General features: G+C 29.9%; 37 protein-coding genes, 2 tRNA genes and 2 pseudogenes (1 of these 41 running past the window's edge). 6 read left to right on the top strand and 35 right to left on the bottom strand.

Annotated features, from left to right (window positions below; all coding sequences use genetic code 11):
* The 3 genes from gap to A8C32_RS11745 form a co-directional block, all read right to left on the bottom strand.
* Positions 1 to 812: the 5' portion of a type I glyceraldehyde-3-phosphate dehydrogenase gene (gap, locus tag A8C32_RS11755; protein WP_069830619.1), read on the bottom strand. Its footprint begins 190 nt before the window's first position; 812 of the gene's 1002 nt are visible here — the first part of the coding sequence; the start codon lies at positions 810 to 812; its stop codon lies off the left edge, out of view.
* A gap of 17 nt (positions 813 to 829) precedes the next feature.
* Positions 830 to 1816 carry a 6-phosphofructokinase gene (gene pfkA, locus A8C32_RS11750; protein WP_069830618.1) on the bottom strand — a complete coding sequence of 329 codons (987 nt, stop codon included), beginning with the start codon at positions 1814 to 1816 and terminating at the stop codon, positions 830 to 832.
* Between the two features lie 147 nt (positions 1817 to 1963).
* The gene (locus A8C32_RS11745) at positions 1964 to 6349 is read right to left on the bottom strand and encodes a translocation/assembly module TamB domain-containing protein (protein ID WP_069830617.1); all 4386 of its coding nucleotides are present in this window, start codon (positions 6347 to 6349) and stop codon (positions 1964 to 1966) included.
* Between the two features lie 259 nt (positions 6350 to 6608).
* On the opposite strand from A8C32_RS11745, the gene tsaD reads away from it, so the two are divergent.
* Positions 6609 to 7631 carry a tRNA (adenosine(37)-N6)-threonylcarbamoyltransferase complex transferase subunit TsaD gene (gene tsaD / locus A8C32_RS11740; RefSeq protein WP_069830616.1) on the top strand — a complete coding sequence of 341 codons (1023 nt, stop codon included), beginning with the start codon at positions 6609 to 6611 and terminating at the stop codon, positions 7629 to 7631.
* Between the two features lie 892 nt (positions 7632 to 8523).
* Here tsaD and A8C32_RS11735 read toward each other — a convergent pair.
* The 5 genes from A8C32_RS11735 to A8C32_RS21490 form a co-directional block, all read right to left on the bottom strand.
* Positions 8524 to 8745, bottom strand: a complete 222-nt coding sequence (locus tag A8C32_RS11735) for a hypothetical protein (RefSeq protein ID WP_069830644.1) — start codon at positions 8743 to 8745, stop codon at positions 8524 to 8526.
* 322 nt (positions 8746 to 9067) lie between these two features.
* Positions 9068 to 10588 (bottom strand): S8 family peptidase, encoded by a 1521-nt coding sequence (locus tag A8C32_RS11730; protein ID WP_069830615.1) that lies wholly within the window; start codon positions 10586 to 10588, stop codon positions 9068 to 9070.
* A 387-nt stretch (positions 10589 to 10975) separates the two neighbouring features.
* Positions 10976 to 11131, bottom strand: coding sequence for a hypothetical protein (locus A8C32_RS20675; RefSeq protein ID WP_165605835.1), 156 nt, complete (start codon positions 11129 to 11131; stop codon positions 10976 to 10978).
* 190 nt (positions 11132 to 11321) lie between these two features.
* Positions 11322 to 12890, bottom strand: a complete 1569-nt coding sequence (locus A8C32_RS11725; RefSeq protein ID WP_069830614.1) for a phosphoinositide-specific phospholipase C-related protein — start codon at positions 12888 to 12890, stop codon at positions 11322 to 11324.
* Positions 12891 to 13262: 372 nt separating this feature from the next.
* Positions 13263 to 13553, bottom strand: a complete 291-nt coding sequence (locus A8C32_RS21490) for a transposase (protein WP_432416495.1) — start codon at positions 13551 to 13553, stop codon at positions 13263 to 13265.
* Between the two features lie 1370 nt (positions 13554 to 14923).
* Between A8C32_RS21490 and A8C32_RS11715 the strand changes: the two genes are divergently transcribed.
* A complete protein-coding gene (locus A8C32_RS11715) occupies positions 14924 to 16168 on the top strand; it encodes an acyloxyacyl hydrolase (protein WP_069830612.1) in 1245 nt (414 codons plus the stop codon).
* Between the two features lie 67 nt (positions 16169 to 16235).
* On the opposite strand, the gene A8C32_RS11710 is transcribed toward A8C32_RS11715, so the two are convergent.
* From A8C32_RS11710 to nadA, 22 genes and pseudogenes are all read right to left on the bottom strand, one after another.
* Positions 16236 to 17807 (bottom strand): sulfatase family protein, encoded by a 1572-nt coding sequence (locus A8C32_RS11710; protein ID WP_069830611.1) that lies wholly within the window; start codon positions 17805 to 17807, stop codon positions 16236 to 16238.
* 184 nt (positions 17808 to 17991) lie between these two features.
* Positions 17992 to 18447, bottom strand: coding sequence for a hypothetical protein (locus A8C32_RS11705; protein ID WP_069830610.1), 456 nt, complete (start codon positions 18445 to 18447; stop codon positions 17992 to 17994).
* Positions 18448 to 18534: 87 nt separating this feature from the next.
* Positions 18535 to 20202, bottom strand: a complete 1668-nt coding sequence (locus A8C32_RS11700) for a hypothetical protein (RefSeq protein ID WP_069830609.1) — start codon at positions 20200 to 20202, stop codon at positions 18535 to 18537.
* Between the two features lie 11 nt (positions 20203 to 20213).
* Complete coding sequence (locus tag A8C32_RS11695) at positions 20214 to 22052, bottom strand: RagB/SusD family nutrient uptake outer membrane protein (RefSeq protein ID WP_069830608.1); 1839 nt, start codon at positions 22050 to 22052, stop codon at positions 20214 to 20216.
* A gap of 6 nt (positions 22053 to 22058) precedes the next feature.
* Positions 22059 to 25160, bottom strand: a complete 3102-nt coding sequence (locus tag A8C32_RS11690; RefSeq protein ID WP_069830607.1) for a SusC/RagA family TonB-linked outer membrane protein — start codon at positions 25158 to 25160, stop codon at positions 22059 to 22061.
* 112 nt (positions 25161 to 25272) lie between these two features.
* Positions 25273 to 27186, bottom strand: coding sequence for a right-handed parallel beta-helix repeat-containing protein (locus A8C32_RS11685; protein WP_123803413.1), 1914 nt, complete (start codon positions 27184 to 27186; stop codon positions 25273 to 25275).
* A gap of 315 nt (positions 27187 to 27501) precedes the next feature.
* Positions 27502 to 28833 carry a sulfatase gene (locus A8C32_RS11680; RefSeq protein ID WP_069830606.1) on the bottom strand — a complete coding sequence of 444 codons (1332 nt, stop codon included), beginning with the start codon at positions 28831 to 28833 and terminating at the stop codon, positions 27502 to 27504.
* Positions 28834 to 29258: 425 nt separating this feature from the next.
* Positions 29259 to 31907: a glycoside hydrolase family 2 protein gene (locus A8C32_RS11675; protein WP_069830605.1), complete on the bottom strand. Its 2649-nt coding sequence runs from the start codon at positions 31905 to 31907 to the stop codon at positions 29259 to 29261.
* A 166-nt stretch (positions 31908 to 32073) separates the two neighbouring features.
* Positions 32074 to 32859 (bottom strand): sulfatase-like hydrolase/transferase, encoded by a 786-nt coding sequence (locus A8C32_RS11670; protein ID WP_069830604.1) that lies wholly within the window; start codon positions 32857 to 32859, stop codon positions 32074 to 32076.
* 25 nt (positions 32860 to 32884) lie between these two features.
* Positions 32885 to 35755: a PQQ-binding-like beta-propeller repeat protein gene (locus A8C32_RS11665; RefSeq protein WP_069830603.1), complete on the bottom strand. Its 2871-nt coding sequence runs from the start codon at positions 35753 to 35755 to the stop codon at positions 32885 to 32887.
* A gap of 179 nt (positions 35756 to 35934) precedes the next feature.
* Positions 35935 to 40059 (bottom strand): hybrid sensor histidine kinase/response regulator transcription factor, encoded by a 4125-nt coding sequence (locus A8C32_RS11660; RefSeq protein WP_069830602.1) that lies wholly within the window; start codon positions 40057 to 40059, stop codon positions 35935 to 35937.
* 453 nt (positions 40060 to 40512) lie between these two features.
* Complete coding sequence (locus tag A8C32_RS11655) at positions 40513 to 41103, bottom strand: alpha-ketoglutarate-dependent dioxygenase AlkB family protein (RefSeq protein WP_069830601.1); 591 nt, start codon at positions 41101 to 41103, stop codon at positions 40513 to 40515.
* A 349-nt stretch (positions 41104 to 41452) separates the two neighbouring features.
* Positions 41453 to 42727, bottom strand: coding sequence for a T9SS type A sorting domain-containing protein (locus tag A8C32_RS11650; RefSeq protein ID WP_069830600.1), 1275 nt, complete (start codon positions 42725 to 42727; stop codon positions 41453 to 41455).
* 815 nt (positions 42728 to 43542) lie between these two features.
* The gene (locus A8C32_RS20940) at positions 43543 to 43788 is read right to left on the bottom strand and encodes an MBL fold metallo-hydrolase (RefSeq protein ID WP_069830599.1); all 246 of its coding nucleotides are present in this window, start codon (positions 43786 to 43788) and stop codon (positions 43543 to 43545) included.
* 2 nt (positions 43789 to 43790) lie between these two features.
* Positions 43791 to 44075, bottom strand: a complete 285-nt coding sequence (locus A8C32_RS20935; RefSeq protein ID WP_069830598.1) for a hypothetical protein — start codon at positions 44073 to 44075, stop codon at positions 43791 to 43793.
* Between the two features lie 393 nt (positions 44076 to 44468).
* Entirely contained in the window at positions 44469 to 44573 is a 105-nt protein-coding gene (locus A8C32_RS21585; protein WP_489884316.1) for a hypothetical protein, read from the bottom strand.
* A 56-nt stretch (positions 44574 to 44629) separates the two neighbouring features.
* A complete protein-coding gene (locus tag A8C32_RS21485) occupies positions 44630 to 45133 on the bottom strand; it encodes a serine hydrolase (protein ID WP_240491735.1) in 504 nt (167 codons plus the stop codon).
* A complete protein-coding gene (locus A8C32_RS21580; RefSeq protein ID WP_489884315.1) occupies positions 45036 to 45239 on the bottom strand; it encodes a serine hydrolase in 204 nt (67 codons plus the stop codon). Before A8C32_RS21580 ends, A8C32_RS21485 begins: the two co-directional genes overlap by 98 nt.
* A 61-nt stretch (positions 45240 to 45300) precedes the next feature.
* Positions 45301 to 45453 (bottom strand): hypothetical protein, encoded by a 153-nt coding sequence (locus A8C32_RS20670; RefSeq protein WP_165605833.1) that lies wholly within the window; start codon positions 45451 to 45453, stop codon positions 45301 to 45303.
* 395 nt (positions 45454 to 45848) lie between these two features.
* The gene (locus tag A8C32_RS21365; protein ID WP_349267246.1) at positions 45849 to 46073 is read right to left on the bottom strand and encodes a hypothetical protein; all 225 of its coding nucleotides are present in this window, start codon (positions 46071 to 46073) and stop codon (positions 45849 to 45851) included.
* A 219-nt stretch (positions 46074 to 46292) separates the two neighbouring features.
* A pseudogene (locus A8C32_RS11630) lies at positions 46293 to 47398 on the bottom strand (L-aspartate oxidase); the annotation flags it as partial.
* Position 47399: 1 nt separating this feature from the next.
* Positions 47400 to 48325 (bottom strand): annotated as a pseudogene (gene nadA, locus A8C32_RS11625) (quinolinate synthase NadA).
* A 95-nt stretch (positions 48326 to 48420) separates the two neighbouring features.
* Between nadA and A8C32_RS11620 the strand changes: the two are divergent.
* On the top strand, positions 48421 to 48876 hold the full coding sequence (locus tag A8C32_RS11620) for an RrF2 family transcriptional regulator (protein ID WP_069830597.1): 456 nt from the start codon (positions 48421 to 48423) through the stop codon (positions 48874 to 48876).
* 142 nt (positions 48877 to 49018) lie between these two features.
* Here A8C32_RS11620 and nrdD read toward each other — a convergent pair whose 3' ends face one another.
* From nrdD to A8C32_RS11595, 5 genes are all read right to left on the bottom strand, one after another.
* Complete coding sequence (nrdD, locus tag A8C32_RS11615) at positions 49019 to 50884, bottom strand: anaerobic ribonucleoside-triphosphate reductase (protein ID WP_069830596.1); 1866 nt, start codon at positions 50882 to 50884, stop codon at positions 49019 to 49021.
* A gap of 5 nt (positions 50885 to 50889) precedes the next feature.
* Positions 50890 to 51339 carry an anaerobic ribonucleoside-triphosphate reductase activating protein gene (gene nrdG / locus A8C32_RS11610; protein WP_069830595.1) on the bottom strand — a complete coding sequence of 150 codons (450 nt, stop codon included), beginning with the start codon at positions 51337 to 51339 and terminating at the stop codon, positions 50890 to 50892.
* A 629-nt stretch (positions 51340 to 51968) separates the two neighbouring features.
* Positions 51969 to 52043 (bottom strand) — tRNA-Pro (locus A8C32_RS11605).
* Between the two features lie 40 nt (positions 52044 to 52083).
* A tRNA-Ser gene (locus A8C32_RS11600) sits at positions 52084 to 52172 on the bottom strand.
* A 96-nt stretch (positions 52173 to 52268) separates the two neighbouring features.
* A complete protein-coding gene (locus A8C32_RS11595; RefSeq protein ID WP_069830594.1) occupies positions 52269 to 54317 on the bottom strand; it encodes an HD family phosphohydrolase in 2049 nt (682 codons plus the stop codon).
* A 161-nt stretch (positions 54318 to 54478) separates the two neighbouring features.
* Here A8C32_RS11595 and A8C32_RS11590 point away from each other — a divergent pair, with 161 nt between their 5' ends.
* The 3 genes from A8C32_RS11590 to A8C32_RS11580 all read left to right on the top strand — a co-directional run.
* Positions 54479 to 55657 (top strand): acetyl-CoA C-acyltransferase, encoded by a 1179-nt coding sequence (locus A8C32_RS11590; RefSeq protein WP_069830593.1) that lies wholly within the window; start codon positions 54479 to 54481, stop codon positions 55655 to 55657.
* 15 nt (positions 55658 to 55672) lie between these two features.
* A complete protein-coding gene (locus A8C32_RS11585) occupies positions 55673 to 56422 on the top strand; it encodes a C40 family peptidase (RefSeq protein WP_069830592.1) in 750 nt (249 codons plus the stop codon).
* A gap of 161 nt (positions 56423 to 56583) precedes the next feature.
* Positions 56584 to 57671 (top strand): IS4 family transposase (locus A8C32_RS11580; RefSeq protein ID WP_069830591.1); only part of this gene is annotated, 1088 nt, incomplete at its 3' end.

Genomic DNA, 57671 nt, shown 5'->3' with positions numbered 1-57671 from the left:
CCTTTTAATTCGTTTTCTGAAGCATCTTTTAAAGCTGCTTTTATTTCATCCCAAGATGCTTTTTTCTCGATACGACAAGTTAAGTCTACTACAGATACATCAACAGTAGGAATTCTAAAAGCCATACCTGTTAATTTCCCGTTTAATTCAGGAATAACTTTCCCAACAGCTTTTGCTGCTCCAGTTGAAGCTGGTACGATGTTATTTAAAGAAGCTCTACCTAATCTGTAATCTTTTCTTGAAACACCATCAACTGTAGATTGAGTTGCTGTTGCTGCGTGAACTGTAGTCATTAATCCTTCTGCAATTCCGAATTTATCGTTAATTACTTTAGCTAAAGGAGCTAAACAGTTAGTTGTACAAGATGCGTTAGATACGATAGTATGATCTGCTGTAATTTCATTATGATTTACTCCCATTACAAACATTGGTGCATCTGCAGATGGTGCAGAAATAGCAACCTTTTTAGCCCCAGCAGCAATGTGCTTTTGTGCACCTTCTAGGTTTGTAAAAATACCTGTACAATCTAAAACAACATCTGCTCCTACAGCATCCCATTTTAAATCTTCTGGGTTACGCTCTGCAGTAATTCTAATTTCGTTACCGTTAACTACTAAATTTCCGTTATTAGTTTCAATAGTTCCATCAAATTGACCGTGAACTGAATCATATTTTAATAAGTAAGCTAAATGCTCTACATCTAACAAATCGTTAATTCCAACTACTTCAATATCTGGTCTAGAAGCTGCTACTCTAAAAGCAATTCTTCCTATTCTTCCAAATCCGTTAATCCCTAATTTTAATTTTGACATATTCTTGTGTATAAATGTTAAGTGCTCATGATATCTGAGACACGCAATAATTCTAAGTTTATTTTTGTTTTTCCTTTTATGGCATTATCTAAAGGAGTTAATTCCATTTTTCCGTTTAGTAAACCAACCATATAATTAGTTTCTCCATCCAATAAAGACTCCACAGCCTTTACCCCCATTCTGCTTGCCAATACGCGATCAAAACAAGATGGTGGGCCTCCTCGTTGCATATGTCCTAAAACAGAAACTCTTACATCGTAACCTTCCATATTATCATCAACATAATCTTTAAGTTCGAAAATATTCTTACCTATTTTATCACCTTCGGCAACAATAACAATACTTGATGTTTTACCTGATTTTCTACTTCTGTTTAAAGATTCTACTAATCGATCTAATCCTAAATCTTCTTCTGGAATTAAAATCTCCTCAGCACCACCAGCTATTCCTGCATTTAAAGCTATATGACCAACATCACGCCCCATAACTTCAACAAAGAATAATCTATTATGTGAACTTGCTGTATCTCTAATTTTATCAATAGCATCTACTACAGTATTAAGTGCTGTATCAAAACCTAGAGTGTGAGATGTACCAACTATATCATTATCTATAGTACCAGGAATTCCCATAACAGGAAAACCAAACTCTTGATTAAAAATAAGTGCTCCAGTAAATGAGCCATCACCTCCTATTACAACAAGACTATCAATATTTGCATCTATTAACTGTTTATATGCTTTTTGTCTTCCTTCTACTGTTCTAAATTCTTTAGAACGTGCAGATTTTAATATGGTTCCTCCTTTGTTTATAATTCCTTTTACGCTTCTAGCATCCATTCGCTTAAAGTCTCCTTCTATTAGCCCTTCATATCCTTTATAAACACCAAAGCATTCTATTCCATGATAAGCACATGTTCTAACTACTGAACGGATAGCTGCATTCATTCCAGGAGAGTCTCCTCCTGATGTTAAAACAGCTAATTTTTTTATTGTTTTTGGCATTAAGTTTTCAAATTTACAAGGTAAAATTACTAAACAAATAGCATATATCTATAGCATTTACAGTATTTTAATACTGCTTTTGGAACTATAACGTTTTAGTTGATAAAAAAAACTCAAGTAGATGAAAAATAATTAAAATATTTAGACTTATTTCTTTGAAGATGACTTTATAGAGATAAATTCCGGCAGTGGCTTTGTGTCATTTTTATTTATTTCTTTTGTTGGAATTTCTTCTTTTTTTCGTTTTTTAAAAAAGTTTTGTAACAATTCCTTAAAAGTATCAAAATCAACATTATATGCTATACCTAATCCTTGAGTATACCCTATGGCATCACCAAAATTTCTAATACTATTTTCTCTATTAAATACTTTAGCTGTAAGTGTACCTTCTTCATTTAAAAGAAAATCAATTTCAACGTCACCCGCAACAACTGTTTCTGAAGCTCCTCCAACTGGCACTCCTAATTTACCGTTAATAAGAACACGGTCACTTATTTGGGTTTGCAAGGTTACACCAACACGATCTCCTGTTTGATAATCGGGTCTATTTTGTCCTGCCTCGTAATTTAGCCCTATGTTAAGTTTACTATTTCCATTTGTAAATATGCCATTAATAATACCATTAAGTCTTTCTGCTATGGTTCCAGAGAAATTAAGTTCATTTAGCCCTCTAGAAAAAGATCCAGTTGAGATTAAATACAGGGCTTGATTTTGCTTATCGTCATCTGATTCTAACCTATAATTGAGCTCAGATTTGATGGTAGAATTTACATTAGGGAATTCAAAATTAAAATTTGCTTCTGGCTGCTCTAAATCACCTCTTAATCTAATATTTAATTCAACAGGGATGCTTCTATTAATAGGATTATCTAATAAAGGGGAAGGATTTGCTTGAGTTTTATAAATAGCTAACATATTTATTTGCGCTTTTAAAGGATCTCCTTCCCAAGCAATTGTACCTCCTGGTTGTACAGTAAATTCTTTTTGAATTAAGCCGCCATAAGCAAAATTATAAACGCCTTCGAATACAGAGAAATCTCCCCACATATTAAACTTTCCATTAGTATTAATTTCTACTAATAAACCACCACTACCTCGTCCTTTTAAAGCATGTCCTGTATTTTTATCAATGATGATTTCTACTTCGGCATCTTCAGTGACATCCAAATCAAAATCAAGTTCAAGCCCTTTTATTTCATTAAAAACAACTTCAACTCCTTTTTCTCTCGCATCTTTTTCTTCTTTAGTTATAAAGTGAATAAATGAATTATCTCCAAAAGACTCTGCATCACTCAAAGGTATTTTAAAAACTGTTCCTGGTTTTGTTTCTCCAACTACACTAATAACTAATTCATCTGTAGGTCCTTTTATGCTTGCTCTTCCTCCTATAAAACCTGTGCCGTAATATAAAGCTTCTTCTTCCTCTTTAGTGTCTAAAACCACTAGTCTTGGCGTGGTTAAATTTAAATCTAAACTCCATTTTGAAAAATTCACATGACTTAAAGAGCCATTTAATTTACCTTTAGAATTATGTTTAGTATCTGTTAATTTAATTTTATTAAATATAAAACTTTGGTTTTTAAGTGTTACAGATGCTTGATTATTAAAACGATAATCTACATTAAGATATGGAATACCTAAACCCGCCTTATTAAGTTCTAAGTCTCCATTAAGATATGGACGATTTAAATCACCAACTACTTTTACTCTTCCAGAAACTTGTCCGCGAATATCACTTAAAACACCAGCCAGCAAAGGATTTAAAGGACTTAAGTTAAATGTATCAAAATCTAGGGTTAAGTCTATTTCTGGTTTTTTTTCTAAAACACTTATATTTCCTGTTGCTGTAAGCGATTTTGAAATGTCATCTTTTATAGTAACATCTACTTTATAATTAGTAAGAGACTCATTACCTGTTATTCTAGTATTAAAAGAACCTAGTAAAAAATCATTTACTTTAAAATTATCAATAATAATAGTTGAACTAGGCAAATAACTTCCATTTTTTTGAAGAATATCTAATTTCCCATTTACATTACCCTCAAAAGATAAACTATCTATATCTGGTACTATTTTTGATAAATCAACATTCTTAAAATTTAGTTTAACATCTTTCTCTGTAGATTCTTTTATAAACCCAGAAAGCTTAATTTCTTCATTATTATGATTAATATTAAATTTATCAATATTAAAATTTGTTAGTTTTTTGTCGAAAGATATTTTATGAAATTTATCTTGATTTTTATTAATATTCCACTTAGTATTTTTTATAGTAACATCAGACTTTTTAAAACCTATAACTGATTTATTGTCCTTATTTATAGTATGGTAAAAACTTAAATTATATTTGTCATTATTTCGTTTACCACCTTTAAACTCAGAACGCATAAATAAAGTATCATTTACTGTTACATTAATTAAATTAAACTTAGAAATATTATAATATTTAGTATTTAAACTATCTATTTCTACATATGTATTAAAAAGAGGATTACTATTATCCACTTGTAGTTCTATATTTTTAGCAAAATAATCTAACAATTTAATTTTTGGAGATTTAAAAGTCAACTTAAATTGACGCTCATCACTCTCAACTCTTCCTCGTATGTATGTATTTTTACCAAGTTCAATATCTGGAGAAAACACTTCAATAATTTTATTATAAACTTTAAAATTAAAACCTATACTTTGATTTGTCTCTACTTTATGTGGGACATAATTAGTATAAATATATCCTATTGAATTTTCAAATAATTTCCTTAAATCTTTAAATACAAAACGCCCATTTAAATCACCAACAATAATATCTGGTGAATTAAATTCTATAAAACGAATATCTTTTTCAAACCTTGAGGATACATCAAATTTCTTAAAATAATAGGTGTCATTTTGGTTTTTATAAACAGTATTATTAAACGATATTAAACCATAAGCATCATCAAAATTACTTCCATTAATGTTCATGCTAACCTTACTCTTAAAAACAGAAACACTATCCTTCTTTACAAAATTTAGAGTCTTTAAATTGGCATAATCTATTGTTGCATTAAAATCGTATTTATTCATTTCTTCCGAGAAATCTACTAATCCACTAAAATTAAGCTTCAAATTTTTATCGTTTACAATAAGATTTCCATCAAAAATTCTATTTTTAATATTTCCTGCAACTTTTACACCATTGTAATTATAATTGTTATATTCTAATTCAAAAATATCACCTTTAACCTGTGTATCAATAGTTTCAGAAACAAATCCTTTACCATTCACATCAAAGTTTAAAGACCCTTTTCCTATATTAGAATCATTAAAAAACATTCCAAAATCAAACTGTTCAAAAATTATTTTACCCTTATAATCTGCATTATCTATATCATTAATCTTGGTTATTTCTAAGTTAGAATCTACAAAACCTAAAACAGTACCTATTGTAACATCTGCTATAACTGTAGATGATGTTACTTGAGTATTTCCAATAATGGTAAATTTCCCCAATCTATCAAAAGATGTTGGTATAGCTTCTCCTAAAACGTTTGGCAATAATGATTTTAAATCTTTATAGGTTGATGATAAATTTTTAAAGTTACCATTCATATAAAAATTATCAGCTTCTTTATTAAATAGGTTTTTAAAGTTAATATTACCATAAACCCTTGTATTCCGACTCGTTTTTAACTTTAGGTTACTTGTTTGTAAATTATTTAAAGTGCCTGACAGATCTACACTAAACTTTGCAGATTGATTATTTCCAAATTCATTATAAAAAGTATTTAATTCATCTAACAACACATTAGAATCTTTAAAACTTGCCGATACTAAAACTTTATCTGTGAAGTACTGTAAATCTTTTCTATCATAAGAAAACTTTAAATCCCCTTTTAAAATAGAGTTAGGTGTTTCTATTTGAAGGTTTGCAAACGTCATATCTTTTAACGTATAAGCAAAATTAGTCATTAGGTTTTTTAAAACTACACCTCTACTATCCTTAAGGGATAACGTATTTATTCTAGTACTTACATCACTTCCATGTATTAATAAGTTTGTAGCATTAATATTTAAATCTTTAATATCCAAAACCTTAGTGGTTTCTCTATTTTCATCTATTAATCTAAACATTCCATTATAAATAGATACATCACTAGATGATAATAAAAATTTACTACTACTTTTTTTAGGGTTATTACTATCGAATCTGGCTACAAAAACATCTAGATTTGTTCCCGTTGTATCTTTATAGGTTTTTATATTAAAAACTAAATCTATAATATCTATATCTCCAAAAACAAGCTTACCATCATATAAATTCTTAAAATTTAGAATAGAAGTATTTAATTCTGTAATATTAATAAGTGTGTCTTTTTTATAATCTTCAATATAAATACTTTTAAGTTCAACATCACCGTTAAGCTGTAAACCAACTTTATCTATGTTAATGTTAGTTCCAAAATCTTCATTTAGCCTTTCTGTAGCATAATTACCCAGACTGGTTTGAATAGCTGGTATAGAAAGTATCAACACCAAAATGATGAATAGCATTAGTAATATGCCAACTATTTTTGATACTATTTTTAGAAACTTCTTGATAACCGTTAAAATTATAATTTTATTAAGATTATATAATACGCTCTTAATAATTGTCTGTTAAAAAATTTGGGTTAAAGTTAATTTATACATAAGTTATTTCTACTTATCTATTCAAAAAATAAATGAGTAATTTTGTACTTACGAATGAATAAACAAATTTGGGTTTTTATTCGTATTCAAAATTAACAATTATTGTGCCTAATATTCATTAATGTCCTCACAAAATATTTTTATCCTAGGAATTGAATCATCATGCGATGATACCGCAGCTTCTATAATACATAACGGAAGCATTTTAAGCAATGTTGTAGCAACTCAAAAAATACATAAAGAATACGGTGGTGTGGTGCCTGAACTTGCTTCTAGAGCCCACCAACAGAATATCGTTCCTGTAGTTGCTCAAGCTCTTAAAAAAGCTAATATTACAAAAGAACAACTTCATGCCATTGCCTTTACTAGAGGTCCAGGATTGATGGGAAGCTTATTAGTAGGAACTTCTTTTGCAAAATCATTGGCTTATGGATTAAATATTCCACTAATAGATGTTAACCATATGCAAGGGCATATTTTGGCTCATTTTATAGATGAAGAAGGTTTCGAAAAGCCACCTTTTCCATTTTTAGCAATGACGATATCTGGTGGACATACCCAGATTGTTAAGGTTGATGGTTATTTTAATATGACAGTTATTGGTGAAACCATTGATGATGCGGTTGGAGAAGCCTTTGATAAAAGCGGAAAAATTCTAGGTTTAGGATATCCTGCTGGTCCAGAAATTGATAAACGTGCCAAATTGGGAAACCCTAAAGCATTTAAATTTACCAAGCCTAAAGTGGATGGTCTAAATTTTAGTTTCTCTGGATTTAAGACTGCTGTGCTATATTTTATTCAACGTGAAGTGAAAGTAAACCCTAATTTTATTAAAGAAAATTTGAACGATATTTGTGCATCCATTCAATATACTATTATTGGTATTTTAATTGATAAGTTAAAACTAGCTTCGAAACAGACTGGAATTAAACACATTGCTATTGGCGGTGGAGTTTCGGCTAATTCTGGAATTAGACAAGCTTTAAAAGATGGTGAACAAAAGTTTGGTTGGTCTACTTATATACCTAAGTTCGAGTTTACTACAGACAACGCAGCTATGATTGCTATTGTAGGTTATTTAAAATATTTAGATGGAGACTTTGCAGAACAAGATATAGTAGCATCTGCTAGATTGAAAATATAAATAAAATGTTCTTTTTAGAAGTTCTTAAATTTAAAATTTCAATTCACTTAAAGCAATAAGATAATAAATAACAATAGTAGTTGTTTCTTGCAATATTAATTGTTATCAAAATAATTCTTTTAACCCGCATTACTCATAGTGTACTTATTGGGTTTAATAATCGAATCTTTATGTTTACCCTTTAATTATTGTTTTCTATTTAGAAATTTATACGATTTTTTTGAATGACTAGGTCTATTTATATGTTCAATAAATCAAAAAAATGGTCGATTTTTCACACCAAGACATAGGTATCCCAAGGTTTTAAAATGTGAATTTTAAAACCTTCACTGTGTTATTATCTCTCAAAACAAATCTTGATTTACAAATACTTTTGACAAAATTGATAGTAAATTCGTTTTTTAGTAATTTTAAGTGTTACTCCAATTTTTAACAACTGGGTTCTTATTATGCTTATTTGCCATTTTTTTGCTTTTGTAAATCTAGTCTTTTTTATACTTTTTTTGAGTAGTAAAACATTTCGTAAGCTAAGCTACTTAGAAATAGCCTGAAAAAGTTAGCCAAAAAACCATGGTTTGATAATCTATCTGAAAAACACATGTTTTTAACCTCCTTAACCCGAACTATGTCAATTCATTATCAAAAATTTTGATAACAGAAATATAAATGCTTCAGCGGGAAGCTTTCAACGTTAAAATTAAAGCCTTTAGAGCACAATTTAGAGGCGTAACAAACGTAGAATTCTTTCTATTTAGGCTAACTAATATTTTTGCCTAATCATCTAATCCTAAAACTTTTTGACTTGACCCGTTTTGTATTTGTCCAACTATTAAATTTTTAAAATAAAAAAGACTTGCAATTGCAAGCCTTTTTTATTTTTTTAATATTAACCCTATTCGGAAGGTCTACCATGTAGACGCTTTTCAATCTTCTTTTTCTTAGCGGTAAGCCGCTTCATTGCATCCATTAACTGGGTATCTTTAGTTGTTTTATATATTTCGTTCATTGCTAAAATAAGACGCTTTGCCTCTCTCGAAGCGACCACTCTATCACTTGTAGACATATTACTCATTTTAGCGTTTTCAAAAGCTATAGCTTCTTGTAAAATGCTCATAATTATCATTTTGTTTATTACAAAAAACAAATATATCTAAACTAAACAACATTATCTAATATAATTCATTGATAAAATTTATAATAGAATCAAATAAATACATACATAAGATAAAATAACATAGTATTAGAGTCTTTAAATTCCTTGAAAACTAATTATTTATTTTAAAAGCTATAAAATAATCAAAAAATAAATAAACTGCAAAATTATTATTCTATGTCCTAATTTTGAATTGAAATTCTTCATTATTTTATTAAAATAAGAAAAAACAATATAACACAAAGAAATTACTAATTTTATTACATATTATTTACAAACTATATTATTGAACCGCTTTCAAAGCATCAATATTTCCATAACCAAATTGACTATTCTTATTTGGATACAACGCAGCTGATTGCTTTAATTTGTTTAATACTTGATCTTTATTCCAATCAGGATGTTTAGCCCAAATTAACGCTGCAATTCCTGCTGTAGTTGCTGTCGCAACAGAAGACCCACCAGTATAAATTCTTGTACCATTATTAAATCCAACTACTGGAGGGTGTTTACTTGTATTGTTATCACCTTCCATAACAATAGTAAAATCAATCTTACTTCCACTATGGCATATATTGCAACGCTCATAATTTGCTCCATCATCTACTCCAGTTACTGCTACCGTTTCATCCATTGTTGCTGGAAATGTTACGCCATACCAATTAGTAAAATTAGTAGATGTCCCTCCTGCTGCAAAAATTAACTTTCCTTTGCTATTTGCATATTTTATGGCATCTTTAATATTTCCAATAGACCAAGTCCAACCTATAGACATCGATATAATTTTTACATCACTTCTATTTCCTAACTCAATTAAAGCTTGAGAAACCCCTTTACGTTCTTCATAATCATTCAATAACACATCTTCTGTTGCTCTATAAGCTACCAAATTACAATTATAAGCTACTCCCACTGGCATTCCATCATTATTTCGCGGTGCTGCCATAGTAGATGCCATTTGTGTACCATGTCCACATTTATCATCCGGACCATCATAATTAAAAGTCCCCTTTTTCTCAACACGTCGCCCATTAGAAACACCATCATTAAACCCTGATGTATTTAATAATGATTGATTTGCAGAAACTCCAGTATCGATTAACCCTATAGTAATACCTGCTCCTGTAGAAATATTCCAAGCTTGAGGAATATTATGCTTGTAAAAATTCCAAGCTACTTGGGCATTGTTAGGTGAAATTGTTTGATAATGATCTGAATTTATTGACTCCGATTCTTTTGAGCACCCAGAACCAGATGTTTGAAATTTAGTTTGAGCTGTTGATCGTTGTAAGCTATTTTTAGCGATATATTTATTGTATCCATTAGGTTCTAAATAGCGAATATTCTTTGCCTTTCTTAAAGCTATAACAGTTTCTAGGTTTTCAACTTTAACATCTATGGCATTAATTATTTTATATTCTACAACGTTTTTATTTTGACCTTTTGATAACTTAAAATCTTCTGTCTTAGCAATCATTTCAAGAATATCATCTTTAGTATTAGTAAGTCGTCGTGAATGATGTTCATTAAAATTCTCATTTTCTTGTCCATAACCAATAGTTAAAATGTTATTTCCATGCACCACAGCACTCCATAACATATGATCGTCAACATCCTTCCAGTTAAAATCATTTGTTTGGGATAAAAACTCATTAATTTTAGAATTTATTTCTGAGATTTTAAGAATCTCTTTTTGAATAGTATCTACATCTGTAGTCTCATCTTGATTTGTAACTGTATCATCTTTCGTACAAGATGCAAAAAACAGTAATAGTACTAGTAATTTAATGTAATTAGGTTTCATTATTTATACATTTAATAGATTTGTTCTTCAAATATACAAAATCAATTATATGCTCAGTAATTTTCTTACGCTTTTATGTGAAATTTAATGTTAAAAATTACTAAAACAAGATATGTATTAGAAAAATAGGATATACACTCTTTTTTACCCCATAAATAGGTTTGGGTATTTTTCGAGGAAAACTCAAATATAGAAGTGTCCTAAACTGGGGAAGCTTTCTTAAAAATAAAACCAATTAAAAAATTGTATACGCCATATGGAGGAATATAACTATCTGTTTTTTTCTTCTAAAAAGCTTCTTCACCTAATATATTCAAAAAAAATTTAATAAAGTCACACATCAAAAAGAGTTCTTCAAACTCCTTAATTTTTAAATCAATCACATTTTTAAGTGGTTTTAAATACAAACTTTCTTATAGTTCTATTATTTATAATCTCTTCTTCACTATGTGTTACATAAAGTGTAGATTCTTTATAAAAAACATCTATTTCTATAGAACTAGCTCCATTAGCATAGGCATTCCAAAAAGGAACACTCTGCAAATAATAATTGTGAGAGTGTATATAGTTTTTTTTGCGAAATTAATGTGCTGCTTGATCCTATTAAAATAACAAGCTAAAAAGTATTTTTAAGTTTGATAGCATAAGTTTTATTATTAAGTAGTAAAAAATAAGGGGCTATCTTTTAATCGTTATAGCCCCTTGAAATAAAATAATTCGGTTTTCTATTTTTTTATTCAATAGCTATTTTTTTACTAATATATTGTGTTCCAACATATCCTTTAACAATGTAAATGCCTCTCAAATTTTCAGAAAGTTGAAAGATTGCATTCTTTGTATGCTTAGGAACCTGTTTTTTATTTAATTTATCGATTAACCTTCCAGATAAATCATAAACTTCCAGAGCTATAGCATCATCGTTTATTAATAAAAAAGAAACATTTAATATATTGCTGTTCTTTTTGTATATACTAATATTAGAATTTACTTGTTTTTCTATAGTAATATCTTGGGCAGTTAATAATGATAAATCATCAGATTCATTTTGTTTTACAACCAATGTTGATTTAGAAGTTCCTTTTCTAATTCCTGCAACATTTATCACAAAAGTTTTACTATTATTTCCTTTATAATCTCCTACTTTAATAAAACTTGGCGAAAAATTATAATTAGGATGCTCAAAGAAAATCGCGCGGTTATCATTTATTCTTGCAGGGAAAGAATAAAATATATGCCATGATGCTCTTCGTCCTTTATGCTCAATATTTTTAATTTTTCTCCATGCCCCATTTTTAAATTCTGCTAAATATGTTTTTACATCTCTTATCCCTCTACCATTTTCGCCATCTTCAAATTTCCCTCTTACTTCATTTATTTTATTTACATCATTTATTTGGCTCATAGCGCTTTTGCCATTGGAAAGATTATAATAGTCTACTGCTATTGAAGGTTTGTGTCCAAATTGATACCAAGCGGTTACGGTTTTACCCCATACATCTTTGTTAGCATCTTTAGATTTATTCACATCTCCATTATAAGTAGGAGCATCTCCAGCAAAATGATTTATAATAAGAATGGTTTTATGATCTACACCTCTATGTGTTACAAATTTATTAGCATCAAATAGTTCATTTACTTGTCCTGCTCTATATGGATTTTGAGCTGTATTAATAAATGAATACCTGTATAAGTCACTATTATAATTTGTTTCGGTAAAAATTACAAGTTGTTGTTTTTGATCTAGCATCTCTTGAATTTTAGGGTACACATCTCCTGGTGAGTTTTTTGGTTTACTTGAACTTACAAATGCTTTATGGTTATAAATAAATCTAGACATATTTTTATAACCGCTACGCCTACCAAAAAAGATATCGTCCAAACCAGATTTTCCTAAATTTGGTCCACTCTGAATATGAAGTGTAATAATATCTAAAGGATGCGTTTCTAACCAATTAGCAATAATATTATTAAAATTTTTAGCATCCATCATACAAGTATTTGGTGCACCATGTTTCAATCTAAGTTCTCCATTTACACGATAAATATCTACAGCTAAACTTCTTACTCCATCTTGTAATTGTTTTTTAATCCCTGCATTTTGATTACCTCCACCTAAGCAACCAAAAAAACCAGAAGGTCCATCTGTACGGTTGTTATTAGCATTATGAGTTACGAGCCATGATATTTCGTCGTATCTACGCTGCTTATTTATTTCATGTGCATATTGAGCATAAACATCTGTCATTAACAAAAGCACTGTAATAATTCCTAATAGCAATTTAATATTGTGTTTTTTTTTCATTTTTAATAGATTTTAAAGGTTAAAAGCTTTTAATAAGCTGTATTTAGAATATTTATCTTGATGAGTATAATCATGTGCATACCGATCCCAATATAACAATTTAAGTCAATTTTGTAAGAATTAAACTATTTTTATTTATCACAAAATTTACTAGTCAAAGGATTACTAACCCGCATTATTCATAGTATACTTATTGGGTTTAATAATCGAATCTTTGTGCTTACCCTTTAATTATTGTTTTATATTTAGAGATTTATACGATTTTTTTGAATGACTGGGTCTATTTATATGTTCAATAAATCAAAAAAATGGTCAATTTTTCACACCAAGACATAGATATCCCAAGGTTTTAAAATTCACATTTTAAAACCTTCATTGTGTTATTATCTCTCGAAACAAATCTTGATTTACAAATGCTTTTGACAATTGATAGTAAATTCGTTTTTTAGTAACTTTTAGTGTTGCTCCAATTTTTAACAACTGGGTTCTTATTGTGCTTATTTGCCATTTTTTTGCTTTTGTAAATCTTGTCTTTTTTATACTTTTTTTGAGCAATAAAAATATTTCGTAAGCTAAGTTACTTAGAAATAGCCTGAAAAAATTAGCCAAAAAAACCATGATTTGATACTCTATCTGAAAACACATGTTTTTCACTTCATTAATTCTGTTCTCGCTTGATTATCCACGTTTTACATAAAAATCAAAGTAGATTTCACGTACTTCTTTCTCTTTTATATTGCTAATAAAACGACGAACATTTAGTCCTTTACCTGTACTTTCAATTTTTTGTATAGGCTTGTTGTGGGCTCTGCCATGATTTGGCTTGATAAGTAAAGCTTATAAAATGTTGATGTTTTATATTTTGAGCTACATAGAGATGTTTAACTGCTTTTACACAGCGTTCAACTTTTCTTTTTAGCACGGCATTACTGGCTTGCCCTGTGACAAATAGCAAATTGTAATAATCTACTAATTTGTATAAGGGGAACAGCTAAATCCACTATCTGTGCGGATAATGTTAGAAACTGTAGGATAAACTTAAGATATCTAAAAAATAATTCTGATACCAAAAGACTTGTATACATACGGCTGAGTTACCAAATTAAATAGATAATATAAACCTTAAAGCAAATACCATTTTTAACTCATCGATACTTTTTAACCATTAAACTTTAGTTATAGAATCCTTCATCGAAACATTTTATAATCGTATTTTTTTAATTATAATTTAGCAGTATTAAGTTTATAATATAAGTCATGGGTTAGCTCTAGAATGAAACATAAAGTAAGTAATAGTATGTTACCTCTAAAAAGAAACATTCAAAACCATTTTCCCACTAGTCTTAGATTAATAATTATTTTCTAATCAATTTATTTAAAATTGTATAGCATAATAATTAAAAATTTATAATAGTTCGTTAATCAATAAAGAGATACCCAATAAAGCTTCTCTTTGGTAAAGAGAAGCTTTTTATTTTTTAAGAAGAAAAAATATAAAAGTTTGATTCTAGCATCATAACTTTTCTAGCATTTAGTGGCTGCTAATTTCTAAAATTATTAAATATCTTAATATTTTCAACTTAACCTAAAGATACTGTTATTGGTTCTTTAAAAAGAGACTAATTTACACATTGACTATAAGGTAGTCTGCTTAGAGAGCCTAAGTAATTATAATACGCTTTACTTTTAGGTAGATTTAAGTTAAGGTTAAAGATTTAATAGGTATCAACTCCAAAAGTTTTTTTATATTTATACATAATAATTAAAATATATAAAGAATTTATTCCTAAACATAACAACCTTTAAAACAAATACTTAACACATAAAAGCACTAATCCTGTTCTTTAGAAGCTAATAGAGAGTAGTTACCAATGATATTTATCTCAATTTTATAAAGCATTGATAATTAGAGAGATTTAATAAAACAATTATACTGTTGATTTTTATATATATTATTGTTAGCAAATCTGACAAATAAATAAGATTTTTATACATTTAAAAATGAAAAAAACTTATTCTTTATTAGAATCTATATGAATAAAAATTTCACTTATCTCTTTATTAGTTGTTCTCTATTTTCCTTTAGTCAACAAAAAAATTATTCAGACCCTAATTCTATCATTATTAATCCTGAAATTCTTGTTGGTATTACAGCAGAGGCTAACTCAGACTTTCCAGATAGAAAAATGCAAAAACAGTTTATACTAAACTTGGCTTGGTATCAAACTACGAATCAACAAGAGTGGGCTAAAAGACTTAAAATACAAAGAACTGGGTTTAGTATTGGCTACACAGATTTTGGAAATAAAAATAAATTAGGAAATGCTATCTCTATATTACCTTTTTTAGAATTTAATGCTTTTAAAAAGAAAAACTTAAAAGTCCATCTTGGAATAGGTGCTTCTTATTTCAATAAAAAATACGATTCTATATATAATCCATATAATAAGGCTGTTTCAACAGATATAGTATGGTCATTTAAAGCTTTCACATATTATGAATTCTTCAAAGATTGGCGTATTGGCGCTGGCTATTTTCATCATTCAAATGGACATTTACGATTACCAAATCAAGGGTTTAACTCTTTTCTATTAAGCCTATCTACAAATATAAATACTAAACATAAATCAAATAAGTTACCTAATGAAACTCCCTTAAAAAGTTTACTAAAAAGCAGAAGTAATTACTTTACATTCTCTACTGGCTATGGTATAAATGTACTTTCTAAAGCATTCAATAATATGAATCCTGTATATACGCTCTCTGGCGAGTATGGTAAAATTTATAATAATACTTTTAAATTAGGTATTGGATTCTATTATCGTTTTTATCAAAATTACTACGATTATATAATAAATAATGAATCATTAGTTCAAGATGGTAGAGAATTTGATTCTTTTAAAAAGACCCCTACATGGAATGCTTCAAATATTGGTTTGACTTTAAATGGTGAGATTTTAATGAATCATATAGGAATTGATTTGCAACTTGGTTTTAATTTACACAAACCTGGCTATAAAATTGATTGGAAAATAAATCAAGGTTGGGATTATGTTCCTAAAACAATTCCAGAGAATAGTGCTATTGTTTTAGGTGATTTTGGTTTTTATTATAAACTTAAACAATTAATTTCATCACGATTAGGCTTAAAATACTATTTTATTGGAAATCAAAAAAAAACAAAATCTAATGTGTATTTGGGCACATTTATTAATGCTAATCTTGGGCAAGCAGATTTTGCCGAATTAGGCTTTGGATATATATATCATTATAATTAAGAAGGTTATAAACAAAATAATGCCGTATAAATATATACGGCATTATTTTTTGGAGAATTAGATTAATCTACTTTAATTCTAATTTTTCAATATTATTATAATTCTTTCCTCTTAAAGTTTCAAATTTCTCAATCATTTCTTTAAGTTTTTCAGGATTGGATTTAGCTAAATTGTTCTGCTGCCCTATATCCTCTTTAAGATTAAATAACTTAAAATCAAGTGAGTTACCCAATTCTATCTGTACCTTCTCCTCAATAGCTTTTCCTTTATACGGAGGTATCATTAACCACTCTCCACTCCTTAAAGCTGTTCTACTTGTTGCTTCTAATACTAAGTCTGTTCTACCATCATTACTTTTACCTAAAAGAACATCTAATAACTCTTTACTATCTGTTGAAGTTTCTTCTATTCCTACTAGTTTTGCTACAGATGCTAACAAATCCATTTGGCATACCAAAGCATTAGAAACCCCTGGTTGAATTTCTCCTTTCCAATACGTTATAAATGGCATGCGTGTTCCAGCTTCAAATAAACTATACTTACCTCCACGTAATTTTCCTGAAGGTTTGTGCTTCCCTATTTTTTCTACAGCATCATCAAAATACCCATCATTTAAAACAGGTCCATTATCACTAGAAAAAACAACTAAAGTATTTTCTAAAATACCTTCTGCTTCTAAAGTTTTCATAAACTCACCTATACACCAATCTGCTTCTAAAATAACATCTCCTCTAGGTCCTAAACCTGATTTCCCAACAAAACGAGGATGAGGTGTGCGAGGTACATGAGGTTGTTGCATAGCATAATATAAAAAGAAAGGTTTATTCTCATGATCTTTCACATAAGCTTGTGCTCTTTTAAGAAAATTATCTGCCATATCAATATCACTCCATTTAGCTCCGTCTCCACCTTTCATATATCCAATACGAGGAATTCCATTTACTATACTATTGTTATGACCATGATGCCATTTCATCTTAACCATTTCTGGATTAGTAATTGCTGTAGGTTCCCCTTCAAAATTATTTTTATAATCAACCTCTATTGGATCATTTTTATCTAGGCCTACAACATTTCCATTTTCAATATAAACAGTTGGTACTCTATCTTGAGTAGCTGCCAAAATATAAGACTCATCAAAACCTACTTCATTTGGACCAGGAGATACTCTTTCATTCCAATTAACTATACCTGTACCCAAACCTAAATGCCATTTACCAACAATAGCTGTTTGGTACCCTTCTTTTTTAAGCATTTTAGGTAATGTTTGTTGTTCTGTACTAATTAACAAAGGTGCAGTACCTGGAAGGATTTTTGCGTTTTTATTACGCCATGGATACATACCTGTTAACAATGCATACCTACTTGGTGTACACGTGGCAGATGATGCATATGCATTTGTAAAACGCATACCTCCACTAGCCAAAGCATCTATATTTGGTGTTATCAATTCTGTAGCTCCATAAGCACTTAAATCTCCATAACCTAAATCGTCTAAGTAAATCACAACAATGTTAGGATTTACTTTTTTAACAGGTTGTACTTCTAACTTCGATTCCGCCTTCTTTTTGTTTGATTGACATCCAATAATCAAGGTCATTAATATTACACAAGTAATTAATTTAAAATAGTTTTTCATGAAATTATTTGTAGATTAGTAAAATTGAATACAGTAAAAATAGAAAAACATTATTTTAGAGTGTTCTTTTTATTGATAAATCCTAATAAGGCTAACATTCAAAAAAGAATGTTAGCCTTATTATAATATTCTTCAACTATAATATAATATTCACCCCATAAGTTTCTCTTATAAGAATTTAATATTAATTATATCTTTCTGTTTCAACAAGTTTAATAGTATATGTTTCTGTTGTAAAAGTATTATCTGAATTTTGCCAAGTAATTTCTATAGAACCATCACCAGTTAATACATCTGCATTTATAACATACGAATTTACAACATCTATAAAACTTCCATCTTCTTGTTCCATCAATACTACTTTATCAAATGTGATATTAAACGCTGTTCCATCAGATAAATCCTGATAATTAGAAATAGCAAAACTCTTTGCCTGAACTTTACTTGAAAATTCAATTAATAAAGGTTTTTCTTTATATACCTCTATTGAATGAGGTGCCTCACTACCTACAATGTCTGTTACATAGTAAATTGGAACTAATTCAATATCTGACGCTTGAAATTCTGCTTCTTCTCCACAGCCAATAACTGAAAAAATTAAAGTGAAGAGACAGCAAAATTTTATTATTGTATTTTTCATGTATTTTGATTTTAAAATGTTAATTCCTCTCTATAACTTTCACTCAAAAATAGAGAGGAAATAATAATAATAATAATAATAACTTATTTAAGGACGGGGTTCAAAACCTGTAAATGATAAGTCGTCTAAATAAAATTTTTGCTCCCCTGTTAATGCATTTGGATTATCTCCAGGTATAACTCTTATGTTATACTTCTCTTTTGGGGGTTCGTTAAAGTTTACTGTTTGAGTTAAAGTGTGCCATACACCTCTCTCTAAAGTACTAAGATCCCAATTAATAACTGTCCAAGGCTTAGTAACTAAAGTTCCTAATTGAGACATAGTATTACCCTCGGCTAAAAATACAGTTATAGATAACTTATAATTTCCTGCTGGGATATTAAACTTATTAAAATCTAAACCTTGTAAATTCACTGCTTTAACACCTTCTGGAGCCAAATAAAGCATAGCAGCTGTCCCGCTAGCAATTTGTTGTGTTGTTCGTTTATAAAATTCTTGACCTAAACTACCATTATTATTACCTACCCAATATCCAGTACTAAAAGCTGCTTTCCAATTTGGATGGGCAGATTCAAACCCAGCAAAATAGTTTGGCAATAAATTTTCTCCTGGATCCATCTCTACTATTTCTGGACCAAAACTTCCTAAAACTCTATTATCTACAGATTCTATTCCTGTTCCAGAATATGATATAGTTACTACATCTGTATTATAAATAGGCTCAGATAATACTAAACGTATTTCTGTTGCATCGTTTGGATTAACAAATGCAGAACTTACTGTTACATTTTTATCAAAACCAGTGGCATCATTTTTTACATTAACCGTAAAACTAGCTTCTTGACCTGAAAATTCCTTTACTTCACCTGTAGTAGCAAAACTTATAGCTTCATTACGCGATTCTTTAAGTTCTCCATTAAAAACATAAGGTTTTGTAGAAGGTATTACATTTACCAGTATAGGAATTTGCTTATCCACTCTATTTTCTGGTAAGCCATCTGCTCTTATAGATCGTAGTACTCCTGCTTTAAATTCACCTAATTTAAAAAAAGTTACAGTAACAATTTCGTCTGGAGAGTTTTTTGGTTTTCCTTCAAAATTCCATTGTCTTCCCGTAGGTCTATCTTCTGTTGTTAAATCAACAAAAGTAAGTGCATCACCAGATTCAACATCTACAACTGGCCAAGTTTCTATATCATCAATAGAAGTTTCGATATCTCCAGTAATGTTTAAAATCTCATTACCGTCTTTATCCAATACTTGAAATGCTGGTTTTAATACACCATATACGTCTATATTCCATTCATTTTCTATAACCCAAACACCATCTTGAAAAACCGCTCCTATAGGTTCTTTAGCTAAGTAAGTTACCGAATCTCTATATGTGTTTCTAAGCCTTATTTTATTTAAACCTGGTTTCATAAACAAAACATGTGCATCTTTACTTGCTGTTGTTGTTCCTGCATCAGGTAAAATAAATAAAGGTAAAGAATCTGAATTTTTATAACTTTTATCAAGGAAAAAATTACCTTCTTCAATAATAAATTCATGACTCAAAGCTCCTTGCGATAAATCTACAAATGAAATCGCTTCTCCCTCATTTAGAGGAAAAGGATCAATAAATTCAGTTGGACGTATTGAACTCACCCAAGTTGCTTCTTGTAATAACGGAAAATCAGGATTATCATCTTTTTCGCATGCAAAAACAAAGATGAATGCAAATATTATAACGGCAATATGTTTATAATTTTTCATTTTTCTTTTTTTTATAGATTAATATTTGAGTTCCTCAAAATTTCTCCTAATGGTATAGGTAAATAATCATGTAATTCAGGATTATAGTTTGCATTTGTATCATCATACTCATAATCTACAACTCTTAATCCTGGAGCAGGGCTTGGTAATGTATTATGTATAGATGAACTATTTTTATTTGCTGTTGTACCATCAAGCTTTCTAAACGTATAATTGATAGCGTAGAATGTTTTATCTGATAATCTCTGGAAATTTTCCTTAATCACACCCCATCTACGTAAATCTGTCCAACGTATAGAGTTCCCCTCTAATGATAATTCAAGTGGTTTTTCCAAATACATTAAGTGCTCCATGAGTGCGTCTGCTGTATAATTTTCTAAATTATAAGTAGCATCTGGCCACATAGAATCTAATGGTCCTAACAACTCTAAGCCCCATCTTTTACGTATAGCATTGATAAGTCTTAATGCTGCTGGAACATCTCCTGTTTTTATAAAACACTCAGCTTGCATTAAATATACTTCTGCCAACCTATTTATTACAACATTTTTAGCAGACGCCCTATTACCACGAGGATCTGGATTTGCATCTTCACTTCTATAAATATCATGATTGGTATATTTTTTATATACACCAAATCCCCAACCATTCCAGCCTATTCTTACTTTTTGTGGTGTTGTACCATCCAAATAATATGTAGATAAATCATCTTCTACAATAGCTACCATAGCTGCTGCTCTAAGAGGTAAGTTACGTATAGAACGACCATTAACAGGATCGTTATAAAAATTTCTTTCGTCTGATGGGTCTAATGCTTCTGTTTTATAAGCATCTATTATCCAAGCGGGTAATAATGGTCCTTTATTGTTAACCGTTTCTACTGCATATTGATTAGTTAGCACATTATTCGCCCAAATTGATAAATCTTGATTGAAATCTGAAGTATAATTTAATTCTAAAATAGATTCTTTATTAAATTCTCCTTCTGTAGTAAACATCAAGTTCATATCGTTTACTAATTCATAACCATATTCTGGATTGTTAATTATATCATCAAAAAATGTCATTGCTTGGCTATATTCTTCCTCATATAAATGGCTTGTACCTAATATAGTAGCTGCTGCCCCTTTTGTTGCTCTCCCTTTATCTATAGAAGGGTTTTTATATTGAGCAGGCAAATTATTGAAAGCATATGTTAAATCCGCTCTAAAGAAATTTAAAACCTCTTGAGAAGATGACAAAGGCTGATTTAAATCTTTAAGCAATTCTATAACAGCTTCTTGAGGCGTAAAAGGCAACTCTAAATCTTCACGTGTTATAGGTAATCTATCATTAATTATAACACTTCCTTTATTATAGATTGTATGTAAATAAAAATGTAGCAATCCTCTTATAAATCTGGCTTGAGCCATTTGTAATGTCCATTCTTCTTCTTGCGCTTCAAACTCTCCTTCTAGAAAATTTTCTTTTAATATTTCTAAGGCACCTATTACTTGATTGGCTCTAAATATACCTGTATAACATGCATTCCATTTACCTTCAATAAAACCATCACTACTAGAATATGCTTTATTGTAAATAAATAATTCGACTCCTTTAGAGCTAGGTACTGGTCTACCAAACCCTGGCCAACCCATATCAGATCTCCAAGCTTCTTCATTGATTGTTAATATATTCTTATGCAATAAAGCATTGTATGCAGCTGCCAAACCTATGTCGGTACGTTGTAAGCTATTCCAATAGCCTGCTACAGGACTAGCACTTGGATTCGTTTCTGTTAAATAGTCATCATCACAAGATGTCATAGAGCCTATAAATAAAACTATAAATAAGAATTTTAAATTTTTCATAATTTTTTAAAAGTTTAAGTTTAATCCTAATAAGTACTGAGAAGTAATAGGGTAATTCCCTTTATCTAAACCCCTACTTTGAACACGACCACCAATTTCTGGACTAAAACCAGAATAATTAGTAAATGTAAATGGATTTTGCGCCGATGTATATAATCTTAATCTAGTAAAACCTATTTTTTCTATTAGTTTTTTAGGAAAACTATAACCTAAGGTCATTTGTCTTACACGTAAATAATCCCCCTCTTCTAACCATAAATCTGTATCTCCTCTATAATTAGGATGTAACCTAACATCTGCTCTAAAAGTAGGAACTGGTGTTGTAGGGTTAACAGGTGTCCATTGATTGATAAGGTCTTCATGACGAGCAAAACCAAAAGCAGATGCTTTAGCTCCGTTTAGAATTTCATGACCAAAAGCAGCGAATAATTGTGTTGAAAAATCAATCCCTTTATATCTAAGGTTTAAGTTATAACCTATTTCAAATTCTGGTAAGCCACTACCATGATAGACTCTATCTGCATCAGAAATACTACCATCACCATTACTATCTTTATATATTAAATCACCCATTCTAGCATTTGGCTGTAATTTTTGATATTCGGCTAGTTTTTCACTTGTATTAAGTACACCATCTGTTGGAAATAAGAAAAAGGCTCCAGCCTCATAACCTTCTGTAAATACTGTTGCTTTAGAAAAATTACCTGCTCTTTGAACTAAGCCACTATCATTAGTAAAAGTAAAACCACCTAAACCTCTAATTTTTGTTACTTTATTTTCATTAGTACTAAATGTACCTGTCATATTAATATTTAGTCCTTTTATTTTTGTTCTATATCTAGTAGATAATTCAAAACCCTTATTGGTCATATTTCCTAGATTTAAAATAACTTGAGAATTACCAGCACCATTAGATCCTGCTAGCGAAACAGGGAATAACATATCTTCATTAGTCTTATCATAATATTCGGCTGTTATCGTAACTTTATTTTTAAATAAGCCTAAGTCAATACCTAAATTAGATTGAATAGAAGTTTCCCATACTAAAAAAGGATTTGCAAAACCTGTTTGCGTACCTCCTCCAACTAATCGGCCTCCATTAGTTCCAAATGCATAGTTATAATTTCTAGATATGGTAGCGACATCTCTGTAATCCCCTAGATTTTCATTTCCTACCACACCATAAGAGGCTCTAAGTTTAAAATTATTTACAGTACGTTTAATAGATCCCCAGAATGGTTCATCAGAAACATTCCATGCTGCTGCTATAGATGGAAATATACCTGCTCTTTTTTCTGTAGGAAACCTTGATGATGCATCTCTTCTCACAACAGAACTTAAATTATATTTTCCTTTATAAGAATACTGTAAACGTCCTAAAATCCCTGTTATTCTATGTCTGAAATCTGGTCCAGATCCAGTTCTTGGGTTTGCTGCGGTATTATTTAACACTTGTATATCATTATCGAAAACTCCAGATCTTGAAGCATTAAAACCTTTGCTTTTATAATCCTCAAAAGTAACACCTGAAGTTAATGTTATATCATGTGCATCATTTAAATTAAACTTATAGGTCATTACACCATCAAAAGTGTTATTATCTCTTCTTGCTGCATTATTAGCAATACTACTACTTATTGCAGGACTTAAATTATTACCAAAAACATCTACTATCTCTCTAAAAGGGTTAACGCTTTTCACATAAGTATTTTGAATAGTTTTACCAATTCTTGCTGATAAAATGAAGCCTTTAAACAACTCGTATGTAACATTAAAGTTAGCCTGACTTCTACTTAAATCTGTTCTTCTTGTATTTTCAAAACTTTCTAATACCCATTGTGTAATAAGACCACTCAAACCACTACCAGTAACTATAGTTTCACCTGGTGGAAAATCTGAAAGACTTGGACCTGTAGGGCTATATCTTAGCACCTGTGATACTATTCCCCCTGGAGCATGATCTGTTGTTTGATCTTGCATAGTAATATTAGCTCTAATCTTTAAATTATTATGAGTATAAGTTGTATTTGCTCTTAAATTAAAACGCTTAAAGTTTGAATTTATAATTGTTCCTTCTCTTTCAAACAAACCTGCAGATACACTATAGCTAATATCTTTTGTACCTCCAGAGAAATTTACATTATAATTTGTAACTGGTTGACTATCTATTATTATATTATCATACAAATTTGTATTATTTCTTAAATTATTAGGAGTTAAACCTATTAAATCTATATCATCATCTGCTACGCCTTCATTAAGAATAAATCTATTTCGTATTATACCTGTAAAGTATTGCTGATTAGCATCTAATAATCTTGTTGGTTCTCCATTTAAGACTTGTAAACCATAACTGGCATTTGCACGAATAGCTAAAGTTCCCTTTTTACCTTGCTTTGTAGTAATTAAAATGACACCCGATGCACCACGTGCTCCATAAATAGCTGTTGAAGCAGCATCTTTTAACACATCAATGGTTTCAATTTCGTTAGGACTAATACCAGGGTCTCCATCCTGAATCAATCCATCTACAACAAAAAGAGGGCTATTACTACCAATAACACTGGTAATACCTCTAATTAATATTTCTGAAGAGGCTCCTGGTGCACCAGAATCTGCGATTACACTAACCCCTGCTAATTGCCCTTGTATAGCTGAACCTAAATCTGAAGTTACAATTTCTTCTAGATCTTCTGCTTTCACACTAGATACCGCGCCTGTTAATTCTTTCTTTTTAACAGTACCATAACCTACTACAACTACTTCTTCTAAATCTTCTAAATCTGGTGACATTTGTATTGATATCGTATTACCTGTCACTTTTATTGCTTTATCCTCCATACCAAGGTATCTAAAGTTTAATACAGCTCCAATTTTAGTATCAATAGAATAGTTACCATCAAAATCTGATACTGCTCCATTATTAGTACCTTCTTCTATTATAGACACTCCTGGAATTGGTATTCCATCTTGCATTCCTGTAATAATTCCTTTTACTGTAATTTTTTGTGCTTGGGCATTAACGCAAAAACCTACAGAAAAAATTAAGGTAAAGAGTAACAATCTACTCCAGCCTTTCCTCTTTTTTAATTTCTTGTTTAGTTTCATAAAATTTGGTTTAGTTTTGTGTTACACGATATATAATCATGCTAGTTTTTCAATTTTATTGATAGTTTAATTGATATTATGGTGATTTTATTTTTTATTTAATTTAGTACATTTACTTAAATTTTAGGTTTGACATTGGCTGATCTGTTTCAAGCATATTGTCTAAATGGACAAGTCCTGAATATTTATTATTTTTAAATTTGATATGCTTTGATGATTTAATTTTTATTACAGGATTTTCTTTGTATAACTGAGGAAATGTTCCTGAATTTGTAATCTTATTTCCCGAAAACGTTATTCCATCTGTATTAGCTACTTCTAATATTAAATTATCAAATTGATTAAAAATATTATTTGAAATTTCAATATTCTTAAAAGCTATATTTTCATTATTGTCATCTGTTACAAAACGAATAACACCTCTATTTCTACCTCCATGTAAACAATCTTGAAAGACATTATTTCTTATAATTACATTAGCAGCATTACCAGACTCGAACCAGTGACCACTTTCTACAGGTATGAGTATCGCCTCCATCTCTGTACTAAAAAAATTATTCTCTATTATTGTATTTACTGGATTAGATATGAGTAAACCTCTTGCCCTGTTATTATTAATTTTGCAGTTTTGAATCAATAAATCTGGATAACCATCTAAGTTTTCAATTAAATCTCCTACTTTAAAATCTTCTGGTAATTTTTCATTAAATGAAATAATTTGATATCTGTTGTTTAAGTACTCTATATTTTTTATAGTCATTTTACCATACGGAAAAAATGATTCACCTAGCCTTACTAATCCAACAGTATCATTTGGTTGCCCTATTACAAACCCCTTTTGCTGATGGTGCATCATTCTTACACCTATTTTACTATCACTAAGTATGTCTACTACTTTTTGATAGGTTCCATGTACATTAGTAGCATCGTCTAATTGGTTATTAAATGTACAATTTTTTAAAACGACTTTTCCTCTACATCCAACAAAGTGTGTAGCATCTGCAGTTGTAGAAACCATTCTCCCCTTTGATGGTATAATATTAAAATTATCTAAAATTAAATCTGATGAGTTTTCTGCTATAATACCCATGCCTCCTGCATGATGTACATTTACATTAGTCCCATTAAAACCATTTGTATATGATACTTTAAAGGCTGGAGAAACTCTATTATAACCCTGTTCTCCTTTCATGGTTAAAATCATACCTAGAGGTGGCATCTTCTTTTTATGACCTCCATGAACACGTACCAAACCAGGTTCCAATTGTTCGAAAGTTAGCCTGCTTTCTATACCTACATGTTTAAACTCTGGTGCTCTTTTATCATAGTCATATTTATACTTAATTTTATTAATATTGTTTTGAGATTTGGTCCGAGTATAAACAGAAATATCTGTATAATCTTTAGTATTATAAGCAATTGCTTTTCTTGCAGGATCATACAAAATAGTTTGACCTAAATTGTGTTCGTAATATTCCTTTACAAAATAAATTTGTCCGTTGCGGATCTCATAAGGGTATTCTTTAGAGATTTGCATATCAAAAGTTTTATTTACTTCATCATTAGCAACTATTAACCCTTCACTGTGAAATGCTTCATGCCAATCAATTGACACATTTTTTATTGATATGTTCTCACTTTTTTCAATAAAAAAAGGAATCATAACTCCATGAAAAATAAAGGTTGATCCTTGACCATCAATAGTTAAATTTTTAAAACCTTCTATAAGGAATGGCGTATTTACCATTAAATCTCCATGGTTAGATATATAGGCAAACTTTTCATAACCTTTATCTGGATAAAAATGATAAGTACCTTTTTCAAACTTAATTTCTGAAATAGGTTCTTTACCTGCTACTAATATTCTTTTTAATACAAATGGTGTAGCATCATTAGCAATACTCAATGTAAATAAGACAGACTCGCCTTCATTTATTTTTGTAAAACAACTTGTAGCCAAAGTCACTATTGATAGTGCAAAAACAGTAAAAAGCTTAGTTATTGATTGAGTGATTGTAAATTTCATATTTTTATTAAAGTAGTATGATTGTAAATATTAATGATATTGTGTTTCATTTTGTATATATGGGTAAATTAGATGTCTCTTCTAGTAAAAATAACTAGAAAACTAAGAAAGACATCGATTATGTAAGATTTTAAATCTAAAAATAATAGTTTAATAATACAGATACTTCTACTCATTTTCGGTTAAAAACAAAAAGTCAAGATGCGTTCATAATGTATTTTTTTAAGTTAAATAAACATTAATTTGTGTAACAAAAAAAGACTATCAATAAAAGTAATAGGCTTACAATTCTTAAAACGTTCATTTAAAAAATAATTAATATGTAGGAACAGCTTCTTTTTCCCATTTATTGATATCGTTTTTTAATTTTTTTTCAATTTTCATCTCTTTGCCTATCAAATTATTTTGTTCAGAAATATCTTCTTTTACATTAAATAGTTGGAATTTGCCACTATGGTATTTTATGAGTTTCCAATCTCCACAAATTACAGCGGCATACTGGTCTTCATAACTTCTAAAAAAATACAACTTTCGTTTTTTAATTTTTTTCCCTTTTAATATAGGCATTAAACTTACTCCATTAACTTGCTTATCTGTACATTTATTTCCTGAAGCGATTTCTATTAAAGTTGGGTAAATATCTATAGATTGTACTGGAATATCTGTTTCTGTATTTGCTTTTGTTACTTCTGGATAATAAATCATTAAAGGCACTCTTGCTCCTCCTTCTCCTAAAGTATTTCCTCCTTTTTTACCGCCACTTAAAGGCGCATTAGAATAGGCTCCTCCTTGATCTGATAACACTATAATAACCGTATTATCGGCAATTCCTTTATCTTTTATAGCTTTTCGCACTCGGCCAACAGATTCGTCCATAGCTTCAACCATAGCCGCATGATGCGCATATTTACCTTTTAGTCCTGCTTCTTGGTATTTCTTTAATAAATCTTTTCTTCCTATAGAGGGGCCATGCACCGAATAATACCAAAAAGATAGCATGAAGGGTTGGTCTTTATCATAATTCTTTATAAAATCAACAGCACCATCCGTTAATACATCTGTTAAATAATCACCTTCTTTATAATTTTTCATGAAATTATTAGGATCTCCATTCTTAAAAAACGGATAATAATAGCTTTTAGGATGCCCATGATCTGTGGTTCCAAATTCTGCATCAAACCCCTGATCTAATGGATAACGTCCCTTATGTCCTAAATGCCATTTGCCTACAAAATAATTATAGTAGCCATATTCTTTTAATCTTTCTGCATAGGTGATTTCTTCTAATGGCATATAATTTATAGATGGCATTTGTACAGGATCTTTTGGCCACAGACTAAATTTTGCTTCGGGGTTATTTTTATCAATAGCAATATGTCTTACCATCTGTACTCTTACAGCTTCTCTTCCTGTTAATAAAGAATATCTACTAGGACTACATGTTGGTGTTGGTATATAAGCCCTCTGAAAATCTAAACTTTCTTTTTTAAACTGATTTAAATTTGGTGTATTGAATGTCTCATTACGGTAACCAATGTCTGACCACCCATAATCGTCAACAAATAATAAAACTATATTGGGCTTTTCTTGTGCTCCAATTCTTAATGCTGATACAATAACCAACAAACTTAATACCGCTTTTTTCATTTATATTTTAATTATTTGGTTTAACGAATAAAGACAAAAGAACTCTTATTTATATCCTTTTTAGTTCAATATATGTCTCTAAAAGTAAATAGTGTTACTTAAACTTAAATAATTCTGATGCTGTAATGGCAATCTGTTTTATTTCAGCTATAATATCTGGGTTATTACTTGCTAGGCAGCACGTCTCAAAAAGCTAAAAATATGATTGGTTATTTATGGTTTTATTTATTTGACCATGTTACTATAAAAGGTGTTCTTATAGCTTCCTTCATATAAATCTCTTTTTATTCCTCTAAAACCTGTTAAAATAAAGCTAATTAGCAATACCATTGCCAAGTATATTGAACTATTTGTAGAATTTAAAATACTATGATTTGTCATAAACACTTTTAAATTAAAATTTAATCATCATACCTATTTCTGCTCTATTTTTTACTCTTGCTACGTAAATCCATTAAAGCTTGATTTTTTCCAACTAATTCTAACCGCAACATTTTTAATTCTTCTTGTAATACTTTTACATCTTTTGGCAATTCTTCCTCTTTTACTTGCTCTATGATTATTTTGTTTTTGTCTGTCTTTTTAGATTGAGACATATATTTTTTATCGTAAAATAATGCCATAGTTACGGACTTAGACTCTAATGTAATCTCATCAGACTTTAAACCTTTAACATGAGCTCTAACCGTTATTTTCCCTGATTTAGTTGTTGCTTTTATTAATGCCGTTGCTATGCCAAAAGATGATTTAGCTGGATTCCCTAAATTTTGAATGCCTCCAATAATTTCTGCTGGTCCTTCTACCTCAAAATACACATGTTCTTCGGCTAATACTTTTTTTGTTCCGTTTCTATCTACAATAGTTGCTCTTACTGGAATATAATCCGATCCATCTGCAATTAAATCTAAACCTTGATGGTCGATACTTAACTTTATTTTTTCGGATCTTTGCGCATATGTTTTTACATCTTTCACCACTACTTTTCCATTAATGATACCTTCTGCAATCATTTGAATGTTTGGTCCTTCTTTCCCTTTTTTTTTGAATTTTAACTGTTCCAAATCAAATACATTCTTAAAAACAAATGGCGGATGCGGTAACCCATCGTATTTTGGGTCTGTTGATGGTTTTTGGGTTCCCAGATCTTTACCCAACCATGTTAACTTAATTTCATCGCAATTACTATAAAGCACGATATCTTTTGGTGATAATTGTGTTAACTCATTAGTATTATAAATCATTGGACCTGTTTCAATACCATTTAATTTATAATCTGGTTCGTATTGACTTTTATATACATAATGGGTATAACGTGGCAAACGTAAAACATTTAAATGTCCACCTAAAAACGGATCTGGATGATAGCCTCTTTGATGATCTATTCCTGCCCACATAGCACCTCCTAATCGTACTTTTTCTGTTTTAAATACATTAGAAAGGTATTCTGCTTGTCTTAAAGATTGTTCTAACATAGCTTTTTCTCCCCAAGACCTTTTTACCCTAACTACTGAGTTTTGAGAATACCAATCGTCTACTTCGCCTCCATCTCCAAATTCTCTGTTAAATGAATTTATATTTTTATCATGCCCGTGATAATATACATCTAGACCTCCTTTTTTAGCTTCCTCATGATCGGTTACTGTAAACATTCCTGGAAATGGATATTCCGAATGTGCTGCTTTATGCATATTATTCATTACATGACCAGGTTGTGCTGGAGTTTCATTTAATGCTGTTTCCCATAATAATATTGAGGGTCTGTTACGATCTTTACGAACTAAATTATGTGAGTCTTCATATAGTCTATCTTCAAAAATTTTAGCCTTAAAATTAAAAAAGTGCCATCCTGGGTTTGCTGTTGTGGTTAATACTCCCAATTCATCACAGGCATCATAAAAGGCATCATCTTGCGGGTAGTGCCCCACTCTAATAATATTACTACCACCTTCTCGAAGTTGTTTCACGTCTCTATAATGGCTAGTATTTGGCAAAGCATTACCTACGTATGCATAATCTTGATGGCGATTAACACCTATTAATTTTTTACCTATATATTTTTTATTAACAAATAACCCTTCTGCTCCTTTCATCTCAAACAAACGAATACCAATTCTTGTACGCATTTGGTCTACGACTTTACCATTTACAATAATATCGGTTCTTACAAAATGTAAATATGGATCATCTGGATGCCATAATCTTACATTGTTTACACTAAATTGTTTTGCTAATTGTTTACTTTGAGTTGGCACTAATTTCACCTTTTGAATAATCGTTTTAATGGGCTTTTTATTAGCGTCTTCTAAAACAGATTTTATAGTAATATGCTGTGTTTTAGGAGATGCGTTTGCGACTTCTGTTCTCACTTCCATTTTAGCATTATTTCCATTAACATCTAGGGTTCCTACAAAAACGCCTCCTCCTGCTACTGTTTTACTTAATTCTGTAAGCGTTACATGCACAGAACTTGTTTTAATTAAATAGGTATCTCTATATATACCTCCTAAATAACTAAAATCTAATCCTGCCTGATGTTTGCCTGGTGGGTATAGCTTACTATCACTATTATCTGTCATTACTGCAACAACATTTTTTCCCTTTTTATTTAAAACATGAGAGACGTCTGCTGCAAAAGGTAAATATCCTCCATAATGTTCTGCTACTTGTGTCCCGTTAACCCAAACCTTAGCAACGCCCATTACTGCTTCAAAGTACAAAAACACTTTACCATTTAGTTCTTCTTCTTTTACAGTAAATTCTTTTCTATACCATGCTTTTCCTTGATAGTTTCTTCCTCCACTTGCGTTCTCAGGTAAAACTTCTAAACCATGAGGTAAATTTGCTCCTACCCAATTCGAATCATCAAAATTCAATGCTTCAGCACCTTTTACATCGCCTTTATAAAAGCGCCACCCAGGATTAAAATTAGAAACTTTACGTTTACTTCCTTCTACTTCAAAAAAACCTGCTGTAGAAAACTTTTGTTGTGATTGTATGGTGTTTGTATAAAGAAATAATGAAATATTAATGCAGATTAGTAATATTAAAGATTTTATCGGTTGTATTTTATTCATATTGATTGACTTATTTTATATTATAAATTCACTCCTGACCCTTGAAGTGAGTTATTATGATTCCTCATAATTTTCCATGGGTCTGCTGTTTTAATTTGAAATGCTTCCATCTTATTTTGCATGTCTACTAATACCGTTTTATACGCTTCTTGTTGTGCTAAATTATTTAATTCGTGGGATCTTTTGAAAGATCATACAACTCAAATTCTGGGCGAAATAAATAATCTTGTACTTTTTTTGACCCAAAATATTCAATATCCTTTCTATAAATCTCTTGCCTATATACAACAGTTTCTACATCTGTATATCCTTCTTTTTTATTACCAAAACTATTTGGTGCATCCCAAGGATCGGGCTCAAAAGGATGCCCTCTATATGGATCTTCTATACAGAAATACAAAAAGAATGGTTTTTCTGAATTTAATATAGCTATACATTTTTCTGCCATTTCTACAGTATTTCTAGGATCTGATTCTAATACTGTATTAAAATGATACACTTTTTCTGGAGCGACATGGTATTTACCTATTCTTGCCGTTTCGTAACCTGATTTCTCTAACAATACTGGTAATGATTGGATACTATCGTAAGTACTAAAATGATGACAATCATGACTATGACCATAAGAACCTCTGGCATGTCCAAATTTACCTGAGAGTATTACAGATCTACTAGCAGCACAACTTATACTTGCACTTGTACAGTAAGCATTATTAAATCGTGTTCCTTCTAATGCTAATTTATCGAGATTAGGTGTTTTTATTATTGGATTACCATAACAACCCAGTGCATCTGTTCCATGATCGTCTGCTACAAATAGAATAATATTAGGAGAAGAAGGCTTTAAGGTTTTCTCAGCCTTTTGGTTTAAATTATTACATGAATTACACATTAATAATCCTGATAACAGAAGTACTTTAAATATTTTTGCAAAAGGACGATACACTTTCATTTGAATGTTTTATTTTTATTAAATATTAAAATTCTTCTTTTAATTCAATATCAACAAATCTAAACATACCTAAGGGAATATCTATTTTAATTGTTTTATTATCAAGTATTTTAAAAACCTCATCGTTTAAAACATCTTTAATTTTTAATGGCGTAATTGTATTAAATGTAATAGTAGCTGTTTGCGAATTGGGATTAATATAGCCATTGTCTACTATGGTTAGCCTTAAATGTTTTGATGAAACCTGTGAAACAACCCAACCTACATTTCCTGTTACGGTTACTGGTAATAATTTGGCTCCTTTTTTAATATCTTCTTCAATAACCTTATAGTATTCTGTTGGATTATATCGTTTTTTTCCATCACTTGAAATATAGTCTTTACCGTCTGTAATGTACTCTTTCATAATACCTCTGTAAATAGCATGAAGGTTTTCAGGTAATGGTTTTCTTTTTGCTTTTTTATCTGCAAAAATGCCCTTTTGTGGTGGTGTAATTAACACCATACCATTTTCATATTTTGGTATAAAATTGAGTCTTCGTTCTGTGGCATTGGCTGCATATCTTGAAAAATCCCATTCTGTAACTGGAGCTCCAGGCCATGTACCGTTTAAATGACTAAAAACTAATGGTGTATTTTTTTCCTTTTCTTCATCGTAAAAAGTCAACCATTTTGTATTACTTCCCTCATTTAAAAAATGTTCATTGGGTGCTGTCATACTTAAATGAACTGGTGAAATGCTCAAAATATCTTCACGATTTGGCACGTATAAAGCACCTTTTGCTATAAGTTTCCATAGTAAACTTATATATTCTTGATCTAATGCAAAATTATTAATGTACTGCGCACCATTGGCTATATTGTAAACCATCATACGTAAAAAATGATTGGGTAGCATTTGATGAGAATATTGCCTAGTACGATCGTAACTGGCATTGTCTCTAGCACAACGCGCTCCCCAACTATCTACTGCTCCACTAGACCAAATCCCCATTCTAGAAGCTAAACTCAACTCCATGGATTTATCTGTAGTTTCTTCCATGGAAGGCACAAAAACACTAGAATAATCTCCAGATACTAGTTTACTCCAAACGGGTAAGTATACATTAGCTTGCCAAAACGTATGTTTGGTTCGGACATAAATTTTTCCATTCTTATCTTTGATATAATTTGCTAATGGATAGAAAAGATCATTCATAACATACTCAAAGTCTTTTGTATAATCTTCTAATTCTGGATAGATTAAAACCGTTTGTTTCCCTTTTGCTTGATCTACTATCTTTTTTGTTGTAGATAATTGAAACATATAAGGATCATTACCATGACCTCCCCAATAGGATATTCCTGGTGCATTTTTATATTTTGGTGTCACAAAATCTATCACTTCTTGTTGCGATAGTACATACTTTTTACGTCTATCTTTTTTATTTCTATATTTCTCATTTAGAATACTAGAACGGTCCCATTTTTCTTGCTTAGGCATATGGAATCCGTTTAAAAAGATAGGATTTGAATACGATTTTTCTAATCTGCTAATTGTTGAACGGGTATAATCATCCTTCCTTTTTTCAGTCATAAAATAAACTGAAGCTGATTCCTTTTGATATACAGGTTGTTTAAATGTTTTTAATTGCTTTTTAACTTCTGCTGTATTTTTTAAAATGGTTTCAATTTTACCTATCGGGTTTAAATTAGCATACTCTTTTTTCCACTTTGAGTTTTCTAAATTTATAATATGAATGGCACTACCACCACTTTGAGCTGAAGCTAAAATGACTCTGTTATTTTGTTTATCATTCCAAATGTCATTAAACGCATATTTACAGGCAAGGACTTCTGTTTCATTAGGATTCATGTTTATTGGAGACAGTAAAATTCTTGAACCAAATAGTGTAAGGTATTTAAGTGCTTTACCTTCTTTTATAACCACAGGTTGTGTTACTCTGTATCCAAAAGCGTCTATCTTTTTATAAAGTGTTTTTATATTAAAAAGAGCTTGATTTTCGGGGTTTTCGATATCTATTCTCAAAAAACCGCTTCCTCTGTTAGCTTCTCCTGTACCTCCTATTAAAATTTCATCCGTTCCATCTCCATTAACATCTCTGGTACGTAACTCTCCAAAAACATTTCCTTTTTTTAACTTAATAGTTTGTATTGGTTTATCTTCAAAAATATCGAACACATATAGAGAACCTCTGCCACTATTACTATTTTGAATACCATGAACGATTAAACATTCCGTTCCATTTTTTTTATGTAGCGGTCTTAAAAAATTTGTGACATGATTCCTAGGTTCTGGTTTCAATTTCCCGTTCTTTCCCCAAGGTTTTTCTATTGAATATGTATTTGATGCGATAGTTTTTAACAACTCTCCTTTGGGTGATAAATAATATATATTTTTATCATAGCCTCCGCAAACCACATAATTTTTGTTCTCTTTATTAATTACACACACAGACTTTATTGGTGCCTCACTTTGGCTGAATTTCCATAACAATTTCCCTTTACTATCTAGGCAATATAAACTTCCGTCTGCATTAGCTGCTAAAACTTCTGCTATTCCATCATAATCTATATCTTGGCACCAAATATCATGATTCATAAAACCAGATAATTCATGTTTCCAAAGCACTTGACCATCAAAAGAAATTCTTAGTACAGTACCTTCATAACTACTTGCTACGATATAAGATTTATTTTTATTTTTAGCTGTTCTTATTTTAGAAATGGTATAACCAATTTCTATACTCTGTATAGCTTGTTTATCTACAAATTTATTTGATAATGGCCTAATACTTTTATTTCTATTAGAAGACTCTTGTGCTACTACATGAAATGCTCTAAAGCTAAAAAAATGAAAGGCTATATATAAAAAGAAGATTATTTGCTTATTCATTAATATATTTAATTTTACTCGCTATAAAGTTACTTAAGGTAAAGTAACAATTTATCTTAAAAAAAAATGTGCTTAAAAATTTATTATATGTATGCCTCAGTAAATACCCCTATAATACTATACATCTAAGCATATTACCTTATATGTCGTATATTTATTATTTTAACTTTTCAAGTGACTTAAGTGGTGTATTTTTTCTTTATTTCAGCAGCATATTTGCCTGGAGACACATCATATTTTTCTTTAAAAACCTTTGCAAAGTGTGTTCGACTTTTAAAGCCAGTCATAACAAAAACTTCATTTACGCTTAACTCTTTTTGTACCAAAAGTTCTGCTGCTTTTTTTAGTCTATACATTTTTAATAGCTCAAAAGGCGTCTGATTAGTAAGTACCTTAACTTTTTGATAAAAATGTGTTCTATTAAGATAAAGCTCTTTAGCTAAGTAATTAAGGTCGAAATCCTGATTATCAATATTCTCTTCCATTAAGCTATATAACTTATCTAAAAAAGCATTATCGTTTCTATTATTCTTATTATTTTCCTTTGTTAACGGGATTCCTACTTGATAACGCTCTCTTAATTGCTTTCTATTAATAAGTAATGCTTCAATATTTGCAACAAGACGCTGTACATAAAATGGTTTATTAATATATGCATCTGCTCCATCTCTTATTCCTTGTAAGTGATCTTCTATATTGGCTAATGCTGTAAGCAATATTACAGGGATATGACTCGTTTTTAAATCTGATTTTATACGAATACATAAATCCAAACCATTTAACTCTGGCATCTGGACATCACTTATTACAATATCTGGCCATTCATCTGCCATAGCTTCAAAACATTCTTTACCATTTCTAAAACTTTTTACTTTAAAGAATTTAGAAAGCATATCGAACACATAGTTTCTCATTTCTGTGTTATCTTCTGCATAAAAAACAAGTGATTCGGAAAACTCTCCTGTTACCTCTATGCTTGAAGGTGAAATATCTTTAAAAAAGTGATTATCTATAATAATTTCTTTTTCCTCAGGTAAAACAATTTCTTCTATTTTCTCTTCAGCTAAATGTTCTTTAACTATTGGTAAACGTACCGTTATAGTCGTACCTACATCTAGCTCACTTTGTGCATCAATAAAACCATAGTGCATCTCTACTAAACGCTTTGAAAAAGCTAGTCCTATTCCTGACCCACTCATATGGGCATTTTCTTTTTTATGAGATTGATAAAATCTTTCGAAAATATGAGCTAAATCTATATTATCTATACCTCTTCCAGTATCAATAACAGAAACTATTACATCTTTATCATCGCTTTTATATTTTATTTTAATAGTGTCATTAGTCTGCGTATATTTAAATGCATTATTAAGTAGGTTATTAAATATTTTTTCTAATTTATCTTTATCTGCTGAAACAATTATTGTTGATTTTTCTCTTTCTATTTCTAGATTCTTTTTATCATTTTTAGCAAAAAACTTAAAATCTTCTGTAAGTTCCTCTATAAATGTATTAAAACTAAATCTGGAATAATTCATTTTTAAAGCATTGGCATCTGCACGTCTAAAATCATGAACTTGATCTACTAATTGTTGAATTTTTTTAGATTGCCGTTGCATTAAGTTTAGCTTCTCTCCAATATCTGCATTTCCTTTAAATCGTTCTAACAGTATATTAATAGGTCCAGAGATAAGTGTTAATGGCGTTTTTATTTCATGAGATATATTTGAAAAGAAGCGTAATTTAGCTTCGTTTACTTCTTTTACTGCGTTAATTTCTAATTGTTCAATTTCTACTTTATGATTAAGTGTTTGAATTTTCAGAATAACTCGTATAACCATATAAATTAAAATAACGGTTAACAGCACATAAATAGAATATGCCAAATTAGTATTCCAAACAGATGGCTCTATTATTATATTTAACCGTTTAGGTGATGTCCATTCATTTATAGAATTTGAAGCCATAACACTCAACTCATACTCGCCTGGTTGAAGTCCATTGTAATGAATGGTTTTTTGATTAGAAGGAGCTTCTACCCAGTCTTGATTTATTGGGGTTAACTTATATTTTATAAAATGGTTTTTATTATTAGAAAAATGCAAGCTTGTTAAATCTAAAGAAAACACATTCTCGTTATGTTTAAGTTTTATTTCATCTAATTGCGTTAAATTGTCCTTGAATAAAACTCTATTATTAATAGTATCTCCAGGAGTAATTAATTTATCAAAGATTTTAAAATTCTCAAATTGTAATTGAGGGAGCTTTTCACTATTTGTAACTTCCTTTGGGTCAAAATAACAAAAACCATCTAAACCAGACAATATCATTATTCCGTTGTTTAATCTTTTGGCTGCAAACCAAAAATCTTCAAAAGGTAAACCATCTGACTCGTTAAATTTTCTAAATGAATTATCTTTAGTATTCAGTTTATTCAACCCAATGTTTGTAGGAATCCACAAGTTATATTCACTATCATATAATATATTCTTAATCACATTATTAGACAATCCGTTTTTTTCTGTAAGGGCTATAAACTTTGGTTTGGAATTACTATTAATAACTTTACATATACCTCCTCCTTCTGTACCAACCCATAAATCTTCATTAGGTAACCTTACTATAGCTGATACAAAATTGCTTGATATAGAATGTTTATCCTTTTTGTTATTTACAAATTGTTTGATTTCAAGATCCTCTATAGGTGTATTTTTTTTATTACTTACTCTAAATAAACCATCTGAGTCTACTCCAATCCATATAAAATCATAAATAGGGTCTGCATAAATTCTTCTAGCTAATGCTATTTTATTATCTTTAAAATATGGATTATCATTAAGTAATTCTACATTTTCAATATCATTTAATTTACTTAACGAAACTTTATAGACCTCATTAAAAGCTCCTATCCAAATATTTCCATATTTATCTTCTGTAAATGATCGTAAACCTCTAGTATTAGGATTTAAAAGATTTTTAAGAGCTACCTCTTCTAATTTATCATCGCCATATTTAATTCTATATATTAATGATATTCCATCAACATAAATCCATGTATTTTTTCTTGAATCTACAAAGACAGCTCCTTCTTTAAGATCTGTCCATGCTGGTAATTTAAAAGGAAGCTGTTCAAACTTATTTGTTTCTGTATTAAATAAAGCTAATCCTCCTAATGTGGCAGAAATATAAGCTCTTTGATTATCTAATGGTGTTATATGGGCAACACTGTTAGAACGAAGACCATAGTCATAATTCATTTTATAACTGTAGCTTTTAAATGGATTTTTGTTAATATCAAATTTATACACTCCTTCATTAAAAGAGGCAAACCAACAATTATTATTAGATGATGTTATAAAAGAGCTAGAACGTAATACACCAAGATTATCTTTAAAAAATTTTAATTTAAATGGCTCCTTGTTTTTTACTTTATCTATATTCTCTACCTTAATTATTCCTTCATTTAATTCTCCTAACCATAGGTTACCTAAAGCATCTACTATAAGGCTATTAAATATATAAGATTCCAGTATTCGTTCTTTTACATGAAAACTATATGTATCATTTTCAATCTTATACTCTATACTTGTTACTCCTTTCCAAGGGGACACTAACAATGTATTATCTTTAATTCCAATAATTGAAGTTGCATAATTTATTTTCCCTTTTAAAACCTCTTGAAATTCCTTTTTATTAGAATTAAAAAGCAATAACCCAGTAGAAGTAGCAAATATATAATGTGTTTTGTCCAACTGTAAACCATTAAAAAATATAATCTTATTTGGAAAATCTTCCTTTGAAGGCAAATATTTACCCAAAAATGTATAATCTTTTTTGAAAGCTAAAACTCCTTCATCCTGTGTTGCACAAAAAATTAAGTCACTGTTCTTATCAACTATTATTTTCCGAATTATTGGTCCATTATGCCCCTTTCCTTCTATTTCATTAGAATATATTTTTGTAAACTTTTCACTTATAAAATTATAAACTGTAACACCATGGTCTGTTCCTATCCATAAATCACCATGATCTGTTTCGTTTAATGCTCTAACCCTATTACTTGTTAAAATATTTTTATCTATTGTGTTCTTATATGTCTTAAATTCATAACCATCATATTTATTAATCCCATCGTAAGTACCAAACCAAAGGAACCCTCTAGAATCTTCATGCATAGATGTTACACCATTATGTGCTAATCCGTCAGAAATTGTAAATTTTTTAAAATATTTAAGCGTTTCTTCTTGAGCAATCGAGAATTGAAATAAAAACAAGAAAAGAATAATGATACTTTTTTTTAACATAAAGTTTAACTGATTAATAAAATACAACTCATATTTATACAAAACAATCAAAAATAACCTTTTTAAATATAAAATTTAAAATCTTTAGGTTTCTTATTTTTAAGACTTTATTATTTTTTTAGAAAGCTAAATACTTCATTATTTTTTATTTTAAAATTCTTATTGGTCAACTCTCTTATCTAATATAGATATAAAATCATATTAATCAACAACTTAAACCCATTATACTAAACAAAAAAATCAAACTAAGGGATTTTAACGGACTAAAACATCAGGTTTAGTAATTTATAATATTACTAGTCAAAGTGTTCATAAAAAAACCTTTGTAAATCAAAACTTTGTATTAGGAGTATATTTGATACTAGTAACGGTTAAGATTAAATTTTGATGAATTTTTGTTAGGTTTTATTTAATAAATAATGAACTCATCTTTATATTTTCTGTTAACTTAAGCTATTTCAAAATAGTTCTAAAAGTCAAATTTATTCTAGGTGTTATTATTTTTTTACTTGGTGGTAAGCGATGTAACCAATGGGTTTGTGTCTCTCCTTTCATAACAAGTAAACTTCCCTTTTCTAAAATGATAGAAATAGATTGTTTTGTGTTTTTATGTTTGAAAGAAAATTTTCGATCAGCTCCAAAACTTAAGGAGCCTATTGCTCCATTCTTTTTTAAATCCTTTTCTCCATCACTATGCCACGCCATACCTTCTTCTCCATTATAATACAAATTAAGTAAACACGAATTAAATGTTTCCCCTGTATGTTTCTCTACTATTTCTTTAAGCTCTAAGAGTTCTTTCGTCCAAGGTAAAGCCTTTTTTGTTGTTTTAGAATACGTATATTCAAATGGTTTGTCTGCATACCAAGCTACTTTTCGCTTCGTAATAATCATTTTTCCACAAATAATAGCTTTATCGTTTTTCCATTTAATATCCTCTAATAATTTTTTAAAATAATAGTGTGCTTTTTCATTGCTCATTATGTATCCATAATAATTTACTTCACCATCATAAGGCAAAATATTAGAATTAAATAAGTCCATCTTTACATCTTTTACAGTCTTCTTTTGTACAAATATTGCATTAATTACTAATTGATTTCTAGCAATTGTTTAACCTTATTTAGTACTTCGTTCCAAAATTCATCAGATCTGTTTCTTATTAGCTATTGTAATTTCTACACTAGAAAATCTTTTCCATTCAAAATTATTGAAAGCATCAATCATTTTTCTTGTCTTTCAATATCTAACTCTTTGTTTTTTTTATAAATCCTCACGGAACTAATTTAATTACACCTTTCTTTTTATTAAATAAGCCAAAAACTAGATAACGCTCATCTTACAAAGTGCAAAATGAGCGTTATCTACTAAGTTAGCAAACGTTTTTAATTATTTATTTTTTTATAAATTTAATTATATTTCCATTCTGAAACTTCATGAAATATAATCCATTCTTTAAATTTTGAACATCTATTTTCTCTTTATTTTCAATAGAGCCTCTAAGCAACTCTTTACCTAAATAATCGTATACTTTATAATTTTCAGATTTCACTAGCCCAGAAAGTTTAATAAAGTTATTAGAAGGGTTTGGAGAAAGGAATACATTCTTAAAGTTTGACTGTTCTTCTACACTAAGAGTTCCTCCTGGTTCTATACAATCTAAAACATCTACAGTGAAAACACCGTTTCCGCCACCTTGAGTGGATGCCAAAGATGAAATTGTGATTGATGTTGCTCCTCCAGGAATACTAACTGTTATTACAGGAGATGCCAAAGCACCTACTTGTTCGAATGCATTTCCTGTAATAGCCAAATCACCATTACAATTCGAACTAAGGATAGGATCTCCATTATTAGTGGTTATTGTACCGTTTTCATAAGTATTCATAACTCCAACTGCTAAAGTTATTTTTGTAATTGTTTCTGAAAAATTTAAAATTAATTCATCTCCTGGATCAAGGCGAATTGTATTCGCTTCTATCGTTGCTGGACTACAACCAAAAGCACTATATGGCCCAAGTGTTCCGGAATTTGTTCCTCCCATCGTTACTTCTACTCCTGTAGTTGATGTAAATGGAAAATCTCCTATATTGTAATGAGCAACCGTTTCTGAATCGCATGGAGGAATATATACCTCTATACAATCTAAAACATCTACAGTAAAAACACCATTTCCACCGCCTTGAGTAGATGCCAAAGATGAAATTGTAATGGATGTTGCTCCGTTAGGAATAGTAACTGTTATTACAGGAGACGCTAAAGCACCTACTTGTTCGAATGCATTTCCTGTAATAGCTAAATCACCACTACAATTTGAACTAAGGATAGGGTCTCCATTATTAGTGGTTATTGTACCGTTTTCATAAGTATTCATAACTCCAACTGCTAAAGTTATTTTTGAAATTGCTTCTGAAAAATTTAAAATTAATTCATCTCCTGGATCAAGACGAATCGTATTTGCTTCTATCGTTGCTGGACTACAACCAAAAGCACTATATGGCCCAAGTGTTCCAGAGTTTGTTCCTCCCATCGTTACTTCTACTCCTGTAGTAGACGTAAAAGGAAAATCTCCCGTGTTATAATGAGCAACCGTTTGTGAATCGCATTGAGCCTGTCCGAAATTTACAGTTAAACATATTGTTAAAATTAAAAATGTAATTTTTTTCATAAAAATTTGGATTAGTAAAGTTATATATTCCTTCTCGTGTTTGCTAACAGTTTTTATAGAATGCAGCATATAAAAAGTGCTATGTTTTTAGTTTAATACAGTGTTACTTTTATACTTTGTAAAAAACAAATTAAGTATTGATGATCTTCTCAAATATATCTCCTCTTTAAGAATTTAGTTTTTACTAAAAACAGTAAGAAAATATTACTTACAATTTATATAATAAGAAAAAACCTACAATCAAATTTATGCATTGAAATTGACATTAACAAACATAACTCAAAGATTTACTGAATAATAAGTGTATTTCTGAAGATAACTTACGAGCGCATAGATAATAACAAAAGCCTTTCTAAGGTTTAATAACAAATAAGGTAAGGTGTTTATATTTTTTGTTTATTTAATCCTTTTTCCAATTGATAACTCGGAATTCAATTCAAGTAAGTCTCCTGAATTTCTATTTTCTGATAATAAAAACTATAAAAAGAAAATCTCTCAACAAATCTTGGTTTATTAAGAGGTTTTATAACTTTAATCCTATATAACCTGTAACGGTTTTTAGGACGAGATACTCTTATAATGACTACTTCTTTAAGTTCTTCCCATTCGGAATCTTCAAGCGCAGAAAATTTATCGAAAGCATTTCTAAGTTGTATTAGTATTTTTCTGTTACCATTTTATATTTCATAGCGTGTTTCTTGTTAAATTATTCTGAAACTTGCACCAGTTAGACATAAAGCGAAACAATTTATTTGTGCATTGAAATATTTTTATTTTAGGGAGATATAATAAAACATTATTGTTTATTTTACTTCTTAAAATTGTTCTATTAATTCTTCAATTTCACTATTTTCATATTTACGTGAAAAGTGTACTGGAATTGCATTTTTAACTTTACTTTCTTTCATTATTTGTCTAGACATTGATGTATAACTATGATATTTTTTTTCTGCAAACTCTTTATCTTCATCTTTATAAAAGCACTCAATATAAACCTCATCACTTCCAAAGAATTTATTTTTGATTTTTTGGTGGTTTTCTATATTTGCAGCATGATCCATTATTATTCCAAGTTTTTACCTTGTTCAATTTTGATCATATAAAATAATTCTTTTGATAAATATTCACCATCATTAATTTTAATTATTCTATTTTCATCATTGTCCTTATATGCTTTTTTTAGTTCCGAAACCCATTCTCCTACTTTAAATCCTTCTCTCAATTCGATTTTAATCTTATCATAAGCTTTAAATAAATATGAGATTGCATCTTCTTCTATTAGATTCCAACAATAACTCTTAATTCTATTTTTAACCTGTTCAATAATCCCTCTTGGTCCGCATATCACAATTTTTTCTTTTAACTCCTATTTGATATCTTAAAATGATATCAAAATTTACAAAATGGTAAATATGAATATGGATTATGAAAATAGCATTGGTATTTTAAAACTCCTTCACAACAAGCCTTTTAGCTTCTCCACATTCACATATATAATTAAAAGAATGATTTTCTACTTTTATCAAAATACATATATCTTCATCTCGATCGCTCTTTATTTCTGCCCTAAGTATTTCATCTTATTTTTTATAATTGCACCCCACCCTTAGTTTAACTAACTTTTGAGTATAACTGCCAATAATTAGAATATTTGTGATTGTTATTGTGTTTGTAATTATATATCCTTAAAATTGGAAAGCCTGTAATACTGACAATATTAATTATTGGTTTATTATGTCGTTTATTTTCTATTCATAAAATAATCCCAAGTTGCTTTTGCTATATCGGAAATGATTTTTTCATTCGTATCAAAATCTTCTCTTGATTCGGTTATAAAAACGCTTATAAAAAAATGCTCACCATTTGGCAGAAATACAACCCCTATATTATTTACAGCAGTTGTTATTCCTGTTTTTTATTAGCTCCAGACCATCCTGTTTTATGAGCAACAACTGTTCCTTTAGGTAATTGACCTTTTAACCGTTTTTTCCCCGTCTGGGTTGCTTTCATCATTTGCCATACAAAGTCATAACTTTTTTGAGAAAGCAGACTATCTTTATTATCGTAAAATGATTGTAGAATTTTGTTTGTCTCTTTTGGCGTAGTCCAATTTTGAAATTGTAAATCCCAATTATTTTGCATTGTTTCTTCATTTATTTTAATCGAAATATTCTTGAAATTATTCCTTCTAAAATAATCTTCAACTGCTTGTGGTCTGCCAAGAAGTTCTAACAATACATCACAACCAACATTATCGCTCAAAGTAATTGTATACTCAAGAATTTCAGCAATTGTTAGTGTCACGCCTTCAGGGTATTTTTTTCTTATTTGGACTCCAAAGTCTAGGTAAAAGTTGATTCTTTTTGATTTCGATTTTTTGGTTAAATGAAAAATTCCTTTTATCAATTTCTGCTAACATAGTTAATGCGATATGAAATTTGAATACGCTTTGCATAGGATAATGCCTTGCATTATTAATACTTAATGAATCCTTTTCGCTATTTCCATTGATAGCAACACCAACAATGGCTCTTTTTGAAGATATAATTTATTTAATGTTCTGTCTCAATGTTTCAATTGTCTGCGTGTATGCTTGTGTAGAGATTGATAAAAAAATCAATAATATTAAACGTATTGGGATTGTCATATTTTTCTATAATTCTATAACCAATAAAATAACCAAGTTTATCAGGAAAACCTTCTGTAAAATACTTTCCAAATTCCATTACCTATTGTCAATCAACATATTTAGCTTTCAAAACAACTGTTAAATAATTTATAACAAAAACTATGAAAAGAGATACCAAAGTAGGGTATCATTTTGTTTGAAACTTATAAACTTTAATAAGCTACTAAATTTCAAAACAATATATAAAAAAAGCTTCATTTTAAAGAAGCTTTTAAGTTTAAACCTTTATTTTTTTTAGAGCTACTATGTAATATGTTTACTGACAAACCCTATAAAGCCCAGGTGTAAATCCATAAATTTTCATTAACCTATTCCATGTATTAATATGAAATTCGTTCCATAATATTTATTTTAATTAATTTATGGAACAAAACTATCAAGTAATTTTATTATAAAACTTAAGATGTCTTAATAAGTAAAATTTATATGATTTTATACATTATCAATGTTATAATAACCTCCTTTATTTTCTTTCCGGTCTAACGATTGTCTAATAATTAAATGCGATACATTAATCATATTTCTGAGTTCGCATAAGGGTGTAGAAACTTTAGATTCCTTATATAAATCTTCTACTTCATTATAAATTAAGTTTAAATGCTTTATTGCTTTTTTTAAGCGGTCATTACTACGCACAATTCCAACATAATCTCTCATTAAAGCTTGAAGTTGTTTTAAATTATGTTGTATTAAAATATATTCTTTCTGCATTTTTGTTCCTTCATCATTCCAATCTGGAATTTCTATATTCATCAACTTATATTCGTGAGTAACGTGGTATTCAAAAATATTATGTGCATACACCAGAGCCTCTAATAATGAATTAGAAGCTAACCTATTAGCACCATGAAAACCTGTTCTAGTACACTCGCCACAAGCAAACAAATTAACGATTGATGTTTTGCCATTTTTATCAATATCAATTCCTCCGCACAGATAATGAGAGGCAGGTACCACAGGTATCCAATGGTTTTCTATATTAATATGATGTTGTAAACATGTCTTGTAAATATTAGGAAAATGCAATTTAAACGCTTCTATATCTAAATGTGTACAATCTAAAAAAACATGAGAAGCTCCAGTTTTTTTCAATTCGATATCAATACTTTGAGAAACAATATCCCTGGAAGCCAATTCACCACGTTCATCATAGCTCAGCATAAATCGATCGCCTTCCTTATTCCGTAGATACGCTCCAAAACCTCTTACAGCTTCAGATATCAAAAAAGACGATTCTTTTTTTGCTCCATACAGTGCAGTAGGATGAAACTGAATGAATTCCATATCTCTAATTTTAGCTTTAGCCCTGTAAGCCATAGCTATCCCGTCTCCAGTTGCAATAATAGGATTTGTAGTATGTCCATATAACCTATACCTCCTGAAGCTAAAAGGGTACTATTTGCCTTTATTGTAAAAATATGTCCTGTTTTTTGGTTTAAAACGTAAACACCAAAGCATAATAATGTTTCAGGTTTAAAATTATTTAAATGGTGATTAGTAATTAAATCTATTGCAAAATGATGTGGTAAAATAGTAATATTGGGCAATTGGCATACGCGGTGTAACAAAGCTCTTTCTATCTCATATCCTGTAATATCTTTATGATGAACCACACGACTCTCCGAATGCCCACCTTCTTTTCCTAAATCTAGGTTCCCACTATCTCCTATATCAAAATTAGCGCCCCATTGCATTAATTCTTTCAAACGCTTTGGTCCTTCTTTAATAACTAATTCAACAATGTCTTCTTCGCACAATCCATCGCCTGCTTTTAAGGTATCTTGAATATGTTTATTAAATGAGTCTTTTTCAGAATCTAATACAACAGCAACACCACCTTGTGCATATTTGGTATTAGACTCTTCTTCAATGGCTTTTGTAATAATTGTTATGGTTTTATCAGGAAATTTTTCGGCAATCTTAGCAGAATATGTTAAACCTGAAATCCCAGAACCTATAACTAAATAATCTGTAACTATCATATTATTTAGATAACTCTAACATACGCTTTATAGGTAATAGAGCTCTTTCCCTAATAGCTTCTGGAACATTTATTTGAGGAGCTTCATTAAGCAAACAATCGTATAATTTTTGAAGTGTATTCACTCTCATAAAACCACATTCGCTACATGCACAGGTGTTATCTTCATAAACTGGAGCAGGAATTAGTTCTGTGTTAGGTACTTCTTGTTTCATTTTATGTAAAATTCCAACTTCTGTAGCCACAATAAACTTTTCTTTAGGATGCATTTTTACATAATTTATCATGCCAGAGGTCGACCCTATATAAGTTGCCGTTTTTAAAATATGCTCTTCGGATTCTGGATGCGCTATTATTTTAAAATCTGGATATTTTTTAAGTAACTCTAAAAGTTTATCTATAGAAAAAGCTTCATGTACAATACAGCTTCCTTCCCACAATAACATATCTCTCCCTGTCATTTTATTAATATATTTTCCAAGATTTCTATCTGGAGCAAAAATAATAAGCCTTTCTTTTGGTATAGATTCTACAATTTTTAAAGCGTTAGAAGAAGTACAAACAATATCACTAAGCACTTTAATTTCTGCTGAACAATTAACATAGGTAATTACAACATGATTTGGATGTTCTGCTATAAATGCACTAAAAGCGTCTGGTGTACAAGAATCTGCTAAAGAACAACCTGCCTCTAAATCTGGTAATACAACTGTTTTAGAGGGACTTAATATTTTTGCTGTTTCTGCCATAAATGCACACCAGCAAACACAATAATATTAGCATCTGTTTCTGCTGCTTTTTGTGACAAGCCTAAACTATCTCCTACATAATCCGCTATTTCTTGTATTTCTGATGGCTGATAATAATGAGCTAGAATAATGGCATTTTTTCCTTTTTTAAGAGCTTTAATTTTTCCTTTTAAATCCATTTAACTTGTATTCTTTTTTATACAAATAATCTTAATTAAAATTTATTTAAGATTAAAACATCTTTTTTTCTTATGTTTGAAAACAAAACACATCTATGCTAACTAATGCTTGTAAATATGCTATTCGTTCAATTCTTTATTTGGCTATAAAAACAAATGAAGACTGTAAAATAAGCGTTAAAACAATTGCAGACGAGCTAGAAACTCCTCAGCCTTTTCTGTCCAAATTATTACAACAATTAACTCGAAACCGTCTTGTATCATCAACAAAAGGACCAAATGGTGGTTTTTATTTATCTGATGAAAACAAACAAAATACCATTTGGGATATTATTGAAATTATTGATGGTACCTCTAAATTTGATGAATGTTTTTTAGGATTATCAAAGTGTGAAGATGAAAACCCTTGCCCTGTCCATTTTATAGTCTCTCCTTTTAAAAAACGTATTTTAGTGAACTTTAGGGATAAAACCATTTCTCAATATGTAGATGATATCAAACAATCTAAAAAAATTATTTCATTAAAAGATTTTGACATTTTAAAAAAATAAAATTATAGCATATTTTCATCTAAATGCTTTCCATACTCTTTTACATTAATGCATATTTTTATAAACTAATTTTGATTTACAAAAATATAAGCCCCTTGCAACAGAGCATATGATATTTATCATCTGGTTAATTTCAAACCATTTATTTTAAACATTCTTCTTTCATACTTCCATTCTGTTTTTGTTTTACTGTTAGAATATCTGCTCTTTTCTTTACTAAATTGTTTATTGGTTGCTTAATATGATAATGTCTTAATTGATGCTCACTTTGGCGTCCAGAACTAAAACTAGATACACGTTTTAAATACCCTATAACACGTGTAGCATAATCTATATTATTAGAGCCACAAGCACTACAACTGTGAAGTGATTTCTTGTCTATATGCTCACAGTCATTACAAATAGTTATTCTTATATTAAAGCAAAAATAATTACATCCAGCACTAGCTGTAGCATGTAAAAGCTTGACAAAACCAGATTTATTGGGAGCTTCTTCTAAGTTAAGGTGAAGTGCAGAACCACCATCAAGATATTTTATAATGTCTTTCCCATGTAGTATAATTTTATCTAAAGTATTTGTTTGTTGGTCTTCAACTTTATAAAAATAAGAGTTATAACATGCTCTTGGAACAAATAAACCATCTGCTCTATCCCATTTTGCATTTTTTACACCTAAGTTTTCTGCAGGCACAAACTCTGTATTAAACATATAACCGTATTTCTTTTTTGCTCGTTTATTCTCATCATAGATCGCTTTTAAATATTTATTTACAAACTTTTTATACACGCTATTATTTCCTATATATATGCCTTGACTTTCTGCGCCTTCTACCATACCATTAATTCCAATAGTTAAAAACTGCTTATCTAACGCTATAAAACCTGCTTTATAAAAGGGTAACAAGCCTGCTACCTCATATTCCTCTATAAGTTTTCTATAAGCAACTTGGTATTTATGAATTTTTTGAACTTCATAAATAATATTGGCTCCTTTTTGAATTAACCGATTCATGTTAAGTGTTATCACATTAATAGAGCCTGTTGCAACACCTCCAGCTCCTAAAGAATAACTAAATGTATTATCGCTTATTTCGTTACGTAATCGACAACAAGATGCTAGACTATCTGCACTTTCCGATTGATAAACAAAAAAAGAATTGCCTTCGCTTAGTTCTTGAGCACACATATCTGTAAATTCAACATCAATCGGTTTACCTTCTTTAACTAACATCGCTGCTGTAACCACAGGAAAAGTGAGAATGGCTCTGTTGCGCTCTATATTAAACCATTTCATAAAAAATTCTTGTATTTTTTTAAGATTTTCCCATTGTGGTTTTATCATATCTGGAAATACAAAATCTCCAAACATACTATTAAAATAAGACTGATCATATAAAGAAATATTCCAAAAAACCGATTGATATCCTCTAGCTGCAGCTGGCTGGTTAATAGCATAAACGACATGCTGTAAATGATTTTCTATTAAACTTTTATGCGTCTCTAAATAATTTTCTCCATAATCTTTTACAGCAAAATAATCGAAATACATTAAGAATTCCACAGTTGCTAATGCCCCTGCAAATTGAGAACTTATAGCAAAAACAAGGTTTACAAACTCCCCACAAAAACTCTCTAAATGTTTTGGAGCTTTACTTTCTCCTCCTAACTTAGTTAGTCCATCAAACAAAAAAGGATACATACTTATGGAAACGCAATAAGGTTTTAAGGAGGTTTCATCATGCACATATATTTCATGAGTTTCTATTTGTCGGGTATACTCATTAGCTAAATCATCACCAAAAAGAGATGCTATTTTACGCTTTACTAAAGCTCTATTCACCTGTATATTTATATCTTTATTTATCTCTGCTTCTAAAGTTGCTATATTTTTTGAAGTCACATTAGCATTCGCATCAACTTTAGAGCCATTTGCAGCATTTGAGGAATTAATATAATGATCTACAAAATCAATTTTTTGTTTTACTTGGTTTTCGGTAAGTCGTATCATATAGTTTAGTTTTTAATGAATAAATAATTAAGGTTTTTATTTGTTTTTACTTCAATAAATTTTTGATTGGTTGTTATACTATTTAAGCCTCCTAAAACCTGTTCCCATTTACCTGTTTTAATCCAAGTAAGTTCTCTTAAAATAGCGAGAGCCACTTCTTCTTTACCTGTATAAAGACAAGTCTTAAAATTTTTAAGTTTAGCCAGTTTTAATAATTCTATTAATTCTTTTTCATACCATTCTCCTCCCATAAAAAGGACACAAGTAGCTAGATTATTATACACATTAAGGATCTCTTCAAATGCATTTTTATTTAGCAAATCCCCCACACCTTCTTTCCATAAAAAAGGAGAATGGCATCCTTGGCATCGAAGTGGACATCCTGATATTGAAAAACATAAACTTATTTCTCCTGGAACTTCTTGAAGTACAACTTCAAAATTATAGTAATACATTCATTAAAAGATAAAAAGATCTTATATTATTTTATAAAAATAAAAGTATTTTGTAACTTTTTTAAATTGATTAAAATGAGTTATTAAACATCTTATTAACAAGTATTAACTTGTATTGTTTTAGAAGCTACTTAATAGCTCATATTTTACAAAGTGTTTTTAATAAACACGAAATAGATAAAATAATTAGTAGCTATAACAAACATAATAGTTTCTACCAATTATGGACACCCTAAGAAGCTACTGGAAAAGGAATGAATAATCATTCTTCCCAAATTTTTGACTTGATCCGTCTTTTTAATGTAGATTGTCCTGTTTAAATTCTTCAGGAACTGTATTTAGTTCTGTAAAGTAAAAATGTAGTTCTTCTCCTTTTATTTCATATTTGTCATATCAAAATACTGAACAAAAACTTCGGGAAGTAATAAATGGGCTACTGCAAATAAAGTGTCTGAGGGCATTCGAATTTTTGATTCTATAGTTCAGTCATTTTTAATTATTCTAAAATTTTTTGTACTGAACTATAAAAAAATAAAAAACAGCTACTTACAGATTAAGCAATATAAACGGAATGAATTCTATAAAATCAAAAAACCTGTAAATTATTAATTTACAGGTTTTTAACTAAGTCGGGGTGGCAGGATTCGAACCTGCGACCTCCGCGTCCCAAACGCGGCGCGATAACCGGGCTACGCTACACCCCGAATTGGTTATCTATATTATATTTAAAAATATAATAATTTGCGGAGAGACAGGGATTCGAACCCTGGGTAAGTGTTTCCACCTACGACGATTTAGCAAACCGCTCCTTTCGGCCACTCAGGCACCTCTCCGTTATTTTTAAGAACTAGCATTTGTTGTTAAATGCGGTGCAAATGTAACTTTTCATCTTAAAGCACACAAGTATTTTATTCACTTTTTTTAAAAAATTATTCTGGATATTCTATCCGTAAATGGTAAATATTTGCAAGCTTGCGCTTTAGCACTTTTTTAATAGATTCAATTTCTTTAAAAGTTATATTAGCATTTAAAAACTGACCTTCTTTTACTTGCTTATTTATGATATTTTCAACAAAAGCATCTATTTTAGTCGACGTTGGTTCTTTCAAGCTTTTTGAAGCTGCTTCAATACTATCACACATCATTAAAATAGCTGTTTCTTTACTAAAGGGCTTAGGTCCTGGATAGCTAAAATCTTTTTTATCGACTTCAATAAGGTCTTTTTTTTCTTTCATATAGAAATAATAAACAATACTAGTACCATGGTGTGTTCTTATAAAGTCAATAACACGATCGGGCAAATTATTCTTTCTAGCTATTTCAATACCATTAATAACATGATCTGTAATTATTCTAGCACTTTCTTTAGAGGACAATTCGTCATGTGGATTTATACCTGTGGATTGATTTTCGGTAAAAAATGTTGGATTTTTCATCTTACCAATATCATGATATAAAGCCCCTACTCTAGTTAGCATAGCGTTTGCTCCTATTTCATTTGCTGAAGCTTCTGCTAGGTTAGCAACATTTAAGGAATGATGAAACGTTCCTGGAGCTTTATTTGATAATTCTTTAAGTAGCTTTGAATTAGTATCAGATAATTCTAATAAAGATACATCTGAAACCAACCCAAAAAGCTTTTCATATACATATATTAAAGGTTGTACAAATAAAGTAGCCAATCCACATAAAACAAACCATATAAAAGTTTGCCATTTAATGGTTTCTACACTCCCCTCATGAATAACGAAAAAAGCAAAATAAGCTACAATATATATAAATGTTATTTGCCCAACGGATATAAATAAATTAGCACGCTTATATAATTCTGAAACGGTCAATATAGTTACAATACCTGCTATAATTTGTAAAAACAAATACTCATAACTATTTGGAACAATAAACCCTAATAACAAAACTGTAAGTACATGTGTAAAAAGCCCCAACCTAGCATCAAAAAAAGCTTTAAATACCAAGGGTAAAATACAAATTGGTACAATATAAATGTATTTAGAATCATAATTTACAACCAAAGTTGTAATAAATATCATTAATGAAATATTAAAGAAAATAAAAGTAACCTTAGTATTATTCTCAAAAACTGTTTCTCTATATTTTCTTAAAAACAAAAGTAGCATCAATAATACTAAAGCTACCAGTAGTGCATAGGCAAACAATACCCAATTATAACTAGCTTCACTCCAAACTTGAGATTCATATTCAGACTGTAAAGATTTTAAAGCTTGATATTTATCGCCTTCAACAACTTCTCCTTTGGAAACTATTAGGGTTCCTTTCTCAATACTTCCTCTCGTATATACAATTTTTGCTAACTCATCCTGCAATACCTTATCTGTAAAAGATTTATTTAATACTACATTAGGCTCTATAAAATCAAAAAACAACGCCACAAAATTTGTTTTAAAACTGGTTAAACCATGTTTAACTAGTACCTTATCAATTATAGGCGTAATCTCACCCTGTTCTACAAGGTTTGAAAAAAAACCATCATATTTTTTTTCTCTACCATCAAGTATAGCAATAATTTTATCGGAGGGGAAAGTATAATTTTCGCTTAAAATTCCAAAGGCATATAATTCTGAAATAATTTCTTTTCCAACAATATTTAAAACACTTGGCTTAATACTAGAAAAAGATCCTGATAGATCATTTTTTAATTTATTTTTGAAAATACTTTTTACTTTACTTTCAACTGTATTATCTAAATCAAAGTATAGTACCGCATTATTAATGAGAGTCTGCTTTTCTATATCAATTTCAGATTCTGTTTTTTTTACTGCAAAATCAAACGGTGCATATAAATTTTCCGATTGCCAAGGTTTGCCTTTTTCAAAACTGTATTTAAACTTTCCACTTTTAGGAAACAAATACACAATTAAAACCGTAGTACAAATAAACAGTAAACCTTTATAAATTAAGGAATGGTTTCTATACAATCTATTTATGAAATCTTTCATACTCTGTTTATTGATACTTTATAATGGTTACATTTAAAGGAATAATGAAATCAAATGTAATAAAATTATAAGCGTTTACCATTTTTTATAATGAGCGAATCATTCAAATTTCTATTAAAAAATCGTTATTTTCGCAAGTACTAAACTTAAAAATTAGATCAATGAATAAAGAAGTAGTCATTGTTTCTGCAGCAAGAACACCAATAGGTAGTTTTTTAGGTGCTTTATCAACTATCCCTGCTCCTAAACTAGGGGCTATAGCCATTAAAGGAGCCTTAGATAAAATAAATTTAAAACCAGAGTTAATTGATGAAGTTTTAATGGGGAACGTTGTACAAGCTGGAACAGGTCAAGCACCTGCTAGACAAGCTTCTATTTATGCAGGCATACCAACTACTGTACCCTGCACTACAATAAATAAAGTTTGTGCATCTGGAATGAAAGCCGTTATGCAAGCTGCTCAAACCATTGCTCTTGGAGACGCCAATATTGTTATTGCTGGAGGCATGGAAAACATGAGCTTAATTCCTCATTATTTACAAGCTAGAACGGGTACTAAATTTGGCTCTACCTCTTTTATTGATGGTATGCAAAAAGATGGATTGGTTGATGCTTATGATGAAAATGCTATGGGAGTTTCTGCTGATGCATGTGCTTCTAAATATGACTTTTCTAGAGAAGATCAAGATACATATGCGATTCAATCTTACAAACGTTCTCAAGCAGCATGGGAAGCTGGTAAATTTAATAATGAAGTTGTTCCTGTTGAAGTTAAGCAAAGACGTGGTGAAACTATTATAGTTTCTAAAGATGAAGAATTTAGTAATGTTACAATAGAAAAAATCCCTCAATTAAGACCTGCTTTTACAAAAGATGGCACAGTTACTGCTGCAAATGCTTCTACCATAAATGATGGTGCTGGTGCTGTTGTTTTAATGAGTAAAGAAAAGGCTGATGAGCTAGGATTAAAACCTTTAGCTTCAATAAAAGGTTATGCAGATGCTGCACATGAACCAGAATGGTTTACAACCGCTCCTGCTAAAGCATTACCAAAAGCCTTAAGTAAAGCAGGAATAACTATAAATGATGTTGATTATTTCGAATTTAATGAAGCTTTCTCTGTAGTTGGCTTAGCCAATATGAAAATTCTAGGATTAAACGATACTAATGTAAATGTAAATGGAGGAGCTGTATCGCTTGGGCATCCATTAGGATGCTCTGGTGTTAGAATTATAATCACTTTATTAAATGTATTAGAACAAAACGATGCTAAAATAGGTGCTGCTGCAATCTGTAATGGAGGTGGTGGTGCTTCATCAATTATTATAGAACGCAATTAAGCTTATTTATATTTAATGCAATACGGAATTTGTAATTTAAGCATTGTTCCCCTTAGAAATGAACCTACAGACACTAGTGAACTTGTATCACAAGTACTTTATGGAGATATTTTTAAAATTTTAGAACAACGCAAAAACTGGAGTAAAATTAGAATTGCTTTTGACTCCTACGAAGGTTGGGTAGACAATAAACAATATTTTGAAATAAATGAAAACCAATACAAATCTTTACATAAAGAAACTCCTAAACTTTCTCTAGATTTAGTAGAATTTATTCAAGATAATAATGAACAATTATATCCCATTTTACTAGGTTCTTCTTTAAACGGAATATCACTTTTAAATCACAAATATGATGGTGATTTTATTAAAAAGAAAAGAACTAAAGAAAACCTTATACAAACCGCATTTTTATATTTAAACACGCCTTATTTGTGGGGAGGAAAAACGCCTTTTGGCATAGATTGTTCAGGTTTCACACAAATGGTTTACAAACTTAATGGCTATAAATTATTACGTGACGCTTCTCAACAAGCAGTACAAGGCGAAGCTTTAAGTTTTATTGAAGAAAGTGAACCTGGAGATTTAGCTTTTTTTGATAATAATGAAGGCGCTATTATTCATGTTGGTCTCATTATGAAAGATAATTACATTATACATGCCCACGGCAAAGTTAGAATAGATAGGCTAGACCATTCAGGAATATATAATGTAGACACAAACACACATACACATAAATTACGCGTTATTAAAAAAGTGATATAAATAAAAAAAGCCGCTAATAGCAGTCATGGTCGGAAGAAAAAATCTTCCGACTTTTTATTTTATGTTGGGCAATATTTTAGTTTTAATTGTTTGATTCTCAGTTGATTACTTTGTTTTTGCGATGTATTTTTCGTATCTTATTACCTGATAATCAATATATTATGTCAGTATTTAAAGATCACAAAATTTCTGTAAGTCAATTATTAGGTGTTATACCAGAAGCGCTTTTGTCCAAATTATCATTAACTACAAAAGTCGATTACTACACCAAGGTTCTTCATGGTAAAAAAATGTTCTATTTGCTTCTTTATGGTATTGTAGAGAATGAAAAACTAAGCCAGCGCACTTTAGAAGATACTTTTAATGATTTTCTGTTTAAAACGCTTTTTGATTTGGACAAATCCGAAACCATAAGACGAAGTTCTATCTCTGAAAGGTTATCCAAAATCGACTCTGATTACTTCTGTCAAATATACCAATGTGTTTACCAGCAATTTCACGATGCCTACCCTAACAAGGAAAGACACCTTTTAATCCATGTAGATAGTTCTATGGTTAGTGAGGCTTCTTCCAGATTATTAAAAGGTATTGACCATAAAAATGGGAAGAAATCTGTTAAATACAGTATGGCTTTTGATGGTTTGTTGCCTTGCCATTCAGAGGTGTTCACCAGGGCGGAATATTCCAGTGAAGATATGGCTCTGCCCGAGGCTATAATGAATCATGTAAAGCAAGAAACACATCATCAGAATATCTATGTCATTGATAGAGCACTTCAATCTACAAGAACAATGAACTCATTTACTGATGATGCTGTTACTTTTATTGCCAGAGCAAAGGAAAACCGAAAACATGTAGAGTTACAATCTTTAGTCAGGCAAGCTCAAGATTCAGATTTAGGAGAATTAACTCTTATCAAAGATAGTAAAGTGCAACTTTACACAGGAAAAGCCATCCATAACAAAAAAGGAAATATTCATTACAGAGAAGAGTTGGTAGAAACTCCTTTTCGTTTAATTATAGCGAAAACAATAACAGACGATCCAAAAGAATTTTGGTTCATTACCAATGATTTTGATTTATCTGCTAAACAAGTAGCCCAAGCTTATAGAAGGCGTTGGGATATTGAGGTCTTTTTTCGTTTTATAAAGCAAGAAATCAATGTAAATCATTTAGTGTCATTAAATAAAAATGGAATAGAGGTTATGCTATACATGACCTTAATCGTAGCCATGTTAATCTTAATCTA

Source organism: Flavivirga aquatica, from assembly GCF_001747085.1.
Classification (GTDB): Bacteria; Bacteroidota; Bacteroidia; order Flavobacteriales; family Flavobacteriaceae; genus Algibacter_C; species Algibacter_C aquatica.
This window is presented reverse-complemented; position numbering and strand designations above follow the sequence as displayed.

Bases quoted from the DNA above. Each gene is read 5' to 3' on its own strand.
- pfkA (WP_069830618.1), bottom strand. From the start codon at position 1,816: ATGCCAAAAACAATAAAAAAATTAGCTGTTTTAACATCAGGAGGAGAC.
- A8C32_RS11745 (WP_069830617.1), bottom strand. From the start codon at position 6,349: ATGCTATTCATCATTTTGGTGTTGATACTTTCTATACCAGCTATTCAA.
- tsaD (WP_069830616.1), top strand. From the start codon at position 6,609: ATGTCCTCACAAAATATTTTTATCCTAGGAATTGAATCATCATGCGAT.
- A8C32_RS11735 (WP_069830644.1), bottom strand. From the start codon at position 8,745: ATGAGCATTTTACAAGAAGCTATAGCTTTTGAAAACGCTAAAATGAGT.
- A8C32_RS11730 (WP_069830615.1), bottom strand. From the start codon at position 10,588: ATGAAACCTAATTACATTAAATTACTAGTACTATTACTGTTTTTTGCA.
- A8C32_RS11725 (WP_069830614.1), bottom strand. From the start codon at position 12,890: ATGAAAAAAAAACACAATATTAAATTGCTATTAGGAATTATTACAGTG.
- A8C32_RS11715 (WP_069830612.1), top strand. From the start codon at position 14,924: ATGAATAAAAATTTCACTTATCTCTTTATTAGTTGTTCTCTATTTTCC.
- A8C32_RS11710 (WP_069830611.1), bottom strand. From the start codon at position 17,807: ATGAAAAACTATTTTAAATTAATTACTTGTGTAATATTAATGACCTTG.
- A8C32_RS11705 (WP_069830610.1), bottom strand. From the start codon at position 18,447: ATGAAAAATACAATAATAAAATTTTGCTGTCTCTTCACTTTAATTTTT.
- A8C32_RS11700 (WP_069830609.1), bottom strand. From the start codon at position 20,202: ATGAAAAATTATAAACATATTGCCGTTATAATATTTGCATTCATCTTT.
- A8C32_RS11695 (WP_069830608.1), bottom strand. From the start codon at position 22,052: ATGAAAAATTTAAAATTCTTATTTATAGTTTTATTTATAGGCTCTATG.
- A8C32_RS11690 (WP_069830607.1), bottom strand. From the start codon at position 25,160: ATGAAACTAAACAAGAAATTAAAAAAGAGGAAAGGCTGGAGTAGATTG.
- A8C32_RS11685 (WP_123803413.1), bottom strand. From the start codon at position 27,186: ATGAAATTTACAATCACTCAATCAATAACTAAGCTTTTTACTGTTTTT.
- A8C32_RS11680 (WP_069830606.1), bottom strand. From the start codon at position 28,833: ATGAAAAAAGCGGTATTAAGTTTGTTGGTTATTGTATCAGCATTAAGA.
- A8C32_RS11675 (WP_069830605.1), bottom strand. From the start codon at position 31,907: ATGAATAAAATACAACCGATAAAATCTTTAATATTACTAATCTGCATT.
- A8C32_RS11670 (WP_069830604.1), bottom strand. From the start codon at position 32,859: ATGAAAGTGTATCGTCCTTTTGCAAAAATATTTAAAGTACTTCTGTTA.
- A8C32_RS11665 (WP_069830603.1), bottom strand. From the start codon at position 35,755: ATGAATAAGCAAATAATCTTCTTTTTATATATAGCCTTTCATTTTTTT.
- A8C32_RS11660 (WP_069830602.1), bottom strand. From the start codon at position 40,059: ATGTTAAAAAAAAGTATCATTATTCTTTTCTTGTTTTTATTTCAATTC.
- A8C32_RS11655 (WP_069830601.1), bottom strand. From the start codon at position 41,103: ATGGACTTATTTAATTCTAATATTTTGCCTTATGATGGTGAAGTAAAT.
- A8C32_RS11650 (WP_069830600.1), bottom strand. From the start codon at position 42,727: ATGAAAAAAATTACATTTTTAATTTTAACAATATGTTTAACTGTAAAT.
- A8C32_RS20940 (WP_069830599.1), bottom strand. From the start codon at position 43,788: ATGGATCATGCTGCAAATATAGAAAACCACCAAAAAATCAAAAATAAA.
- A8C32_RS20670 (WP_165605833.1), bottom strand. From the start codon at position 45,453: ATGGAATTTGGAAAGTATTTTACAGAAGGTTTTCCTGATAAACTTGGT.
- A8C32_RS21365 (WP_349267246.1), bottom strand. From the start codon at position 46,073: ATGAGAGATTATGTTGGAATTGTGCGTAGTAATGACCGCTTAAAAAAA.
- A8C32_RS11620 (WP_069830597.1), top strand. From the start codon at position 48,421: ATGCTAACTAATGCTTGTAAATATGCTATTCGTTCAATTCTTTATTTG.
- nrdD (WP_069830596.1), bottom strand. From the start codon at position 50,884: ATGATACGACTTACCGAAAACCAAGTAAAACAAAAAATTGATTTTGTA.
- nrdG (WP_069830595.1), bottom strand. From the start codon at position 51,339: ATGTATTACTATAATTTTGAAGTTGTACTTCAAGAAGTTCCAGGAGAA.
- A8C32_RS11595 (WP_069830594.1), bottom strand. From the start codon at position 54,317: ATGAAAGATTTCATAAATAGATTGTATAGAAACCATTCCTTAATTTAT.
- A8C32_RS11590 (WP_069830593.1), top strand. From the start codon at position 54,479: ATGAATAAAGAAGTAGTCATTGTTTCTGCAGCAAGAACACCAATAGGT.
- A8C32_RS11585 (WP_069830592.1), top strand. From the start codon at position 55,673: ATGCAATACGGAATTTGTAATTTAAGCATTGTTCCCCTTAGAAATGAA.